Origin of the sequence: Limnohabitans planktonicus II-D5 (assembly GCF_001270065.2) — a bacterium.
Classification (GTDB): Bacteria; Pseudomonadota; Gammaproteobacteria; order Burkholderiales; family Burkholderiaceae_C; genus Limnohabitans_A; species Limnohabitans_A planktonicus.
Genome location: NZ_LFYT02000015.1, coordinates 1 through 55,936, shown reverse-complemented (window position 1 = coordinate 55,936; position 55,936 = coordinate 1). Strand labels below are relative to the sequence as shown.

The window sequence follows — 55,936 nt, the reverse complement described above, 5'->3', positions numbered from 1 at the left end:
GTCACACCTTGCGCATACGGGGCCGCAGCATGCGCTGCACCCAGCGACCACAGGCGCAAGGCCAGCTGGGGTACCTGAAACAAGTCGCGAATGTTGTCCACCGCCGACTCGGCCAGCTGCTCGGGCGGCGTGACCAGCAGTTCACACGACCAGCGGTGAAGCTTGTCGGTGAGGATCATGTTTTCGTTGCCGTGCCGGATCATGTCCATGATGCGGTGTTCCAGGGCCTTGATTTTGTCGCGCAGCATTTGAGCCTGGCGCTCTTGCAGGCTCACGGAGCGGTGGTTTTGGGGGTGGGTCAATTGCACCGAGGCGAGCAAGGAGGCATGGCGCTCAAAAAAATCCGGCGTATTCACCAAATAGTTGGCAATGTCGTCTTCGGTGATGGGGTTCATGGGCTCGGTCGGTGTCATGTCTTTTTTCCAAAAAAGTCAAAGGGTGTCGGGCACGTCAATGCTGCCCTCAAACACAGGTGTGGCCGGGCCGGTCATCAGCACCGGGCTGTCGGCCTGTCCGGCCCACTCGATGGTGAGCACACCGCCGTGGGTCTGCACATCCACGCGCGAGTCCAGCCAGCCCTGGCGAATGCCGGCCACCACCGCCGCACAAGCGCCGGTGCCGCAAGCCAGGGTCTCGCCTGAGCCGCGCTCGAACACCCGCAGCTTGATCTGGCTGCGCGAGACGATCTGCATGAAGCCCGCATTCACCCGTTTGGGGAAAGCCGGGTGGTTTTCAATCAAGGGGCCCTGGGCCAGCACCGGGAAAGTATCCACATCGTCCACGCGCTGCACCGCGTGCGGGTTGCCCATGGACACCACGCCCACGCGAGCAATGCCCAACTCGCCCAGTGCCAAATCGAACACTGGCCAGCCATTGACCTGGTCGCTGATGAGTCCCATCGGCTTGAAGGGCACACGCTCCCAGTCAAAGATGGGGGCACCCATGTTCACTGTGACGCGGCCATCGGGGTTCATGGTGAGTTCGATCTCGCCTTGCTGCACCTTCACGCGCACGGTGCTTTTGTCGGTCAGGCCTTTGTCGCGCACATAACGCACAAAGCAGCGGGCCCCATTGCCGCAGTGCTCCACCTCGCCGCCATCGGCGTTGTGGATCACGTATTCAAAGTCCAGCCCAGGTGCGGGCGAAGGGCGCACGGTGAGGATCTGATCGGCCCCCACGCCAAAGTGGCGATCGGCCAAAAAACGGTATTGGGCCGTGGAGAGGCCCAAGCGGGCTTGCGTCTCGTCGAGCACGACAAAATCGTTGCCGGCCCCTTGCATCTTGGTAAAGCGGATGTGCATGATCGGGATTATCGCCCTTGGATGAAGCTCAAGCCGCCTGATAATGGGGCATGGCACGCACATCCCAACTCCTGTACCCCCAACGCGAACCCGCCCCCCTGCGCCCCGCAGCCACCGTGCTGCTTTTGCGCGACGGCCCTGGCGGGCTCGAAGTCCTCATGACCCGCCGCTCCATGACGGCCAGCTTTGCGCCCGGTGCCTATGTGTTCCCCGGCGGGGGCATTGACGCGGCCGACGCTCAGGCACACGGCATGGCGCAGCGCCGAACCAAGCAAAGCGACTTGCACCTGACGCAAGCGATTGCCGCCATCCGCGAGAGCTTTGAAGAGCTGGGCATCTTGTTCGCCCGCCATGCCGATGGCCGCTGGGCTGACCACGACGACATCGCCGCCATCGACCGCCAAGCGGCTTTTGCCGCCCAATGCCAGGCCCGTGGCCTGACGCTGGCGGCAGACCAGGTGTTTGTGCTGGCCCACTGGATCACCGACCGCGACCTGCCGCGCCGCTTTGACGTGCCTTTTTTGGTCGCTCGCATGCCCGAAGGCCAAACCCCGGTGGCCGACGAATCCGAGCAGTTCGAGCCCGTTTGGGTGCGCCCCGTCGATGCCTTGACGCGCCACGAAGCGGGTCAGTTTTTCATCATCTTCCCGACCATCCGCACGCTAGAGCGTCTGAAAGCCTTTGCCACAGTCGACGCAGTGTTGCTAGCCTGCGCCGTGAACGACGAGCCGCTGTGGACCAGCTGCCCCCGCGCGGGTTGGCTGGCGGGCAACGAAGCGCGTTACATGGAGCACGAGGCCCCGTTTGGCGAGCTGGCCCTGGTCACGCCCGATGGGCAAATCCACCACCAGCTGGACTGGCGGACCGACCAAGCCGTGCCGCTGCTCCAAAACGTGCAGCGCCTCACCGCCCCCAACCCCGGCGTGATGACCGGCCCCGGCACCAACAGTTATTTGGTGGGCGACCCGAACACCGGCTACATCGCCATCGACCCCGGCCCGGCCGACGACGAGCACCTGCAGCGCCTGTGGCGTGCCGCAGGCGGGCAAATCAAAGCGATTGTGTGCACCCACTCGCACCCAGACCATTCACCCGGCGCCGCGCCCCTGCAGGCGCTGTGCACCCACAAGCCGCCCATTCTGGGCCTGGCCTCCAAACCAACCTCCCGCGCCAACAGCCGCTTCACCCCCGAGCGCGAACTGGCCGATGGCGAAAAACTGGTGCTGCAAGCCATTGGCGTGGACGGCGAAATCACCCACACCTTGCGCGTGGTGCACACCCCTGGCCATGCCGCCAACCACCTGTGCCTGGTGCTGGAAGAAGACGGCTTGCTGTTTTCGGGCGACCATGTGCTCAACGGCAGTACCACCGTGATCGACCCGCCCGACGGCCACATGGGCGACTATTTGGATTCGCTGGACAAACTGGCTGCGGCCTGCGAGGCTGGGGGCATCGAATTCATCTTGCCCGCGCACGGCCATGTGCTGGGCTTTGCCCACCAGGCCATCACGCACCTGAAGGCCCACCGCTTGAAGCGCGAGGCCAAAATAGCCGCCGCCATGCAGGCGCTGCCCCAAGGCAGCTTGCAGGAATGGGTGGAAAAAGCCTACGAAGACGTGCCGCCCCGCCTGTGGCCCGTGGCGGCCCGTTCGCTGCAAGCGCATGTGGACCACATCCGCGAACAAGCCCTGTCTTGATTCGCTTTGAGTATTTTTGAAAGCATCGATGATTTCCTCTGAAGAAGGCATCCGCCTGGCCAAACGCGTGGCCGCCGAGCAAAACTGTTCGCGCCGCGAAGCGGAAGCCCTGATCGTGGCCGGTGGCGTGCAGGTGGCGGGCAAAGTGGTCACCGACCCGGCCCGGCGCGTGCGGCCCGAGCAAGCCGTTCAGGTGAACCGTTTGGTTTCCATGGCCGCGCTGGCCCCCATGACCTTGGTGCTGTTCAAACCCGCGCACCGGGTGGCCAACCTGGCCTGGCTGCAAGACACCGTGGGCCTCAAAGCCCCGCAGCCTGGCATTTGGGGGCCTGAGCGCCTGGCCAAAATGCAAATGCCCCTGCCTCTGGCCAAACCCGCCAGCGGTCTGTGCATCTTCACGGACGATGTGGGCGTGCTGCGCCACCTGGAAGACCGCCGCAGCCCCATGGAACAAGAGTGGATGGCCACTCTGAGCGGCGAAGTGCCCGAAAGCCTGATCAAGGCCCTGAACGGCCCGGGCATCCGCGCCAGCATCAACCGCCAAACCGAGCAACTCACGGTACTGCGCATCGCGGGCAAAGACATTGACGGGCTGGATTTGGGTCGCTGGCTGGACGAACAATGCCCCCTGCAAGACCTGCGCCGCCAGCGGGTGGGCCGACTGAGTCTGGCCCCGCTGGAGCCAGGCCAGTGGCGGCAGCTGGAAGGTTACGAGCGGTTTTAGTTGATTTCCGACAAAAATACACAGGATTTACCCTTGAAATGAAACGGGCAATCCCCAATTTAAAGAGCAGTCTGAGAAAATAACCACTTGGTTATGACTGCGAAACCCGCCGTCAAAGACACCACAAAACCCAAAAGGGTTTTGTCCAACGCAGAAAGGAGCACACCATGCGTTTGAGCACCAAGAGCCGATTTGCCGTCACCGCGATGATCGACGTTGCACTGCGCGAAGACCGCGGCCCCGTGTCGCTGGCCGCCATCAGCGTGCGCCACCAAATTTCGCTGTCCTACCTGGAGCAGTTGTTCAGCAAGCTTCGCCAACAAGGCTTGGTCGAGAGCACCCGTGGCCCCGGCGGCGGGTATTCGCTTTCGCGCAATGCCGAAAAAATCACCATGGCCGACATCGTGGGCGCTGTGGATGCACCCTCTGAAGAGGAAGCAGCAGCCGAAGGCGGCTGGATGAGCAGTGAACTGTGGGCCAGCCTGAATGAAAAAATGTTGACCCATCTGCAGTCCATCAGCTTGCGCCAATTGGTGGCAGAGCAGCGCACCAAAGGCGTGACGGTTGAGCCAGCGCCAGCCCCATCCGTCAAACGCGGTGTGTTTGCCAAGCCCAAAAGCACCCTGAAAATCACTGCGCCCAACTCGGTCTTTGCACTGGCCGGCAGCTTGATGCCGTCTCGCGGCTGATTGGCGTTTGACCCTCCGCAAAAAACCCGCCTTGGCGGGTTTTTTGTTGTCTGCGCAAATACGCGATCGCCTTGGACGCGTTTGAATAAGTGTGAAGCCCGCCGATAAGCCGGATTCTGTGCACAGCGGTTGCCCGCTGCGTGACCGCCATTACTCTGGGCCGGGGGTCGCCCACCCGGCTCGTTGCTACCTACCCGCCAACTCACCCCGCGGAACCACAGGGAGAAGGAGTGCGGCGAACCGCGCCCCTTCAGGAAGGCCTACTTGGTATTGCTGCGCGTAGAGATTGCCCGTTTCACCCGAACTCAATCGGCTCGTCTCTGTTGCTCTGATCCTCACCTCACGGTGGAGAGGCGTTGCCTCCTACGCTGTCCTGTGCAGTCCGGACGTTCCTCCAGTGCTTCCTTTCGGAAATTGCACCAGCGACGGTCTGGCGAGCTTCACCCTTTGATTATCGCCTGAGCGCAGAGCACGCGAGCCGAACAGTGCTGCGCGAACGTTGTGTGCCACACAAGACATACAGGCAGCTCTCGCCATCCGCATAATTCGGCCAACCTCAAACCCTTGGAAACCGCATGAAAGCCCGCTCCATTCTCGACACCATTGGCCACACGCCGCATGTGCGCATCAACCGAATATTTGGCGCACAGGCCAATGTCTGGATCAAATCAGAACGCGGTAACCCGGGTGGCTCTATCAAGGACCGCATCGCGCTGGCCATGGTCGAAGACGCCGAAAAAACCGGCGCCTTGAAGCCTGGCGGCACCATCATCGAGCCCACCTCGGGCAACACCGGCATCGGCCTGGCCATGGTGGCCGCCGTGAAAGACTACAAGTTGGTGCTGGTCATGCCCGACAGCATGAGCATCGAGCGCCGCCGCCTGATGCTGGCCTATGGTGCATCGTTTGACCTCACGCCCCGCGAAAAAGGCATGAAGGGCGCGATTGCCCGCGCTGAAGAACTGGTGGCCAGCACGCCCGGAGCCTGGATGCCCCAGCAGTTTGAAAACCCCGCCAACATCGACGTGCATGTGCGCACCACGGCGCAAGAAATTTTGGCCGACTTTCCCGATGGCATCGACGCCCTCATCACAGGTGTGGGCACGGGCGGCCACCTGACGGGCACGGCCCGCGTGCTCAAGAGCCATTTCCCCCAACTCAAGGTGTTTGCAGTCGAGCCAGCGGCATCGCCCGTGATCTCGGGCGGGGCGCCCGCACCCCACCCCATCCAGGGCATTGGCGCAGGCTTTATCCCGAAAAACCTCGACACCCGCGTGCTAGACGGCGTGATCCAGGTCGACGCCGAAGCTGCCCGTGAATATGCACGCCGCTCAGCCTGCGAAGAGGGCATGTTGGTCGGTATTTCGTCGGGTGCGACTCTGGCGGCCATCGCACAAAAACTGCCCGAGCTGCCAGCAGGTGCCACCGTACTGGGCTTCAACTACGACACGGGCGAGCGCTACTTGTCTATTGAAGGCTTCTTGCCTGCGTGAGATCACCCAAACAATTGGGATCTGACCCCAATTCACACTTGAGATCACCCAAACAATTGGGATCTGACCCCAATTCATTCATCACCTCTTCGGATCTGAAGCTGCCGACCCGCAAGACCGCCTCCCAGTGCGTCGATCGCTTTGGCCCCGACAAGAGCTTTCTGCCATGCTTGCCGGTGCGGAGATAATCACGGCTTCTTGCTTGATAACCACAAGCCACAGAGGTGCCCATGATCCGAATTTCCGAACTCAAACTCCCCCTTTCGGCCCTGCCGGTTGAGGTGCGTCGCGCGGCCGATGCGCCGTCCGAGACCGATGAAGACCGTCTGCTCACGCCGCACCCCGAAGAAGCCCTGCGCCAATTGGCGGCGCAAGCGCTGGGCTTGGTCACAGCAGACATTGCCACGCTGCAGGTCTTCAAGCGCAGCTTTGACGCCCGCAAGGCTGACCTGCTGGCGGTGTACATCGTGGACCTGGCGCTGACCGATGCGCAGACCGAAAACAACTTGCTGCAGCAGTTCGCCAACCATCCCCACATCCAAGCCACCCCCGACATGCGCTGGCATGCCCCCTGCCACGCCCCCGCAGGTTTTGGTGCGCAAGACGGCGAGCGCCCAGTAGTGGTGGGCTTTGGCCCTTGCGGCATGTTTGCGGCATTGGCCCTGGCGCAAATGGGCTTTCGGCCCATCGTGCTGGAGCGCGGCAAGCCGGTGCGTGAACGCACCAAAGACACTTGGGGCCTGTGGCGCAAGCAAGTGCTCAACCCCGAGAGCAATGTGCAGTTTGGTGAAGGCGGTGCAGGCACCTTCAGCGACGGCAAGCTCTACAGCCAGATCAAGGATCCCCGCCACCTGGGACGCAAGGTCATGGATGAGTTCGTGAAAGCTGGAGCGCCTGCCGACATTTTGTATGCCGCACACCCGCACATCGGCACGTTCAAGCTGGTCAAGGTGGTCGAGAACATTCGCGAACAAATCATCGCGCTGGGTGGCGACATCCGCTTTGAGCAACGCGTGAGCGATGTGCTGCTCGCGCCCGCAGAGGGCGGTCATCAACTCACCGGTTTGCAGGTGCTGGACCAGCAAACCGGCCAAAGCCACACCCTGCCCACGCGCCACGCGGTATTGGCCCTGGGGCACAGCTCACGCGACACCTTTGTCATGCTGCACCGCAGTGGCGTGGCCATGCAAGCCAAAGCGTTTTCGATTGGCGTGCGCATCGAGCACCCGCAAAGCGTGATCGACCAAGCCCGCTGGGGCCGTCATGCGGGCCACCCGCTGCTGGGCGCGGCCGACTACAAGCTGGTGCACCATGCGCAAAACGGCCGCGCGGTCTACAGCTTTTGCATGTGCCCCGGCGGCACGGTGGTGGCCGCCACCAGCGAGCCCGGCCGCGTGGTGACCAATGGCATGAGCCAATACTCGCGCAACGAGCGCAATGCCAACGCGGGCATGGTGGTGGGCATTGATCCGCCTGACTACCCGCTGGACACTGCTGCCTGGCAAGCCGCCTTTGGCGAGCAAGACGGCGTGCTGCTGGCGCAAGAAGCCCAAGCATGGGCCGAGTTGCAGCCTTCCCAAGCGCACCCACTGGCAGGCATCGTGCTGCAGCGTCAGCTGGAAACCCGGGCCTTTGAAGTGGGCGGTGCCAACTACGAAGCGCCCGGCCAACTGGTGGGCGACTTTTTGGCGCAGCGCCCCTCCACCACCTGGGGCAGCGTGCAGCCGTCTTACAAACCCGGTGTGAAATTGACCGATCTGGCCGATGTCTTGCCCGACTACGCGGTGGCCGCCATGCGCGAAGCACTGCCGGTGTTTGGCCGCAAGATCAAGGGCTATGACATGCATGATGCGGTCATGACCGGGGTGGAAACGCGCACCTCGTCACCGCTCAAAATCCCGCGTGGTGAAGATTTTCAGAGTCTCAACACCCGTGGCCTGTATCCGGCGGGAGAAGGTGCCAGCTATGCGGGCGGCATCCTGTCTGCAGGGGTGGACGGCATCAAGGTGGCGCAAGCGGTGGCCAGTGCCATTCGGTCTGATTGAGGACCGCGACATGGACACAAGCGCTACACCTCGCCATGGCGGGATGATGACCAATGGGTCACCTGATTCACAAATATTTGGATGCGCCTTAGCACAATTTGCTTTCAGTTGCTGAAATATTAAGCAACTACAATCGTCCCTCCTTTTTAAACATTCCCCTTTCCAGCACACCTTCCAGTCATGCAGATTGGCCCTTTCCTATTGCCGAACAACTTGTTTGTCGCCCCCATGGCGGGGGTGACGGACCGGCCATTTCGCCAGCTGTGCAGGCAGTTCGGGGCGGGCTACGCGGTGAGCGAAATGGTGACCTCGCGGCCTGATTTATGGGCTTCGCTTAAAACCTCACGCCGGGCCAACCACGACGGCGAGCCCGGTCCGATTGCGGTGCAAATTGCGGGCACCGAAGCGCAGATGATGGCCGACGCCACGCGCTACAACATCGACCGGGGCGCGCAAATCATTGACATCAACATGGGCTGCCCGGCCAAAAAAAGTCTGCAACAAATGGGCTGGATCGGCCCTGATGCAAGACGAGCCGCTGGCGCTGGAGATCATCAGCGCCGTGGTCGAAGCGGCCTTGCCCCACGGCGTGCCCGTCACACTCAAGATGCGGACAGGCTGGTGCGATGCCGAAAAAAACGCCCTGAGCCTGGCCCGCGCCGCTGAGAGCGCCGGGGTGCAAATGGTCACCGTGCATGGCCGCACCCGCGAGCAAGGCTACAAAGGCTGGGCCGAATACGAGACCGTGGCCGCCGTCAAGGCCGCTTTGCGCATCCCGGTGGTGGCCAATGGCGATGTGGATTCACCCGAAAAAGCCCGCGATGTGCTGAAGGTCACCGGAGCCGATGCAGTCATGATCGGCCGCGCTGCGCAAGGCAGCCCCTGGATCTTTCGTGAGATTGGCCACTTTTTGGCCACGGGCGAACACCTGGCCGCGCCGCTGGTGGCCGAAGTGCGCCGCGCCTTGCTGGAACACCTGCAAGACCACTACGGTCTGTACGGCGAATACACCGGCGTGCGCTCGGCACGCAAACACATCGGCTGGTATGTGCGCACGCTGCCCGGTGGCGACGCCTTTCGCGAACACATGAACACCTTGGAGACCGCAGCCGGGCAACTGGCCGCAGTGGCCGCTTATCTGGACGGCCTGGCCGAGCAGATGGAGCGTTTGCCCCAGCGCCAGGCCCAGCGCCCCGAGGCCTGCACCGATTTAGAGACCACGCCATGAGCGAACCCCAATCCATTGAAAACTGCATCCGGGACAACCTGGACATTTACTTTCGCGACCTGGACGGCACCGACCCCACAGGCCTTTATGACATGCTGGTCAAGCTGGTCGAAAAGCCGCTGCTCGACGTGGTGATGACCCAGTCCGGGCAAAACCAGTCACGCGCGGCCGAATGGCTGGGCTTGAACCGCAACACCTTGCGCAAAAAACTGCTCGAACACGATTTGTTGAAATGAAGCTGGCGCGGCCTGCTCCCGCCCAACGCCCTTGAATCCTTGCCGGAACCCTTTAGCCCGGCCCCGCCTTGAATACCTCTGAATTTTGAAGAAAGTCCCCATGAGAGCCCTCATCTCTGTCTCTGACAAAACCGGCATCGTCGACCTGGCCAAAGCACTGCACGCCTTGGGCGTGGGCCTGATTTCCACCGGCGGCACCGCCAAACTGCTGGCCGAGCAAGGCTTGCCCGTGACCGAAGTGGCCGAGGTCACCGGTTTTCCGGAAATGCTGGACGGCCGCGTCAAAACACTGCACCCCAAAGTGCACGGCGGCTTGCTGGCCCGTCGCGACACGCCCGAGCACATGGCTGCTTTGCAGGCGCAAGGCATAGCCACCATCGACCTGCTCATCGTCAACCTCTACCCGTTTGAAGCCACCGTGGCCAAGCCCGGCTGCACGCTGGCCGACGCGATCGAGAACATCGACATCGGCGGCCCCGCCATGGTGCGCTCTGCCGCCAAAAACTGGAAAGACGTGGGCATCGTGACCGACGCCAGCCAATACGCGGACGTGTTCGCCGAGCTGAAAGCCAGCGGCAAGTTGAGCGACAAACTGCGCTTTGCTTTGTCGGTGGCTGCGTTCAACCGCATCAGCCAATACGACGGCGCGATCAGCAACTATTTGTCGAGCGTGAACTTTGAAGCCGAAAAACTCAGCGAAGACTACGTGCCCGAGCGTGCCCAGTTCTCAGGTCAATTCAACGAGCAATACGTCAAGGTGCAAGACCTGCGCTACGGCGAAAACAGCCACCAGCAAGCCGCTTGGTACCGTGATTTGGCCCCCGCTGCGGGCTCATTGGCCACAGGCGTGCAGCTGCAAGGCAAAGAGCTGAGCTACAACAACATCGCCGACGCCGATGCGGCTTGGGAATGCGTGAAGAGCTTCGATAGCTCAGCTTGTGTCATCGTCAAACACGCCAACCCCTGCGGCGTGGCGGTGGGTGCCACGGCACTCGAGGCCTACAGCAAAGCCTTCCAAACCGACCCCACCAGCGCCTTCGGCGGCATCATCGCCTTCAACCGCCCTGTGGACAAAGCCGCTGCCGAGGCTGTGAGCAAGCAATTCGTCGAAGTGCTGATGGCCCCCGACTTCAGCGCCGAAGCACTGGAAGTGTTCAAGAGCAAAGTCAACGTTCGTTTGATGAAAATCGCCTTGCCCGCCAATTACGGCGACGTGCGCAACGCGCTCGAAACCAAACGCGTGGGCTCAGGCCTGTTGCTGCAAAGCGCCGACAACCACGAGTTGGCGTTGGCCGACATGAAAATCGTCACCGTCAAACAACCCACCCCTGAAGAGCTGCACGACCTGTTGTTCGCCTGGAAAGTGGCCAAGTTCGTCAAATCCAACGCCATCGTGTTCTGCAAAAACGGCATGACCATGGGCGTGGGCGCTGGCCAAATGAGTCGCCTTGACTCGGCCCGCATCGCCAGCATCAAGGCCGAAGCGGCCAAGCTCAGCTTGCAGGGCACCGTGGTCGCCAGCGACGCTTTCTTCCCCTTCCGCGACGGACTCGATGTGGTGGTGGACGCGGGTGCCACCTGCGTGGCCCAGCCCGGTGGCTCCATGCGCGACCAAGAGGTGATTGACGCCGCCAACGAGCGTGGCGTGGCCATGGTGTTCACCGGGGTGCGTCACTTCCGTCATTGAGTCCAATCAAGGGCAGCGGACCCGTCACCGAAACAACACAATTCTCTGTGCGGTGTCCGTTTGGTCTTGCATTCAAAACACAGGTGCCGCGAGCAGGCGATCCAGTATTTTTTGAGCAATGACAGGATCTCTGTGAATGAAATGCCCACACTCTGGCACGAAGTGTGGTTCGCATGAAGGAATGATTTTTGCGAGTTCCTTCCCGGCTGCAGGTGATGCCAAATTGTCACGTCCGCCGTGCCACCAATACACGGGTACTCGGATGGATTCCGGCAAGAAATTCCAGTTTTTTGTGATGAGCTGGAGGTCGGTTTTCAGTCCGATGCCACCTTGACGAAATGCTTCTCCCTGATGTGTAGAAGCCCCCCCGCGATCTTTCAGGAGTGCTGCCATTGCATTGCTCAGCAGGGGCAATAAGACAGTCGCATACCGTGAAATAAAAAACACCATTCGATTCACGACGGATAAGCCAGTCCAAAAACCTGTCGTTGTCATGGGGGCAGGACTTGCGACGACGGTTGCAGTGATGACGCGTTGAGGCAGTAGGGCTGCGCAGGCGAGTGCAAATGGCCCGCCCCCTGAAACGCCGAGTACGTGAAAGCGATCCAAGTTCAGTTGATCAGCCAACATTTGAATGTCGTTCACCCAATCAGCCATGGCAACGGCATCGGGATTTGGAGAAGACTTTCCGTATCCAGGACGTTCCGGGGACAGTATTCGCAGTCCGGCTGCGGACACTTCCTCGCTGTCCAAACCGAAAATTCGGGAGCCTGGTGTGCCGTGAAATAGAAAGATGGGTATGCCATCTGGGTGCCCGTAATCACAATACGACATGCATCGTCCATCCGGCAGTATTTCAATCGCCTCAGTGGTGTGGAGTGCCTTGTTCATGATGGACTTTATCGCCGTGAAGTCTTAGAAATCCGGTTGGCGCTTACTGGCCGATAGCCTCGGGCCATTGGTCATTCTTCGCGAGGTCATTCACACTCACCTGGTTGCATGTCGGCCAAAAACTCATGGCCTTTCAGGGTGTCGTTCGCAATCATTGCTGTTCTGTTTTTCAAATTTGTGGGTCTGGCGCTGGGTGAGCAGGCGGCTGTGTTTGCCATTGACAAAACGTGTTTTTTAAAGGGCTTGCTTCGTTGTTTAAGTTTTAAATAGTATTCAATTTTTCGTCATCTCGGTCATGGCGCTGGCATTTCTTCACTTGGGGTCGCCTTCTGTGCATTGAGCTTGACGCTTCTCGATCATGTAGAAGGTGCCAAAGAGGGTCAGAGCACAGGGTTGCATCATTCGCTGATATCATCGGTAACATCATCAAAATCATGTTGCTCGACACCAATGTGCTGGTTGCTGCCTTGAGCAGTGCTCGAGGCGCGTCGTATGCGCTGCTGCAAGCGGTCGCTTCGGCGCGTGTGCGCATGGTGGCGTCACCCGCAGTGTGGCTTGAATACGAGTCGGTCCTCAAGCGTGATGAGATACGGGCCTTGCACGGTTTTTCCGCCGATCAGGTGGATGCGTTTTTGTCCGCCTTGGCCGTGTGGGTGGAGCCGGTGAGCTTGCATTACATCTGGCGGCCACAGCTGCGAGACCCGGGTGATGAAATGGTGTTGGAGGCCGCGGTCAACGCGCGGGTTCACGCCTTGGTCACCCGCAATGTGAAAGATTTTTCGATGGCCGCGCCACGCTTTGGCCTGGCTGTCAAAACACCAGCCCAGGCTTTGGCTTTTTAGGAGGATGCCGTATGAGTACCTTTGCCCTTCGTTTGCCCGATTCCTTGTATGCCCATGCTCGCAAGCTGGCGGAACAAGATCAGGCTTCGCTCAACCAGTTCATCACCGTGGCTGTGGCCGAAAAGGTGTCGGCTCTCAATGCGGCCGCTTTTTTTGCCGAACGGGCCGGTGCGGCCAATCCCATCGATCTGGCGACTTTTTTGTCGAAGGTGCCTGACCGTTCCCCGCTGGAGGGTGATGAGCGATGAGTCGTGTCACCTTGATCCTTTCCCCGTCGCCATTTTTTGAGGATCAAGCATGAGCTTGAGTTTTGGCACATTGGGCCTGTCCCCCGCGCTGCAACGCGCCGTGTCCGACATGGGCTTGTACGCCCCCACCCCCATTCAGGCCGAGGCGATTCCGGCCGCGCTGAAATTGACCGATGTGTGGGCCACCGCGCCCACCGGTTCGGGCAAAACGCTGGCTTTTGCGCTGCCGCTGTTGCAGCACTTGCTGGCCGCACCCAGGCAGACCAATTTTCGTCGCCCCGTGCGTACCCTGGTGCTGGTGCCCACGCGCGAATTGGCGGTGCAAGTCGGTGATGTGCTGGCCAATCTGGCGTACAAACTGCCGCAATCATTGAAGGTGAACACGGTGTTTGGTGGCGTGTCGGTCAACCCGCAAATGATGGCGCTGCGCGGTGGTGCTGACATCGTGGTGGCCACACCCGGCCGTTTGCTCGATTTGATCGACCAGAACGCCGTGCGCCTGGCCGATGTGCAGCATCTGGTGCTGGACGAAGCCGACCGACTGCTGGATTTGGGCTTTGCCGATGAACTGCAACGTGTGCTGGCGCTGCTGCCTGCCCAGCGCCAAACCTTGTTGTTTTCGGCCACCTTCGCGCCCGAGGTGGAAGCGTTGGCCACTAAGCTGCTGCGCGATCCGGTGCGCATCACGGTGGAAGCCTTTGAAGGCCACAAGCCCGACATCACCCAGCGTGCCATCGCCGTGGACGAAAAAAGCCGCACAGCCTTGCTTCGTCACCTGATCACCGAAAACGGCTGGAAGCAGGTGCTGGTGTTTGTGGCCACGCGCTACGCCTGCGAGCATGTGGCGAACAAGCTCTACAAAGCGGGGATGTTTGCCACGCCTTTTCACGGTGAGATGAGCCAAGGTGCAAGGCAAGAGGTGTTGAGCGAATTCAAGGCCGGACGCTGGGACGTGGTGGTCACCACCGACCTGGCCTCGCGCGGCATCGACATCGCCATGCTGCCCGTGGTGGTCAACTACGACTTGCCGCGCTCGGCCACCGACTACACCCACCGCATTGGCCGCACGGGCAGGGCGGGGGCGCATGGCGACGCGGTGAGCTTTGTCACGGCTGCAGCGCTGGCGCATTGGCAGCTGATCCAGAAACGCGAAAGCCTGGAACTGCCGTTGGAGCAGGTGCCAGGTTTTGAACAAACCGAAACCCCACCGCCGCCGTCACCCGGCAATGGCGGCATCAAGGGTTCACGGCCCAGCAAAAAAGACAAGCTGCGGGCGGCGGCTTTGGGCAATCCGCTGAACTGACAGTGGGGTGACCCTGCAACTGATTTTCTGACTTTGCTCACCCTGGGCCTGAGCCCTGATCCAGACGACTGAATATGATAGGGTTCCCGATTTATGGATTCGGCCCTATCAAGTTTTCAATGCTTAAAGATGTTGCAGGTCGGCGGTCGAAGGCCCCGACAAGGGCCTGTGCCAAAACCAGTCATGTCGGACTCTGCGAGTGCCGGCCTACGAGATGACATGTTTCACACATTACAAACCTCTGCGTGCCGTATCCACAAGGGCTGCAGCAGGGGTCGAGCATGAAAACCAGACGGATTACTTCAGATCACCCGCCAAACTGGCCAGCGTGTCGGGCGCGATGTCGATGTGTGAGGGGTAATGCGTGTGGTCGCAGCCCATCTTGACGCCAGCGCCAGCCTTCACGGCCGCGCACATGTCGGGCTTGAGTTCAAAACGCACAAAGTGCACCGCTGAGGTTTTTTCGTCGGTCTCGCGGTCCAGGTCTTCGTCGGCAATCGCGTACACGCGGCCATGGCCTTCGACCTCAACAAACATGCGGTCTTCCACGCCGATCAGCTTGGCCAGCTCCCGCTTGCGCTCGTTGATGTCGGTGTACTCGATCATCATGGTGGCCTTCCAGTTGCTGCCGTCCGGCACCAGCGGGGCATAGGCCTCGATCTCTTGCAGGATGCCCTCTTCTTCGAACACTTTTTCGATGCGCAGCATCTCCTGGATCTGGTAGCGGATGGTGGTTTCGCTCTCAAACTGCACGTTGATGTGCTCACCCAGTTGCACGCTGCGCAGCTTGCGGTGGGCGATCACCTCGGGTTTGTGGACCTTGCGCCACTTGGTGTAAGCCTCCAAAGACATCAGGGTCTCGGGTGTGATTTTTCCGGTCAGTTGCATGGCAGTGTTCCTTATTTGAGACCGTAGGCTTTGCGCACCAGGGTCAAGGGGTGGTTCAGTTCGGGGGCACCGAGGCCATTGACCTCAAAGCCTTGGGCAATGTGGTGGCCGCCCAGCGGGCAGTCAGAGCTGATGAAGTCGGGCTCGGAGCCGTCTTTCATGGTGGCCATGGCCTTGAACACGGGTTTGCCGATCTTCATCGCCATCTCGTGTGAGCCTTTTTTCACGCCATACGTGCCGGCGTGGCCCGAGCAGCGCTCGATGGTGTTGATCTGGGTGTCCGGAATCATCTTGAGCATTTCCTCGGTCTTTTTGCCGATGTTTTGCACCCGGCCGTGGCAAGGAATCTGGTAGCTCACATTGCCCAGTTTTTGCGGGAACTCGGTCTTGAGCAGACCATCGCGCTTGCGGGCCATGAAGTACTCAAACGGGTCCCACATCGCGTCTTTAACCAACTGGGTGTCGGTGCAGTCCGGGAACATGAGCGGAATCTCTTGCTTGAACATCAGTGCGCAGCTGGGAACCGCCGCCATGATGGCAAAACCATCTTTGGCGTATTTGGCCAGCACCGGGATGTTGGCTTCCTTTGAGTCCTTGACCGAGTCCAAATCGCCCAGCTCCAGCTTGGGCATGCCGCAGCATTTTTCTTTCTCGACCAGCACATAGGGAATGGCGTTGTGGTCCAGAATTTTGAGCAAGTCGTGGCCGATGCCGGGCTCGTTGTAGTTGATGTAACAAGTGGAATAGATCGCCACTTTACCGGGTGTTTTCTCGCCATCGACCACTTTAACCGACTGGGCATCCGGGGCGCTGGAGCGGAATTTTTTCGTGGCCAACGAGGGCAGCCAGGCATTTTTGTCCACGCCCGCCACGCTCTCCATGACGCTGCGCGCCGCTTCGGTTTTGTTGATGGCGTTGATGGCTTGCACCACGATCGGGATGCCCGCAAAAGAGCCGTGTGTGTCGGTGGAGGCCAAAAACTTTTCGGCAGCGCCCACTTCGCCTTTTTTGAACTTGATGGCCTTGGCCCGCAGCATGGTGTGCGGGAAGTCCAGGTTCCACTCGTGGGGGGGTGTGTAGGGGCACTTGGTCATGTAGCACAGGTCGCACATGAAACACTGGTCCACCACTTTCCAGTAATCCTTCTTGTCCACACCATCGACTTCCATGGTGCTGCTCTCGTCCACCAGGTCGAACAAGGTGGGGAAAGAGCCGCACAAACTCACGCAGCGTCGGCAACCGTGGCAGATGTCAAAAATGCGCTCGAGTTCGTCAAAGCACTTTTCTTCGTTGTAGAAGTCCGGGGTCTCCCAAGCCAGCGCGTGCCGGGTGGGGGCTTCGAGGTTGCCTTCTTTGGCCATGTTGTGCTCCATTGGGATTTTTGTGGGTTTTTCTCAGGACTCTGGCTGCCAGAGCCCTGAGAAAAACCCGCTGCACCTTTCAGCGCAGCGGGCTGAAACAAAAGGGGGAATCAATCCACCAATTCGTTCAATGCTTTCTGGTAACGGTTGGCGTGTGAACGCTCAGCCTTGGCAAGGGTCTCGAACCAGTCGGCGACTTCGTCAAAACCTTCTTCGCGAGCGGTCTTGGCCATGCCAGGGTACATGTCGGTGTACTCGTGGGTTTCGCCAGCGACAGCCGAAGCCAGGTTTTGGCGGGTGGAGCCAATCGGCAGACCGGTGGCTGGGTCGCCGGATTGCTCCAGGAACTCCAGGTGACCGTGGGCGTGACCTGTTTCACCTTCGGCGGTGGAACGGAACAGGGCTGCCACGTCGTTCTGACCTTCAACGTCAGCTTTGTTCGCGAAGTACAAATAGCGACGGTTGGCCTGGGATTCGCCAGCAAAGGCGTCCTTCAGGCATTGTTCCGTGCGCGAGCCTTTGAGTGCTGCCATGGATATCTCCTTGTGGGTTTAGAGTAGATTGCCCTGGCAGGATCGCCAGAGACGGCGTAGGTTAACCCTGTACTGTCCAGTCTGCCTAATAGATTGATGCAATGGCATTGATTGCCCGATGCTATTGAACAACCCGCTTGATAAACATCAAGCAATTAGCCGCCCCCTTCTCTTTTGCAGCGCTGCAAGCTGGCGACAAACCCGAGCAGCGGGCCCTTCAGGCCAAAGAACAGGTCTGAAGGGCTGGGTAAAATCATTGTTTTGGGGCCTGACAGGGTCCCGCACGGCATCTGCTGAGCTGCCGTTTTCTTTTTTTGAAAAGACCCTCCCCATGAGCAACGCCCCCGCCAATGTGGCCCATCAGCCCGGCCTTGAGAGCCTGTCCAAATCGTTTGAACCTGCCGCTCTGGAAGCCCATTGGGGCCCCGAGTGGGAAAAACGCGGCTACGGTGTGGCCGGTTTCCGAGGCACCCAAGCGCCCAAGGAAGGCGCTCCAGCGTTTGCCATCCAGTTGCCACCGCCCAACGTGACCGGCACCCTGCACATGGGCCACGCCTTCAACCAGACCATCATGGACTCGTTGACGCGCTACCACCGCATGCTGGGCCACAACACCGCCTGGATTCCGGGCACCGACCACGCGGGCATCGCCACGCAGATCGTGGTGGAACGCCAGCTGCAGGCCAAAGGCATCAGCCGCCACGACATGGGCCCCACACCCGCCGAAGCCCGCAAGAACTTTGTGAGCAAGGTGTGGGAGTGGAAAGAAGAGTCCGGCAGCACCATCACCAGCCAAATGCGCCGCATGGGCGACAGCGTGGACTGGAGCCGCGAATACTTCACGATGGACCCCAAGCTGTCCAAGACCGTGACCGAAACCTTTGTGCAGCTCTATGAGCAAGGCCTGATTTACCGTGGCAAGCGCTTGGTGAACTGGGACCCGGTGCTGATGAGCGCCGTGTCTGACTTGGAAGTCGAGAGCGAGGAAGAAGAAGGCTCGATGTGGCACATCCGCTACGACTTGGCCGATGGCAGCGGCAGCGTGACCGTGGCCACCACCCGCCCGGAAACCCTGCTGGGCGACGTGGCGGTGATGGTGCACCCTGAAGACGAGCGCTACAAGCACCTCATCGGCCAGCAGGTCAAGCTGCCCCTGTGCGGCCGCACCATCCCGGTGATCGCCGACGACTATGTGGACAAAGCCTTCGGCACGGGCGTGGTGAAAGTCACGCCTGCACATGACCAAAACGACTATGCCGTAGCTACAAGGAAGGGACTTGCTTATTTTGCGGTTTTGCGCCTAGACGCGACAGTCGGGACACACGACTCAAGTACTGGTGAAACGTTGGACAAGGTTGCCAGCACTGGTGCAAACATCATTTGGGGACGAACCGACGATTCAAAATTTGCGGAATACTCACAACTACATAGTGAAGGTCGGCTAATTCCCCAGAAATATTGCGGCTTGGACCGCTTCGTGGCCCGCAAGGCCGTGGTGGCTGACCTTGAAGCCGCAGGCCATTTGGTCGAGGTGAAAAAACACAAGCTGATGGTGCCCCGCTGCGCCCGCACCGGCCAGGTGATCGAACCCATGCTGACCGACCAATGGTTCGTGGCCATGAACCAGGTGGGCCAAGGCGACGCCACCGGCAAGAGCATCGCGCAAAAAGCCATCGATGCGGTGCAGTCCGGCCAGGTGAGCTTTGTGCCCGAAAACTGGGTGAACACCTACAACCAGTGGATGAACAACATCCAGGACTGGTGCATCTCGCGCCAACTGTGGTGGGGTCACCAGATTCCGGCTTGGTACGACGAAGACGGCAAAGTGTACGTGGCGCGCAACGAAGCTGAAGCGCAAGCACAAGCTGACAAGGTCTCGCCCGGCAAAACACTCAAGCGTGACGAAGACGTGCTCGACACCTGGTATTCCAGTGCCTTGGTGCCTTTCAGCACCATGGGATGGCCCCACAACGCAGCTGGTGGCAGTGGTGCCGCCGGATCGGGCGATTTGGCGAGCGAAGCGAGTATGAGCACGACCGGCAGTTCCACTGCCGCCAGCGGAACAGACTACGACCTCTACCTGCCTTCTTCCGTCTTGGTGACCGGCTACGACATCATCTTCTTCTGGGTCGCCCGGATGATCATGATGACCACGCACTTCACCGGCAAAGTCCCCTTCAAACACGTCTACATCCACGGCCTGGTGCTCGACGCACAAGGCAAGAAGATGAGCAAGTCCGAAGGCAACGTGCTCGACCCCGTGGACCTGATCGACGGCATCACCTTGGAGCCGCTGCTCGACAAACGTACCCAGGGCCTGCGCAAGCCCGAGACCGCCCCCAAGGTGCGCAAACAAACCGAAAAAGAATTCCCAGAAGGCATCCCCGCCTACGGTGCCGATGCCCTGCGCTTCACCTTTGCAGCGCTGGCCAGCTTGGGCCGCAGCATCAACTTTGACAGCAAGCGCTGCGAGGGTTACCGCAACTTCTGCAACAAATTGTGGAACGCCACCCGCTTCGTGCTGATGAACTGCGAGGCCCAAGACTGCGGCTTGAAAAAGCACACCAAAGCCGAATGCCAACCCGGCGGCCCAGCGCACGGCTACCTGGACTTCAGCCAAGCCGACCGCTGGATCAGCTCGCAACTGCAACGCGTCGAAGCCGACGTGGCCAAAGGCTTTGCCGAGTACCGGTTGGACAACGTGGCCAACACGATTTACGACTTTGTCTGGAACGAGTTCTGCGACTGGTACCTCGAAATTGCCAAGGTGCAGATCAACACCGGCAACGAAGCGCAGCAACGCGCCACCCGCCGCACCCTGATCCGCACGCTCGAGACCATCATGCGTTTGGCGCACCCGATCATCCCGTTCATCACCGAAGAGCTTTGGCAAAAAGTGTCGGTGGTCGCAGGCCTTCCGGGTGAGTCGGTCAGCATCGCGGCCTACCCCGTGAGCCAGCCCGAACGCATCGACGCAGCCGCCGAAGCCCATGTGGCCAAGCTCAAGACGCTGGTGGACGCCTGCCGCAACCTGCGTGGCGAAATGAACGTCTCGCCCGCCACCCGCATGCCCCTGTATGTGCTGGGCGACACCGACTTCATGAACAGCGTGGCGCCGGTATTGCAATCGCTGGCCAAACTGAGCGAGGTCAAAGTGTTTGACTCCGAAGCCGAATGGGCCGCTGCCGCGCAAGCTGCGCCCGTGGCTGTGGTGGGCGAAGCACGTTTGTGCCTGTTCATCGAAGTGGATGTGGCCGCCGAAAAAGCCCGCCTGACCAAGGAAGCCGCCCGCCTGGAAGGTGAAATCGCCAAGGCCAACGGAAAGCTTGGCAATGAAGCCTTTGTGGCCAAAGCCCCGCCTGCCGTGATCGAGCAAGAGAAAAAACGTGTCACCGACTTCACTGCCACGGTGGAAAAAATCCGTCAACAATTGCAACGTTTGGGCTGAACATTTTCCCCTTCATCAAGGACCCGCCATGAGCAACCAAGTGATACGCAAAGCTGTTTTCCCCGTGGCCGGTCTCGGCACACGCTTTTTGCCCGCCACCAAAGCAGCACCCAAAGAGATGCTGCCTGTGGTGGACAAGCCGCTGATCCAGTACGCGGTGGAGGAAGCCTATGCAGCCGGTGTGCGCCACATGATCTTTGTCACGGGCCGCAGCAAGCGTGCCATCGAAGACCATTTCGACACCGCCTACGAACTCGAAAGCGAACTCGAGGCAGCGCACAAGGACGAATTGCTGGCCTTGGTGCGCTCGGTGCAGCCCGATGACATGGTGTGCGCCTATGTGCGCCAAAACCGCATGTTGGGCCTGGGCCACGCGGTGCTCTGCGCCGAACCACTGGTGGGCAACGAGCCTTTTGCCGTGCTGCTGGCCGATGACCTGATGATCAACCAGGGCCCCTCCATCCTGACCCAGATGGTCGAGGCCTACACCAAGCAAGGCCGCTCGGTCTTGGCGGTGCAGGAAGTGCCACTCGACCAGGTCAAGCGCTACGGCATCGTGGCGGGCGAATCAGCAGGTCGTCAGCTGATCCGCGTCGATCAGATCGTTGAGAAACCCAGCCCCGACAAGGCACCCTCGCGCATGGGCGTGGCCGGTCGCTACATCCTCACGCCGGGCATCTTCAACGAAATTCGCAACCAGCCCACGGGCGTGGGCGGCGAGATCCAGCTGACCGACGCGATTGCCCGCCTGATGCTGCGTGAAGCGGTCTATGCTTTCCAATACGAAGGCAAACGATACGACTGCGGCAGCAAGGAAGGTTTTCTGGAAGCCACGGTGGAACTGGCCCTGCAGCACCCACAAGTAGGGGCGGCGTTTCGCGATTACCTCAAGGGTTTGAGCCTCTGATCTGTCCTGCTGTGGCGACTGAGCTGTAATGCCCGCAAGACTCTTCGTGTACCGACCTACGGGATTGGGGGGGTTGTCAAGCAGTGATCGAAGGCCCCGACAAATTCGGACAATTCAACGGCGTTTGAGACCGAAGACAAAGGCGGAATCGGTCTTTTCCTGCAACACCAACTCATTGCCCGTCTGCTTGGCAAAGGCCTCAAAGTCACGCCAAGCCCCCGGGTCGGTAGCGATCACTTTGAGCACCTGACCACTGCTCATCTCGTTGAGGGCCTTCTTGGCCTTCAAAATGGGCAATGGACAGTTCAGGCCGCTGGTGTCAATTTCTTTGTCGATCTGCATCATGTGTCCTGATTCGCTTCCTGGCTCTGCGCGGCACGCTCTTCCCATGACATGAACTTCGGCTCGATACCGATGGTGCGCAGCCAGTCGCCCAAGGCGTAACCGGTGCCTGCGGGCCAGCAGATCAAATCCTTGAAATCAAACATCTTGTACTCGGCCAACTCGGGCGACAAACGCACCTCGCCTTCGGCCAACGCATGGTAGGCAATGATCACCTGGTTCATGCGCTGAAAGTCATACACGCCGATCAACTTGAGGGCTGACACCTTCAGGTTGGTTTCTTCGGCAATCTCGCGGGTGATGCCTTCTTCAGGCGTTTCGCCCGCCTCCATGAAACCGGTGATCAGTGCAAAACGCCGACCCGGCCAGGCCGCATTGCGGGCCAACAAAATTTGGTCGCCCACTTGCACAATGCCCGCCAGCACAGGCGTCGGGTTGTTCCAGTGGGTGAAGTCGCAGGCGGTGCAACGCAGGCGCAGGGTCTCGCCCCCGTCTTCCATTTGCGTGAGCCAGGCCAAAGGATTGGCACACATCGGACAAAAACGGTATTCAGCCATTCAAGCAACTCCGGTCAGGCGGGAAAAACGCCCGTGGACAAATAGCGGTCACCGCGATCGCAGACGATGAACACGATGGTGGCGTTTTGCGCCGTTTTGGCCACTTGCTGGGCCACCCAGCAAGCGCCCGCAGCCGAGATACCGGCAAAGATGCCTTCGGTCCGCGCCATTTGGCGACAAGTTTCCTCGGCGTCGCTTTGGCTCACATAGACCAACTCGTCCACATGGCTCGGGTCATAAATTTTGGGCAAGTACTCTTGCGGCCACTTGCGGATGCCCGGGATGCGCGAGCCTTCGCTGGGCTGGGCACCGATGATGCGAATCGCCGGGTTCTTTTCTTTCAAAAACCGCGAGACGCCCGTGATGGTGCCGGTCGTGCCCATGGCGCTGACAAAGTGGGTGACCTTGCCGCCGGTTTGCTCCCAGATTTCGGGGCCGGTGGTTTCGTAATGGATGCGCGGGTTGTCGGCGTTGGCAAACTGGTCCAGGATGCGGCCCTTTCCTTGCGCGGCCATGTTGTCGGCCAAATCGCGGGCGTATTCCATACCCCCGCTCTTGGGCGTGAGGATCAACTCGGCACCAAAAGCCTTCATGGTCTGGGCGCGCTCGATGGACAAGTCCTCGGGCATGATCAAAATCATGCGATAACCCTTGATGGCCGCAGCCATGGCCAACGCAATGCCGGTGTTGCCCGATGTGGCCTCGATCAGGGTGTCACCCGGTTTGATCTCGCCGCGCTCTTCGGCCCGGCGAATCATCGACAAAGCCGGCCTGTCTTTCACGGAGCCAGCAGGGTTGTTGCCCTCCAGCTTGCCCAAGATCACATTGCTACGCGCCGCCATGTCAGCAGCCCCCAAGCGTTGCAAAGCCACCAGAGGTGTTTTGCCGATCGCATCTTCAATGGTTGGATAAATCATGCGCGTACTTTGCCATAACTTGACCGCAACATCGGATGCAGTGACTTGGGTCAATACACTTGAGTGACGGTGGAGCTGCAACTTTTCAGCTCCACCGTGAAAAATCGGCCAATGCTGTGCCATAATCCAAGTCTTCACAAATACCTGCCCGGGTGGTGAAATTGGTAGACTCAGGGGACTCAAAATCCCCCGCCGCAAGGCGTGCCGGTTCGAGTCCGGCCCCGGGCACCAGACTAAAAGCCGCAAGCTCCATCGAGCATGCGGCTTTTTTTTTACTCAGTCAGACTGGCATGCCACTGTCTGGAGTTTCAGTGGCTGATATTTGCAACTTTCACTTTTTGACCAGAGGCGTGCCCGGTGGGGCCGTTCGATCATCGGTCAATGTTTTCAGGAAAGCCACCAAATCGGTCACATCCGTCGCACTCAACACTGGTGTGTCGCCCTGGCGTCGGCCAAAGGGTCTGGACATCAAGACGTTGTTACGCAACGGCGCTGGTAAATCGTTGAAGCGCTGCACCACCCCATTGATCGTGGGGTACCAGCGCTCAGGTTCAAGGTCACGGGTCGCGTAAAAAGCCACGGCGTCGGTCAATGTGGCCACACTGGCATTGTGAAAATAGGGCGCTGTCAACTCGATATTGCGCAATGTCGGCACTTTGAACTGTCCACAAAGATCACTGCGTGCACTCAAGTCTGTCCGTTTGGGACCACACAAGCCCATGTCAAAAAAACGGGGGTCGTCATTGGCCTGTATTTGAGGATTGCGTGGTAAACCCAACGCCGCGTAGCTGAAGTTGGTGAACAACGGACGTTCACCCAGTCTGCCAGTCTTGCTGGTGTGGCAACTGGCGCAATTGCCCTTGTTCGCATCATTGAACACGGCCAATCCCCGGGCTTCTTGCACGGTGAGTGTCGCGCTGCCATCCAAATAACGATCAAACTTGCTGTTGAACAGCAGATAGTCCGGGTCTTTCTGTTGATAGGTCTGCAAGGCGGTTTGCAAATGTTCAAAAATTTGCGCATCGCTGGGCGCTGCAGGTAGACCGAAGACACTGGCGAAATCACCGAAGTAAGGCAACTGTCGCACCTTGGCAGCGACAGCCGCCACGTCGGCGTTGGCCATTTCGCCAGAATCCAGCAAAGGACCCGCCGCTTGTTCGGCACGGCTGCTGGCACGGCCGTCCCAGGTAAACCCGCCAAAGGGTTGATCCGCCTCAAAACGAAACGCCTTGTTGGACTCAAGGTAATGCAAGGTCGCACTGCTGCGAAAGCCCTGCACCGTCATGGACTGGCCACCGAGGGGCAAAAGCGTGCCGGTCGCATCGGCATGGGCGTTGTCATCGGTGTGGCAGCTGGCACAGGCCATCTGCCCGTTGGCCGATAAGGCTTTTTCAGCAAACAGCGCCTGCGACACACTCAACTGCGTAGGCAACACAGTCGGCGGGGTCTGCGGGCTGGCATTTTGGCCCCCACAAGCAACCAGCAGAAACACAGCACAGAGCAACCCTGCCCAGCTGATCATTCGAACTTCCATTTTGATTTCCATCAGTTAACGACACCCGCAAGGTACGCCGCAAAAATGGAGGAATTAAGGATGCCCGGCAGATCACCGCGTTCGCCTCAATGGCTGGGCGCGTCAAAGCGGTAACCGACACCATAAACCGAGGCGATGCACTCGGTTTCGGGTTCAATGGACTGGATTTTTTTGCGCAAATTCTTGATGTGGCTGTCAATTGTCCGGTCACTGATGTCGCGCTGGTCAGCATGCATGCCATCAATCAGCTGGGATCGTGAAAAAACCCGGCCCGGCTGCGCGAGCAAACGGCTGAATATTCGAAATTCCACCGGGGTGAGGTCCAGCCAAGTTCGACGCCAAGCCACACGCAGTCCGGCCTCATCAACTTGCCACAGACTCTGGGAAAGCTCCCACTGACCCTTGTAGCGCCGCAGCAAGTTGCGCACCCGTGCCATCAACTCCCGAGGACTGAAGGGTTTGGTGACATAGTCGTCGGCCCCGCTGTCCAGCCCCAGCAGGCGATCGACCTCGTCAACGCGGGCGGTCAGCATGATGATGGGCACTTCACTCAAACGCCGCACTTCCTGGCAAATGGCCAAGCCATCCATGCCGGGCAGCATCACATCGAGGATCAACAGATCAGGCATGCGCTCACGGATCAAGGCCATGGCAGCCAGACCGTCGTGCGAGGCCTGCGCACTGTGGCCTTCGCTGCACAAATAGTCCAACACCACTTGAGCAATTTTCGGGTCGTCTTCGACAACCAACACATGGGTTACAGGGTTCACCGAATTCATGACCCGGACACCCTGGGCAGGGTCAGCACGACCTTCAAGCCGCCATGTGCGGAGTGCGTCACAAGCACATGCCCTCCATGAGCCTGAACCAACACCTGCACAATCGACAAGCCAAGGCCGCTGCCAGATACCCCTGCACCCACTGGACGGGCCCGGTGAAGCTGTGCGCGGTACAAAGGGTCGAGCAACTTCAACAGATCTTCGTCACGCACGCCGGGCGCGGAGTCCTCCACGGTGATCTGCACTTCGCTGCCCACGGCCTCCATGCTGATGTGCGTGCTGCCGGGCTGGTGGGTGTAATTCAGACTGTTGTCGATCAGATTGCCCAACACCTGCGCCATCCGCTGAAAGTCCCAGACCACCATCAGCGGGTCGGCGTCAGACCTTTCGCAATGCAAGCGAATGCCCGCCAACTTGGCACGCAAGTCAAAACGCTGCACCACTTTGAGCACACAGGCCCATGCATCGCCCTCCTCAAAATCACAAGGCAATGCATGCAGATCGGCCAAAGACAGCAGATGCAAGTCCTGCACCAATGCACCGATGCGCAGCAATTCCTCGCGCAAGGATTGCATGGCGGCCACGTCCATGACCCTGATGCCGTCGATCAGGGCTTCAACCTCCCCCTGCAAAACGGCCAGGGGCGTGCGTAACTCATGAGAAATATCGGCTATCCAGCGTTTTTGCCGGTGCTGCTGGGTTTCCAAGGACTGCGCCATTTGGTTGATGTGGTGCATCAAGGCATCGAGCTCTGCCACACCCGTACCGCCTGAAACGGTGACCACACGGGTGGCCAAATCGCCTGACGCGATGCGCGACGCAGTGTCCGTGACCGCCTGCAAAGGGCGCGCCACCCCACGGGCCAGCCACACGGCCAAGAGTCCCGCCAACATCAGCAAAACTGCAGCCAGAGCCACGATGGTGACGAATTGCTCACGCAAGAAACGTTGCCCCAACGCATCGGGCAATGCCCTGACCACCCGCAATTGCAAATAAGCCACCACGCCATCACGCCCACGCACAGCCTCACGGACGCTGGGAATACCGGGTTCCGGGCGCGGCCCCGCCAGAATGCGCCCCTGGGCGTCGAGCAAGGTGATGCGGCGATCCAAGCCGGCTGGCGGCGGATGTCGACCACCTTGAGCCTCGTTGCGAGGCGGGGGTGGATTGGCCAAATCGTCATATGAAGGACCGTCGCCAACCTGCGCAAGGGGCGGACCCTCACGGGGTGGGCCACCTGGAGGCCTTTGCTGCACGCTCAAGCCATCGCCCTCCATGCGCAGCTGACGGTTCAGATTGCGAAGTGTCTGTGGCCATGGTCGCTGTAGCCATGCAGGCTCTTCTGGACCGGTGCTTTCCTGCTCCAGCAAGCGGGCCATGCGCGTCAGCCGCTGCGCATCGTGGTTTTGCAAATACTGGTCAAAACCCCGTTGCAACTGCCACACCATCACGCCACCCATGAGCGCCACAGGCAGCGCTACACAGGCCATCAGGGTGAGCGCCACCACATGCACCATGCGTCGATGCCTGAAAAATGGAAAGTTCAAGAATCGATCCCCGCACTCCATCGGTCGTTCCAGTTACGCTCGATTTGCCTGCGGTCGCGTTTGGTGGGCCGACCTTGTTCAATGCTGAGCGCCGGTTCGCGGGCCAGGCGGTGTTGCTCGGCGGCTTTTTGGCGGGCTTCGATGCTTTCAGGGGTTTCTTCGTAAAGCCCTTGCGCCACGGGTGCCGGGCCACGCACACCGCTCACGCCCAAGACCTTTACCGTGCGCTCGATCGCGCCCTGGCGCAGGCGCACCGTGTCGCCCGTCTTGACCTCACGCGAGGCTTTGGCATCCTGGCCGTTGATCTGCACGCGACTCTTGCCGATTTCTTCGCTGGCGATGCTGCGGGTCTTGAAAAAACGGGCGGCCCACAGCCATTTGTCGATGCGCAAGGCGTTCATCATGGTTCTCCAGAAGAGGTCAGATCAACTGGCCCTGCGGGCTCAAGCCATCGCGCACATGCGGATAAAGCAGCTTCAGCCGCAGCTCCTGCTTCATGCGCGTGTTGTCCAGACGCCTGGACTCGCTCATGAAGCTCAGCAGCATCAGGGGCAGCGCAGTGTTGGCGTCACCGCGCGAAATACGGGGCGGTTTGGGCAAGCCGAACAGGCTGGCGGCCAAATCAAAGTAGTCGCCCATCTTCAAGTCGGTGTCATCGCTCACGTTGACCACGCGCTGTGGCTTGCCGCGCCACAAAGCGGCAGCACAAGCGCGCGCCAGGTCGTTGGCGTGGATGTGGTTGGTGTACACGTCTTCTTTGGACACCAGCACCGGCGTGCCTTTGAGCAAACGCTCGCGGGGTGTGCCGCCCTCGCGGTCTGGTGCGTAGATGCCGGGAATGCGCAACAGGCTCACCCGCACACCACTGCGCCCCAAAAACCGCATCAAGTGTTCGGCATCCACCCGGCGCTGGGCGCGAGGGGTGTGCGGGTTCACGGTGCGAGTTTCATGAACGAACAACCCGCCGCAATCACCATAAACACCCGTGGTGGAGCCATAAACGAGCGCCTGTGGTGGCGTGCGCAAGCGCAAAGCGCGCACTAAGGCCAGGCTGCGCGGGTCTCGTTGTGATTCACCCCGGCGGTCGGTTGGGGGCGGGGCCAGGTGAATCACCCGGTGGGCAATGCCCGCCAGGCGCTGCAGACTGGCCGCATCGTCCAGATTGCCCTGCAAAGGGGTGATGCCGCAAGCGCGCAGCAAACGCAGGCGCTCGGGCGAAGAAGTCAGCGCCATCAAGCGCACGCGCTGGCTTTTGGGCGCGCCCAGCTGTCCAGCGGTGCGCAAGCCCACATCGCCACAGCCCACGATCAGGACACGCTGGCGACGAAAGCGGGCGGGCAAAGCGCCAAGAGGAGTCTGGTTTGAAGGCAAAATCAGGGGTTCCGGGTCAAAGTCAAGCCCTCAAGGATACCCAAAAGATGAGCTTTCAAATTTCCGTGCAGCCCAGCGGCCGCAGCTTCACCGCCGACAACAATGAAACCTTGCTGGCCGCTGGCATCCGCCAAGGCATTGGCTTGCCTTATGGCTGCAAAGACGGCGCTTGCGGTTCGTGCAAATGCAAAAAAATCTCGGGCACCGTGGTGCATGGTCCGCACCAGGCCAAAGCCCTGAGCGACGAAGAAGAAGCCCTAGGCTTGGTGCTGACCTGCTGCGCTACGGCCCAAAGCGATGTGGTGCTCGAATCCAAGCAAGTGACGGCAGAAGGCGGCCTGCCCGTCAAGAAAATGCCGGTGCGCGTGGTCAGTCTGGAGAAAAAATCGCACGATGTGATCGTGATGAAACTGCAACTGCCCGCCAACGACGTGATGAAGTTCCACGCCGGTCAGTACATCGAGTTTTTGCTGCGCGATGGCTCACGCCGCAGCTACAGCATGGCCAAAGCCCCACACACCCTGGAAGTGACCCCGCCAACAGTGGAGCTGCACATCCGCCACATGCCGGGCGGCAAGTTCACCGACCCAGTCTTCACGACCATGAAGGAAAAAGACATCCTGCGTGCCGAAGGCCCTTATGGCAGCTTTTACCTGCGTGAAGACAGTGACAAGCCCATCGTGTTGCTGGCTTCGGGTACGGGCTTTGCGCCCATCAAAGCCTTGATCGAGCACATGCAGCACCGCGGCATCACCCGCCCGGCCACGCTGTACTGGGGCGGCCGCCGACCGGCCGACCTGTACATGGCCGATTGGATGGAAGCCCGCCTGGCCGAGATGCCCAACCTGCGCTACGTGCCCGTGATCTCGAACGCCGAGGTCGAAGACCAATGGAATGGCCGCACCGGCTTTGTGCATCAAACGGTGTTGCAGGACTTTCCTGATTTATCGGGATATCAGGTCTATGCGTGCGGTGCCCCCATCGTGGTGGATTCGGCCAAGCGCGACTACGTGGCGCAAGGTGGATTGCCCGAAGAAGAGTTCTATGCCGATTCGTTCACATCTGAAGCGGACAAAGCCAAGGTCTGAACGACAAGCTGCCCAGCAGGTCGGAGCTTGAGCGCCGACACTTTGGATTTCGGCCAGAGCCCATGTCGGGGCTGAAGCTACCGACCTACATGACGACATGAAAAAAAGGACACATCATGCAACGCCGCGATTTCTGCCTGAGCGCTTTGGCCGCCAGCATGGCCGTACCCGCCTGGGCCCAAAGCAAACCGATCCGCATCATCGTGCCCTATGCGCCGGGTGGCCCCATCGACGTGACCGCCCGGGCCTTGGCCGAGCGTGTCAAAGACAGCCTGGGCACCGTGATCATTGAAAACCGTCCTGGCGCGGGCGGCAATCTGGGCGCGGACCTGGTGGCCAAGGCCGCGCCCGACGGCCTGACGATCGGCATTGCAGCCACGGCCACACATGCCATCAACCCCTGGCTGTTTGCCAAGATGCCTTACGACGCCAGCCGGGACTTTGCACCCATCACCCAAATGCTGCGCGTGCCCAATGTGCTGGTGATGAACGCCGAGACGGCGCAGCGCCTCAAAATCAACACCTTGGCCGATCTGGTGGCCTACGCCAAAGCCAATCCGGCCAAGTTGAACTTTGGCTCGGGCGGCAACGGCAGTGCCGGACACTTGGCAGGTGAAATGTTCAAAAGGGCCGCTGGCATTTTTGCGGTGCACATCCCCTACAACGGCGGCAACCCGGCCCAGCTGGCCTTGCTGTCGGGCCAGGTGGACTTCAATTTCGACAACCTGGCCACCGCTGCCCCCAACATCAAGGCGGGCAAACTCAAGGCCCTGGCCGTGACCACCGGTCAACGCAGCAGCACCCTGCCCGACATCCCCGCCATGAGCGAAACACTCAAGGGTTTTGAAATTGACACCTGGTGGGGCCTGGTGGCCCCGGCGGCCACGCCACGCGATGTAGTAGATCGGCTGAACAAGGCTTTTGTGGCGGCGCTGCAAGCGCCCGAAACCAAAACACGTTTCGGCCAACTGCTGGCCGAACCCGTTGGCAACACCCCTGAACAATTCGGCGTCTTCATGAAAAAAGAGCTGGCCCGCTACGAAAACGTGGTCAAGGCCAGCGGGGCCCGGGTCGATTGAGCGAACAACTCACGCCCCGTAGCTGGGCACTCGCAGAGTCCGACATTAGCCTATTGGACCTTGCAGCCCGTTCATGCAGGGTCTGCACAACGCCCACACGTCGGGGTCTTCGACCGCCGACCTACAAGGTAACGCTGCCCCCCTTAGGTCGGCACTCGCAGAGTCCGACATTCGCCTGCTGGATCTTGCTGCCCGTTCGTGCGGGGTCTGCGCAACGCCCACACCTCGGGGTCTTCGACCAACGACCTACAAGTTAGCGCTGTCCCCCGTAGGTCGGCACTCGCAGAGTCCGACATTCGCCTGCTGGACCTTGCAGCCCGTTCGTGCAGGGTCTGCACAACGCCCACACGTCGGGGTCTTCGACCACCGACCTACAAGGTAACGCTGCCCACTGTAGATCGGCACTCGCAGAGTCCGACATTGGCCTGCTGGACCTTGCAGCCCGTTCGTGCAGGGTCTGCACAACGCCCACACGTCGGGGTCTTCGACCGCCGACCTACAAGGTAACGCTGCCCACTGTAGATCGGCACTCGCAGAGTCCGACATCGTCGTCCATCAATACGTGCCTGGATACGCCCCGCCATCGGCCAGCACATTCTGGCCAGTCATATAAGCCGCGTGCTGGCTGCACAGGAAGGCACAGATGGCACCGAACTCCTGCGGGTTGCCGTAGCGACCCGCAGGGATTTGGGCTTGTTGAATGGCACGCATTTCTTCCACCGTTTTGCCCTGCTTTTGCGCCATCGCGGGCAGCGTGGCACGGATACGGTCGGTGTCGAACTTGCCGGGCAGCAAGTTGTTGATGGTCACGCCCTGCCCCGCGATCTTGCTGCGCGATGCCCCCGCCACAAAACCCGTGAGGCCGCTGCGGGCACCGTTGGACAGGCCCAGCACGTCGATGGGTGCCTTCACCGCGCTGGAGGTGATGTTGACGATGCGACCAAAGCCGCGTGCGGCCATGCCGTCCACCGTGGCCTTGATCAGCTCGATCGGGGTGAGCATATTGCCGTCGATCGCCTTGATCCAGGCCTCGCGGTCCCAGTCGCGAAAGTCGCCGGGCGGAGGGCCACCGGCGTTGGTCACCACGATGTCGTAGTTTTTGCCAGGGCCACCGGCCACGTTCCAGATGGCTTCGCGGCCGGCCTCGGTGGTGATGTCCACGGCTACGGTGATGATCTGTGGGGTTTTCCATCCAGCAGCAGCTTCAACCATGGCCTCGAACCGCAACTCCTTTGCAGCAGCTTCGAGCACCTCAGCACCGCGCGCCACCATGACCACGTTCACGCCTTCCAGGGCCAATGCCCGTGCGCAACCCCAGCCCAAGCCTTTGCTTGCGCCGCCCACCAAAGCCCATTTGCCTGCAATGCCCAAATCCATCTTGATCTCCTGAAAATCACGTGGTGCGGCCAGCTGGCCGCGTCACCCAAAACACACCGCTGACCACCAGACAGGTGCCCGCGATGACCCACACATTGAAGGGCTCATCCAGAATCAGGACACCCATCACAATCGTCGACATGGGGCCAATCATGCCCGTCTGCGCCGTCAGGCCCGGGCCAATGCGTTCAATCGCCATCATGACCAGCAGCACCGGCAAGGCGGTGCAGGCCGTGGCGTTGAGCAGCGATAACCACAGCACCGGCTCAGCCACCTGCGCGGCCGCCCAAGGCCGCAGCAGCGCAAACTGCAGCAAACAAAAAAAGCAGGCCGCCGACGAAGCCAGCCCCGCCAGCCGCAAAGAGCCCAGGCGCTGCACCATCTGGCCGCTGTAAGTCAGGTACAAGGCATACGTGAATGCGCTGAAAAACACCAAAAAGGCCCCCAGCGCGGCATGCGTGCCAGCCAGGCTGACTTCGTGCCCGAACACCAGCAAAACGCCCGAATAACTGATGGCCATGGCCACACCCTGGCGGCGGCTGATGCGCTTTTTGAACAAGAACCAGCCCAGCACCAGCACCAGCGTCGGGTTGAGATAGAGAATCAGGCGCTCCAGAGAAGCGCTGATGAACTCCAGTCCCCAGAAGTCCAGAAAACTCGACAAGTAATAGCCGCAAAAGCCCAAGCCGACCACGCCCAGCCAGTCACGCCCAGTCAACACGGCCTTGCCCCGCCCTGCCCACCAGGCCATGAGCAAAAACATGGGCAGCGCAAACAGCATGCGATACATCAGCAGCGTCACCGCATCCACCCCGTGGCGATAAGCCAATTTGACAATGATGGCTTTGCCACTGAAGGCGATAGCGCCGGTCGCGGCCAAAAGCAAACCCGTCGTGACTTTGTTCGAATCCGAAGTGACCATCAAAAGCCCACGGCCTGACCGTCACGGCGGGGATCGCTGGCAGCTTGGTAGCCCTCCACTGCCGGATCACCCATGAGCCAGATGAACTGCCCTGCGCCAAAGTCCTGGTAAGAGTCGCTGATGATGTCGAGTTGGTGGCCGCGAGCGATCAGCTCTTGCACCGTGCCGCCATTCATCGCGGCTTCGACGTTGATGTTCAGGCCCGTGTTGTAGCGCCAGCGCGGTGCGTCACACGCCGCTTGCGGGTTCTGGCCGTAGTCGAGCATGCGCACCAGGGTTTGCATGTGGCCCTGGGGCTGCATGTTGCCGCCCATCACGCCGTAGCTCATGACCGGCTGGCCGTCTTTGGTGACAAAGGCCGGGATGATGGTCTGGAAGGGGCGCTTGCCAGGCAACACCAGGTTGGCGGGGTTTTGGCCCTGCAAGTCGGTGCTGAAACCATGGCCCCGGTTTTGCAAGCTGATGCCGTAAGTCGGCTCCACCACACCCGAACCAAAGCCCATGTAGTTGCTCTGGATGAAACTGATCATCATGCCATTTTCATCGGCAGCCGTGAGGTAAATCGTGCCGCCCTTGACCGGGTTGCCCGCTTTGAAGTCCTGCGCCTTTTTCATGTCGATCAGCTTGGCGCGGCTAGCGAGATAAGCCGGGTCCAGCATTTGCTCGGGCGGCAGCTCCATGAAGCGCGGATCGGCCACATAGCGGTAAGTGTCGGCAAAGGCGAGCTTCATGGCCTCGATCTGCAGGTGCTGCGAGTCGGCGCTGTCGACCTTGTGGCTGGCCAAGTCGAAGTTGGACAGGATGCCCAGCGCGATCAGGGCGGCGATGCCTTGGCCGTTGGGCGGGATCTCGTGCAGGGTGTAGCCCCGGTAGTCTTGCGCCATGGGCTTGACCCACTCGGGCTTGAAGTCGGCCAGGTCTTTGGCGGTGATGCTGCCGCCGTTGTCCTTGGCAAATTTTTCAATGGCTTGGGCAATCTCGCCGCCATACAGCGCTTGGCCTTTGGTGGCGGCAATGGCCTTGAGGCCTCGCGCCGCGTTCTTGAACTGGAACAACTCACCCACTTGCGGCGCACGACCCCAGGGCAAAAAGCTTTGCGCAAAGCCGGGCTGCGATTGCAACTCGGGCGTGGCGGCAGCCCATTTTTGCTGCACCACCACGGGAATCAAATAACCGCGCTCGGCCACTTCAATCGCAGGCTCCATCAGGTCTGCAAAGGGCAGCTTGCCAAAGCGGTCGCTGAGCGCCACCCATCCGGCCACGGCACCGGGCACGGTGACCGAGTCAAAACCGCGCTTGGGAGGTGTTTTGGTCTCAGTGCCGTATTTGCGGTGAAAGTATTCGGGCGTCCAGGTGGCAGGGGCAGGACCAGACGAGTTGAGGCCGTGCAGCTCTTTGCCGTCCCAGAGGATGGCGAAAGCGTCCGAGCCCAAACCGCAGCTCACCGGCTCGGTCAGGGTGATGACTGCAGCAGCGGCGATGGCAGCGTCGACCGCGTTACCGCCCTTGAGCATCATGCGCAGTCCCGCCTGCGCGGCCAGCGGGTGCGAGGTGGACACCACATTGCGCGCAAACAGCGGCAAACGGGTGCTGGTGTAGGGGAACTGGTTTTGAAAGTGCATGGCTTACAAGCTTGAATAGGCAGACATCCCGGGTGGCAACTGTCAAAGCAACACATTGCCCTCAGAAGCCACTGCTCAATCATTCTGGCAGAGAACACCTGCATGCCGAGCCCTTCAGGCGACATCACCTTCAAACGGAACCCTTGCTGAGTAAACGGGCAGCCGTGCAGGCTCCTGGATACCCCACAAATCGATACACCTACACAGCGCAAACCGGCTGCCACGCCAAAGGATAAAAATTACCACAAAAGACAAATACATGCAAATGATTAAAATTTACATAAACACCATTGAAATTGATACAATTCACATAAAAATAGATTTTTCAGCAAATACGGAGTTGACCATGACCTATAAGCAGCAAGCATTGAGTAATTTCTCCACGAGAAGTTGGCTGATTGGCGCATCCTTGGCCATGCTGTCATTGATGACGGGCTGTCAAACCCCAGGCGGTGGCGTCATTCCCTCCAAAGAATTTGAGAGTTTCAGTCCACTCTCCACTGAAAAGCGGATCATGAACCTGATCAAGATCAAGTGGGAAGTTCGCGAAGACGTCGCAAAGTTCTGCGCAAAAGCTGCTCATATGACCCCTAACCAAGCTTACTGGTCACCACCTGTCGCTTGCGCAGTATGGAACGTGCCCACCAAGGAATGCACCATCGTGACCGGTACAAAAACCAATCATGCGGCCATAGGACACGAACTGCGCCATTGCTTTGAAGGCCATTTTCACTGAGTCAACCCGTATCTGTTGATCCGGCCCCATGAAGTTTTCAATGCTCAAAGATGTTGTAGGTCGGTGGTCGAAGACCCCGACATGGGCCTGAGCCGAAACCTCTCATGTCGGACTCTGCGAGTGCCGACCATGAGTGACATGTTTCACACATTTCAAACTTCAGCGTTCCGGATCAATAACCCACAAAGCCTGTCCAAAACTGCTGATGACCCTTGCCCCGGGAGATCCCGCCGAAACTGGACAGCGAACATGTGCTTATGAGATGCCCGCTTGTAGAACGGATTGGCACAGGCTGCTCACTCCAGCATGATCTTGCGTTCACTGATGATTTTTTTCCATTTGGCCGATTCCTTGGCCAACATGGTGGTGAATTGCACAGGCGTGCTGCCCACAGGCTCAATACCCAAGCTTTGCAGCTTGTCAATGACTTCAGGGTCTTGCAACACCTGGTTGGCGGCGGTGTTCAACCGGCTGACCACCCCAGGCTGCAACCCCCTAGGACCAAACAGGCCAAACCAAGTGGTGGACTCATAACCCGGCAGCACATCGGCAATCGGGGGCACACCGGGTGCCAACGGCGTTGCTTTGAGTGAGGTCACCCCCAGCGCACGCAAACGACCATCGCGCACATGCGGCAAGCCGGTGGGCAAGCTGTCAAACAGCACATCCACCTTGCCACTGACCAAATCGGGAATGGCCAGAGCCGTACCTTTGTAGGGGATGTGGACTACAAACACATCGGCCTGAGCCTTGAAAAGCTCGGCCGATAACTGCACGATGGTGCCATTGCCGCTCGATGCGTAGTTCAGGCGGCCGGGGTTTTTCTTGGCGTATTCGACCCATTCCTTGACGGTTTTAGCGGGCGAATTGTTGGGCACCAGCATGATGCTGGGCGCGTTGCCCAAATGGGCGATTGGTGTGAAGTCGCGCACCGCGTCGTAAGGCATGCGCGGGTTCAGGTTGGGGCCAATCGAGTGCGTGCTGGAGGTCGACAGCAGTAAGGTATAGCCATCGGGTGTGGCTTTGGCTGCAAGGTCCGAGCCCAGGGTGCCGCCTGCGCCCGGGCGGTTTTCCACCACCAGCGGCTGGCCCAGTTTTTCGCTGATTTTTTGCGACAAGGTGCGGGCAAACAAATCAGTGGCCCCACCCGCCGGAAACGGCACGATCAGTCGCACCGGTTTGCTTGGATATGACTGCGCTTGTACCAAAGACAAAGCGGGCCACACCAACGCCATGGCCAAGGCTGCGCGAATCAAGTGTCGTTTTTGCATCAATTTCACCTTCACCAAGAGGGAACAAGCCCGAAAGCTCAAAAGGAATGAACATTTTGACAGAGGGCCCGCAAGTTCAGCGTGAACACAAAACATGACCCCATAGTTCAATTCGGCCATTCAAAGTCCTTGAACGCCATCACCTGTCGCCGATGGTGCGCGTATTGCGACAGACCGAGACGAAAAAATGAGCTTGAACAAACCCCCAAAAACTCGATGGAAGTGCGGGCATTTCTTTTGCACCCCGCCTTGATGCCTGCCCTGTGCCCATAAGGCACAAATAAACAAACCCACTTGGGAAAAAAAGTGGGCTAAGTGCTTGAATTAAATGGCAAGGTGTGACTGATTTTTTGAAGCCGGCGGCAAAAAAAGTGAAAAATCGGAATTTGGTGCCGCAATCGGGCCTGCCTTATGCCCAATTGAGCCTGTTGTCGTGGAAAATTTTAAGCGGTTTCTAATGAAATCAAGCACTTAGCGCGTTTCGTGTCGAACTCGGGAGCACAGTTTAAAAAAACGTTATGAACAACAAGCAACATATTGTTATTCTCACAACCAACCACACATCACGGCTGGACAGGGGACAGAAAGACAAGAACGTTTTGCTTGAGATGAACGCTGCCAGAGACGGACCCCTACTGCCATTTCAAGCAAGGTTGCAACTGATATGAATGTCGTATTAATCGATAAAGAACTGACAGTTGAGATTGCGACTCTTAACAGCTCTTTGCGTGAAGTGATGAAACGTTCCAAACGACTGCTTGGCTCCGGCAAAATCGGCCTTCAAGCAAAGTTTGAACTCATATCGCACTTACAGACAAAAACCTACCGATATGCGGACTTTCGAACAAAATAATTAATAAAATATATTAGATTTTCGAACAAATGGATGAATTCACCAAAATTTCATATATCACACCACCCATTGAATTTTGGTATCTATTCAGAAAATCAATATCAACATCCAAAAACTTTTTTTTCATATCATCATCGCACTCTTGCTTCTTGATAGCTGGCTCAATTTTCTCTAAAAATTCTCGATTTACTCCTTGCGAAGCCAGTTCATAAACACTCAAAATTTTATTATTTTCGTATTTTATTGAAATTAATGTTGTTTCTTTATCAATTTTATGGGGTAATTTTTTGTTTATCTCAGGCAATTCAACCAAAAACCCCTCAAGAATATAATCTCTAAGACCAATATAGACTTCTTTACTTGACTCTTCTTTTTTGCCAAAAAAATAAAATATAAATACTACACAAAAAATTAAAGCAACTGGATAAAGTTTTAAATATTTATTTTTGATCATACTTAATAATTGCCTGAGCAAAAATGCTCAGGCACTTCAATTCATAAAAATTACTGAGAGCCTTCTTTAATATTTGAATCTTGACCCATAATGAGCTTCAAAACCGAAGGATATTCATAAGCACTTCCATTATTATGATCAATAATTGCACCTATCCCGCCACCAAAAATAATATTACCAAACATATTGCCTTTAGTTTTTGATACGACATTAGCGCGAGCGTCTGACAAACCAGACTTCGTACATTTAACCATCAAATCTTTGTTTGAGCGACGAACCATCACGGTAGCAGGTGTCACGGCAGTCCAAGTACCCTCGTCATTTTTCAGCTCACACTGTGCGCCCGTCAGGTCTTTATTGTCAGTCGTATAGGTCATAATTGAAAGATTTTGACCTGTCCCTTCACCCGTAAGCGTTGAACAACCTGAAGCAAAGGCGCAAAGTGCAGCCATAGCAACCATCAGTGATTTATTCATTTTGAGTCTTTCGTAGTTAAAAATGGAAGAATACGAATTTTAAAGCTATAAAAAATTTTTAGCAATAAATCTACCCTTACAACTCAGACGAAATTCACCCCAACATCAAACCAACTTGTCAACCTGCCTCATTGCAGTCAACTTGCTGAAGAGCCGCTCAATCATTGCCGGACAGGTATCCATCTGCATGCTGAGTGGGTGTGTATGCGAGTGCTGTTGCGCAGCAGTTCAAAGGTTGCGTTTGAATGCAGCAGTCTTTAGAGCTTTCTGTTCTGCCCGCCTGAAGTGCCACCCCCGAATTTGGGACAGGTGTTTCAGTGGGACACAATAAAAAAGTCACCTTGTCGCGTTGTACAAAGTGACTCAAAGGATTTGAATGGTAGGGCGTCACGGACTTGAACCGTGGACCAAAGGATTATGAGTCCTCTGCTCTAACCAACTGAGCTAACGCCCCCACCTAAGCCTGTGATTGTAGTGGCTGGCAAGCGCTTATTTCGACTGGCTCAAGGCATTGCTGACCAAGCGGGAGGTGATGTTGACGATCTGGATCATGCGGTCATAGGGCATGCGGGTGGGGCCTATCACGCCCAAGGTGCCCACAACCTGACCATCCACTTCGTAGGGCGAGCTGACGACGGACAACTCTTGCATGGGCACGATCTGGCTTTCGCCACCGATGTAGATGCGCACCCCTTCGGCCTGGCTGGACACATCGAGCAGGCGCATGAGCTGTGTTTTTTGTTCAAACAGCTCAAAGGCACGACGCAAATGCCCCATGTCACTGGAAAAGTCACTGACGGACAGCAAATTGCGTTCGCCGGAAATGACCACCTCGTTGTGATCTTCGGTCAAGGCCTCCGAGCTGACTTGAACCGCTGCCTGCATCAAGGCGGCGATTTCGCCTTGCAGGCTGACCAACTCTTGCTGCACCCGACTGCGCACTTGCTCAATGGCCATGCCCGCGTAATGGGTGTTGAGGTAATTGGAGGTCTCGATCAACTGGCTTTGGGAGTAGTCGATTTCAGTGAACAGGATGCGGTTTTGCACATCGCCTTCGGGCGAAACGATGATGACCAGAAAGCGCCGCTCGGACAAACGCAGAAATTCAATGTGCCGGAACACCGACGCCCGTTTGGGTGCCATGACGACGCCCACGAACTGGGACAAACTGGACAAGAGGTTGGCCGCGCTGGCGATGACTTTTTGAGGCTGGTCCGGCGTCAAGGCCGGGGCTTGCAAGCCTTCTCGCTGCACCGTGAGCATGGTGTCCACAAACAGGCGGTAGCCGCGGGTGGTGGGAATGCGCCCTGCCGAGGTGTGGGGGCTGGCGATCAGGCCCAATTCTTCCAGATCGGCCATGACGTTTCGGATGGTCGCGGGTGACAGGTCCAGACCGGATGCTTTGGACAGCGTGCGTGAGCCCACGGGTTGGCCGTCCGCAATGTAGCGTTCCACCAGGGCTTTGAGCAATAACTTGGCGCGATCATCGAGCATCGACTCATTTTAATGATGTAATTTGCAGCATGAGATCCAAATTCCGTCACGTTGCGCTTTTTGGCAAATACCATGCCACCGTCACAGGGGGTGCCCTGGAAAGTTCGCGCCAGGTTTTGGACGATGTCGCCCAGTTTTTGATCCGCCAGGGCTGCGAGGTGGTACTCGACAAAGACACGGCGCTGCACACCGGCCTGAACCTTTACCCCACCTTGGACATGCCGGAGATCGGCAGCCAGTGTGACTTGGGCTTGGTCATTGGAGGGGACGGCACCATGCTGGGCATTGGCCGACAAATGGCGCGCTACAGACTGCCGCTGATTGGCATCAATCAGGGGCGCCTGGGCTTCATCACCGACATTCCGATTCAGTCTTACCAGGACGTGTTGCAACCCATGCTGCAAGGCCGCTACCAGACGGAAGACCGCAGCTTGCTGCATGCACAAGTCATGCGCGACCAGCACTGCGTGTTCAGTGCGCTGGCCATGAACGATGTGGTGGTCAACCGGGGCGGCACCTCGGGCATGCTCGAACTGAGGATCAGCGTGGACGGGCGATTTGTGTCCAACCAGCGCGCAGACGGCTTGATCATTGCCACGCCCACGGGCTCGACGGCTTACTCACTGTCTGCCGGTGGCCCTTTGATGCACCCGTCCATCGGAGGCTGGGTCATGGCCCCCATTGCCCCGCACACTTTGTCCAACCGGCCCATCGTGCTGCCAGAATCCTCTGAAATCACCATCGAGATCGTGTCTGGCCGCTATGCCAGTGCTAATTTCGACATGCAATCTCTGGCCGACTTGCTGATCGGCGACCAGATCAAGGTGCGACGCTCTGAACATACGGTGCGGTTTTTGCACCCCGAAGGCTGGAACTATTTCGACACCTTGCGTAAAAAAATGCACTGGAATGAGGGAGCCTGAAGCCGTGGCACTGACGCACATGACCTTGCGCGACTTTGTGATCGTGCACGAATTGGAACTGGATCTGAGCAGCGGCTTCAGCGTACTCACCGGTGAAACCGGTGCAGGCAAGTCGATCCTGATTGACGCGCTGCAACTGGCGCTGGGCGCTCGTGCTGAAGCCAGCGTGGTGCGTGAGGGAGCGAGCCGTTGCGAGGTTTGCGCCGAATTTGACAGCTCCCCCACCCTGCACAACTGGCTGCAAGAGGCGGGTTTCGAGTCTGACTTGAGTTTGCTGCTGCGCCGCACCGTGGACGCTTCAGGTAAAAGCCGCGCCTGGATAAATGGCAGCCCGGCTACCGCCACGCAGCTGCGTGAACTGGGTGAGCACCTGCTGGACATCCACGGCCAGCATGCCTGGCAGAGCCTGACACGCCCAGATGCGGTGCGGGGCTTGCTGGACGCCTATGCGGGCATCGACACGCGCCCCTTGAAAAGCGCCTGGCAAAAATGGCGGCAGGCTCAGCAAACCCTGGCAGAGGCACAAGCGGCACAAAGCACACTGGCCCATGAACGTGAACGGCTGGCTTGGCAAATCGGCGAGCTGGAGAAGCTCAATCCGGCCGTCGACGAATGGGATGATCTGAGCACCCAACACAGCCGCCTGGCCAATGCACAAACCCTGATGGATAGCGCACAGCAGGCCACCCTCTGGCTCGAAGGCGAGGACGAAGGCGGTGCCTTGCCTGAATTGTCGCGCGCCATTCAGGGCTTGCAATCCCTGGGCCATATCGAGCCGCAGTTCAATGCCCTGGCCGAAGTCCTGATTTCGGCACAAGCACAGGCCGAAGATGTTGCCCACAGCCTGCACAGTTATTTGCGCAAAGCCGATCTGGACCCGCAAGGCCTGGCCCAACTCGACGAACGCATGGGCCTGTGGTTGTCGCTTGCGCGCCGCTACAAAAAAACACCCGAAGAGTTGCCCATGACGCTGGCAGCCTGGCGCGATGAATTGACCAGGCTGGACGCGGCCGTGGACCTGGACAGCTTGCAAAAGGCTGAACAGGCTGCGCACAAAATCTGCCTTCAAATGGCCCAGCAAGTCTCCAAGCAACGCAAAAAAGCGGCGGCCCCGCTGGCCCAAGCGGTCAGTGCTGCCATGCAGCAACTGGGCATGCAGGGCGGGCGTTTTGAAGTCAGCCTGCAAACCCAGGCCGCACTGGCGCAGCACGGCCTGGAAGAAGTCAGTTTTTTGGTGGCTGGTCACGAGGGCAGCACGCCACGGCCTGTGGGCAAAGTTGCCTCGGGCGGCGAGTTGTCGCGCATTGCGCTGGCCATTGCCGTGACCACCAGCGAATTGGGCGAAGCCGGGACACTGATTTTTGACGAGGTGGACGCCGGAGTCGGCGGTGCCGTGGCCGAGACTGTGGGACGTCTGATGCAGCAACTTGGCCAACACCGCCAGGTGCTGGCCGTGACCCACCTGCCGCAGGTGGCAGCCTGTGCAGACCACCATCTGCTGGTGAGCAAAACGGCCATCAAGGGCCAGGTCAGCAGCCAGGTGCGCAGCGTGATCAACGATGAACGCATGAACGAAATCGCCCGCATGCTGGGTGGGGAAAAACTCTCGGCCACCACCTTGGCCCATGCCCGGGAAATGCTGGGCCACCCCGCTAGCGCCGCCATCACCTCAGCCACCAGCAATAAAGCCCCATCAAAATGACCATGGACATCATCCTGATCACTGGCATGTCCGGCTCTGGCAAATCTGTCGCCTTGCATGCGCTCGAAGATGCGGGCTATTACTGTGTCGACAATTTGCCCCCCGAGCTGCTGATTCCCTTCGTCAAGCTCGAAGAGGAACAAAATGAGCAGCGCTTGGCCATCGCCATTGACGTGCGCAGCGCCAATTCGCTGCACATGATGCCCGAGCAGATGGGCCTGTTGCGCAACATGGGCATGACCGTGAAGTCGGTGTTTTTGGACGCCACCTCAGACACTCTGCAACGGCGCTATTCAGAAACACGGCGCAAACACCCTTTGTCAGGCGGCGACAAGCCTCAAAACGACAAGGCCTTGTTTGAAACCATCGAGTTTGAACGTCAATTGTTGGCCGATTTGCGTGACCGTGCGCATGTCATCGACACCAGCTTGCTGCGTTCGGCGCAGTTGCAAACCTACATCAAGACGCTGGTCAGCGCCCCACTGGCCCAGCTGACGCTGGTGTTCGAATCGTTTGCCTTCAAGCGCGGGATTCCCACAGACGCCGACTACGTGTTTGATGTGCGCATGTTGCCCAACCCGCATTACGAAAGCACCCTGAGACCGCTTACAGGACGCGACGCGCCAGTGCAGGACTACCTGCGCCAATCTGAAGAGTTTGTGCAAATGCAAATGCAACTCGAGGGATTTTTAAAGCACTGGATTCCAGCGATTGAGCGGGATCACCGCAGCTACGTGACGGTTGCCATTGGCTGCACGGGTGGGCAGCATCGATCGGTGTTCATGGTGGAGCAGTTGGCCAAAAATTTTGGCACGCGCTGGCTCACCCTCAAGCGGCACAGGGAGCTGGACGCGCTCTGAGCATGTGCGTGCTCAGAGGCTTGACAACAAACTGCGCATGGGCGCGGGCAAGCCCAGGTCTGGCCAAGCGGCGGCATCCACCCACTGGCCATCGCCAGCGGGTTGGGCATGCACTGAGCCACTCAGCCGTACCGGATGCAGGTGCAAATCCCGATGGGTCAGCACATGTTTCCAGGGCTCCAGGTATCGGACGTTTTGCCCCTGTGGCCAAGCGGCCAGCAACTGATCTTCAGTGTCAAACACCGGCAAACAGAACAAACCCGCCCAAATGCCTTTTTGAGGCCGTTTGTGCAACCACACCTGCCCCTGCGCGTTTTCGGCCCACAGCAGCCACAAGGTGGCGCTGCTGCGCTTGAGCTTGCGGGTCTTGACCGGATACGCCAAGGGTGTCCCATTTTCAAAGGCTTTGCACATGGGCTGAACAGGGCATGCTGGGCATTGCGTTTTACGCGGCAAACACAGCGTGGCGCCCAGATCCATCAAGGACTGGGTGTAGGAAGGCATGTCTGCGGCTTGTTCGGGCAACATTTTTTCGGCCAACTGCCAAAGTTGCTTTTCGTTTTTGGACACAGCCAGGTCATCGGCAAAGCCCAGCACACGGCTCAACACCCTTTTGACGTTGCCGTCCAGAATGGCCACGCGCTCTTGAAAGCAAAAAGCCGCAATCGCAGCCGCCGTGGATCGGCCAATGCCAGGCAAAGTTTGCAGGTCTTGCGCATGGCGGGGAAACACGCCCCCAAACCGGGCCATGACATCTTGCGCGCAGCGGTGCATGTTGCGCGCCCGGCTGTAGTAGCCCAGCCCACTCCAAAGCGCCAGCACTTCGTCTTGTTCGGCGGCAGCCAGCGCCGCCACATCCGGAAATTTATGGAGAAACCGGGCGAAATAGTCCAGCACAGTGCTGACTTGCGTTTGCTGCAGCATGATTTCGGACAACCACACCCGGTAAGGATCTTGGGTGTTTTGCCAAGGCAGGCTTTGCCTGCCGTACTGGCGCTGCCAGTTGACCATTTGTGTGGCAAACCCTGCGGGCATCTGGATCACGGTTTCTGGCATGTGGGGCAATAAAAAGTGGTGCGCTGACCTTGCAGCAAAGAACGGATCGGCGTTGCACACACGCGACAAGGCGCACCTGCACGGCCATAAACCGCCGCCTCCAGTTGAAAATAGCCTGTGCGGCCTTCGGCATTCACAAAATCCTTGAGCGAGCTGCCGCCTTGCTGCACGGCACGCGACAGGACCTGGACAATGGCTGCATGCAGTTTGGCCACCCTGGGCCCACTCAAACGGGAAGCCCGGGTGGTCGGACGTATGCCCGCCATGAACAAGGATTCGGACGCATAAATGTTGCCAACGCCCACCACATCATGCCCGGCCAACAGCACCTGTTTGATGGCCGCTTGACGTTTTTTCAGCGCCTTGGCAAAAACGGCCAGATCAAACTGCCCGTCAAGCGGCTCCACGCCCAGGTGCCCCAGTAACTTTTGGGCCTGGGGGGATGCCTCTGAAGGGGCCCAGACCACAGCGCCAAAGCGTCGCGGATCATGCAAGCGCAACACCCCGTGATTGGTCACCAGATCCATGTGATCGTGCGGCCCTGGAGGAACTTGGCTCGGCGCAAAATTCAGACTGCCCGACATGCCCAGATGGAGCAGCAGCAAGCCTTCATCCAGGTCAAGCAACAAATATTTGCCCCGCCGCCTGACCGCCACCACTTGCCGCCCGACCAGGCTATGGGCAGACGCGCCCAGGGGCCAGCGCAAAGGCTTGCCCATGCGTACCTCCATGATCGTGGCCGAGACAATTTTGTCGGCAAAACTGCGACGCGTGACTTCAACTTCGGGGAGCTCGGGCATGTTTTCCAGACCAGGAGGGGGTCATCGCCCTCTGATGCGCTTGTCAAAAGATGGGCTCGATTATGATGACCTGCATGAAATTCTGGTTTCGACTCGCCGTCTTGTCCTCTTGCTTCGCCGGTGCATGGGCCCAATCTGCAACCTCCTCAGCAGATACACCCAAAAAACCGTCTGCGCTGGATGCCGTGCTTTTTTATCAGATCTTGCTGGGCGAATTGAACGTGCGGGAAGGCTCTGCTGGCAGCGGTTTTTCCATCATGCTCGATGCGGCACGCAAAACGCGCGATCCAGCCTTGTTCCAGCGCGCCGTTGACATTGCCCTGCAGGCGCGCTCCGGCGAGGCCGCACTGCAAGCGGCCCAAACCTGGAAAAAAGAACTGCCCCAAGCCCTTGAGCCCAATCGCTACATTCTGCAGATTCTTCTGGCGCTCAATCGCATCGAAGAAGCAGGCCATGCCTTGACGTCCTCCCTCAACGAGCTGCCACTGTCTGAGCAAACTGCTGCCATCATCTCCGTTCCAGGCGTTTTTGGTCGTGTTCAGGACAAGATCCTGGCGGCAACGGTGGTCGAAAAAGCGCTGCAAAAAGCCCTGACACAACCGCAAACCACGGCCAGCGCCTGGACCACGATTGGCCGCATGCGGCGTGATGCCGGGCAAATCCCCCAGGCGGTGGAAGCCGCCGTCAAGGGCCACGGCGCAGACCCACAAGCCCAAGGTCCTCTGGTTTTATCACTCAGCCTGATCAGCAACGCCAGCAGCACACTCAAACCGATGTTGGATGCAGCCATGAAAAAGGAAGCCTCTGCGCCATTGCGTCTGGGCTATGTGCGGTCCTTGATTGGCTTGCAACTTATTCCTGATGCTCTGGCGCAATTGTCATTGCTCAACAACAAATTCCCAGACTTTGCAGATGGTTGGCTGGTTCACGGATTACTGTTGTTTGAAAACAACCGCTCCTTGGATGCCACAAAAAGTCTGGAAACTTATATTCAGTTGACCGCCCAAAGCAAAGATACCGAGCAACTGGTGGGGCGCGTTGAGGCACTGGTTGCGCTGTCAAAAATGGCGCAGCGCCAAGGACAAATCGAAAAAGCCAAGTTTTGGCTCACTCAAATGCCGGCAAATGCGGACCCCCTGAAACTTGCCAGCCGTCAAGCCGACTTATTGACCCAACAAGGGCAACTTGAGCAAGCCCGCATGACTTTGGCACAAGTCAAAACCAATACAGCAGAACAAGCCCTCAAAAAGAATTTGGCTCAATCCCTCTGGTTGCGCGAAAACGGCCTGGCCCCTGAGGCTTATTTGCTGGTGAAAAATGCGTTGACCACCTCACCCAACAACGCAGAACTGCAAATTGAATTGGCACTGATTTGCGAAAAACTCAAAAAGTACGAGGAGATGGAAACACTCCTGCGTCAACTGATGCTAAGCAATCCCAAAGAGCCGCATGCTTTCAATGCATTGGGATATTCCTTGGCAGACCGTAATCTTCGTCTCGATGAAGCACGCCAACTCATCAACAAAGCGGTCGAGCTTTCGCCCCAAGATCCCTTCATCCAAGACAGCTTGGGCTGGGTTGCATTCCGCCAGGGCGAACACCTGCAGGCCCTTCAAATTTTGCGCGCTGCCTACAAAATCCGCCCCGATGCCGAAATTGCCGCTCACTTGGGTGAAGTTCTTTGGACCATCGGGCAAACTCAGGAAGCAACAGCCATCTGGCGTGAAGGCCTGCAACTCAAGGCAGACAATGAAACACTGCAAGAAACCCTCAAACGCTTGAAAATCAAGCCATGAAGCGGTCTGTTACTCGCAGTCTGTTCAAGATGGGCCTGAGCTTTTGCCTGGGCATGATGTTGATTTCATGCGCCACCCGCATCATGGTGCCAGCCAGCGCCAGTGCATATTGGTCAGGCCGACTTGCCTTGCAAATCAACTCCGAACCCATCCAGCAAATGAGCGTCAGCTTTGAGCTCCAAGGCAGTCCCGAGCAAGGTGAATTGATCTTGTTCAGCCCCATCGGAACCACCATGGCCAAGTTGAACTGGACTCCTCAGATGGCGTGGATCGAGCAAAACGGACACCGAAATCATGGCGCCAACCTGCAGGCGATGACCGAACAATTGACAGGTACATCACTGCCGATTTCAGCCTTGTTTGAATGGTTGGCAGGGCGTGAGCAAGCTGCCCCAGGATGGCAAGTCGACTTGTCAACACACCCTGAAGGTCGACTGACCGCTCAGCGAAAAAAACCCCAACCAGAAACGGTTTTACGCATCATCCTTGATCGCTGAAAAACGTGTCCCACGCGCATGCGCGCGCCGCTGGTGATAATCAGCACATGAAATCGCTCTACGATGTTCCCGCACCTGCCAAACTGAATCTTTTTTTGCACATCACGGGTCGGCGCAGTGATGGTTACCACCTGCTCCAATCGGTCTTCATGCTTGTTGACTGGTGTGATACCTTGCATTTCGAGATGCGCCCCAACAGTCGCATCAGCCGTGAAGACCTGACCGTCAAACTACCAGACGATGACTTGAGCACCCGGGCTGCTCGGCTTTTACAGAAACACACCGGATGCACGCAAGGTGTACACATCACGGTTAACAAGCAAATTCCGGCCCAAGCTGGCATGGGCGGCGGATCCTCCGATGCAGCCACCTGCCTGCTGGCACTGAACCAGTTGTGGAATCTGAAACTTGACTTACCCACACTTGAAAAACTGGGACTGCAACTGGGTGCCGACGTACCATTTTTTTTACGCGGTCGTAACGCCTGGGTTGAGGGTGTTGGCGAAGAAATCACCCCCATCGACTTGCCTCCAGCAGACTTTTGGATCATCAAACCAGCTGCAGGCATTGAAACATCCCAAATTTTTGGACATCCGGACCTGAAACGCGATACAAATGCTGCTACAATAGCGGTCTTCGCTGCACAGACATATGACTTCGGTCACAATGATCTACAGCCTGTTGCACAAGGCATTTGCCCTGACATCAAACTAGCGCTTAATGCGCTCGAAGATTCAGGGTTAAACGCAAGAATGACAGGCTCTGGTAGTGCAGTGTTTGCACACTGCAAACCAGGCACAAAACCAATCTTGGTCCCAGACCATTGGCAAGTGCGCAAATGCAGCAATTTGGATGTTCATCCTCTTGTAGGTTGGGCAGCCAGCGACAATTATCGGTAGGCCGCTGTTTCAGCAGTCAACCCGTGTAGGGGAGTCGCCAAGTTGGTTAAGGCACCGGATTTTGATTCCGGCATGCAAAGGTTCGAATCCTTTCTCCCCTGCCAAATACGTTCATTCGTACAGGCCCCAATTTTCTGATCGCTGGAATGCCCATGCAGCCTGCTTCATACACACCCGACTTCATGCTTTTCACCGGTAATGCCAACCCTGTTTTGGCTGCCGAAATCGCACACCATCTGGGCACTCAGTTGGGCGCAGCAGATGTGGGCCGTTTTTCTGATGGCGAAGTCACCGTCGAAATCAAACAAAACGTCCGTGCTCGTGAAGTCTTTGTGGTCCAGTCCACCTGTGCACCGACCAACGAAAATCTGATGGAATTGTTGATCATGGTCGACGCGCTCAAACGCGCTTCGGCCGGTCGCATCAGTGCAGTCATTCCCTATTTTGGCTACGCACGTCAGGACCGTCGCCCACGCTCCAGCCGAGTGCCCATCACAGCCAAAGTTGTGGCCAATATGCTGCAAGCCGTCGGCGTTGACCGCGTCCTGACCATGGACTTGCACGCTGATCAGATTCAAGGTTTCTTTGACATCCCTGTTGACAACATCTACGCCTCCCCTGTTTTGCTGGGCGATCTGCGCCAGAAAAACTATGAAGACCTGATTGTCGTCTCGCCCGATGTTGGCGGTGTGGTGCGTGCACGTGCCCTGGCCAAGCAACTTGGTTGCGATTTGGCCATCATTGATAAACGCCGCCCCAAAGCCAACGTGAGCGAAGTGATGCACGTGATCGGTGAGATCGAAGGCCGTAACTGCGTGATCATGGACGACATGATTGACACCGCTGGCACTTTGGTCAAAGCCGCAGAAGTGCTCAAGGAGCGTGGTGCCAAGAAGGTCTACGCTTACTGCACACACCCCATCTTTTCAGGTCCGGCCATTGAGCGCATCTCCAAGGGTGATGCGCTGGATGAAGTGGTGGTGACCAACACCATTCCGCTGACAACACAAGCTGCTGCCTGCACCAAAATTCGCCAACTGTCTGTAGCACCTCTCATCGCTGAAACGATGCACAGGATCGCCAATGGGGAGTCGGTGATGAGCCTGTTCTCGGATCAAATCTGATCCACTTCGGGCAATCAGCGGCCTGCCACCCAATTGGACTGGCAGGCTTTTTTAAGTCAGGGCATCACTGGTCGCGGTGAGCCCTTTGATGGAGTAAGTTATGAAATTCGTCGCTTTTGAGCGTTCCAAGCAGGGCACGGGTGCGAGCCGCCGTCTCCGCAATTCCGGCCGTACACCTGGCATCGTTTACGGTTCCACATCGGCCCCTCAACTGATCGAGCTGGACCACAATGCGCTGTGGCATGCCTTGAAAAAGGAAGCCTTCCACGCTTCGATCCTGGACATGGAATTCAACGGTCAGTCCAGCAAAGTCTTGCTGCGTGACTATCAAATGCACCCCTACAAGCAGTTGGTGCAACACATTGATTTTCAGCGCGTTGACGCCAACACCACTTTGCACATGAAGGTGCCTTTGCACTTCAGCGGCGAAGAAGAGTCGGAAGCCGTCAAGACCGACAAGTGCCTGATCAACCACGTCGTGACCGAAATCGAAGTGGCTTGCTTGCCCGCCAACTTGCCTGAATTCATTGCAGTCGATCTGAAGGGCCTCACCAAGGGAGTTTCCCTGCACTTGAACGACATCACTTTGCCCGCGGGTTGCAAAGCCATCACCCATGGCAAAAAGAACCCGGTTCTGGTGTCTGTGGTGGCCCCTGTTGAAGAGGTCGTGGTGGCACCTGTTGCTGCACCTGCTGCTGATGCCAAAGGCAAGGGTAAAGGCAAGAAGTAATTTCTTTCAGCCTGACGTCTTGGCCAATTTGGCCTGATAGCAAAAAGCCCGCTTTGCGGGCTTTTTGCATATGCAAGCAAGATTTGTTGCGTCGGCCTTAGTGCTACTGGGCATTTTTTTCCGCTGACAGGTTCTATGAACTGCGAAAATTCGCAGTCAATGTTCATCAATTGAAATTCAATCATGTCTGGAACTCGAATGAATAACTCTTTATCACGCAGAGTCATCCTTGGTCTTTTGGCCCTCAGCGCCTCCTCCTGGAGTCAAAGCCAAACTGCTAAGGCATCATGGCCTGAACATGCTGTCAAATTGATCGTCGGTTTTCCAGCGGGATCCAGTCCTGATTTGACTGCGCGGGCATTGGCCGAACCGCTGGCCAAAGCTTTGGGCCAGAACGTCATTGTGGAAAATAAGGTGGGCGCGGGCGGCAACATCGCCGCCGACTTCGTCGCGAAATCCACCGATGGCCACACCTTGGGTCTGATGATCAACGGCAACATGACGATTGCCCGCATCCTGAACCCCAATGTGCCTTATGACCCCCTCAAGGACCTCGCCCCCATCAGCCTGATCGGCAAAGCGCCTTTGGTGCTGACCGTGCCTGCCAGCGCCCCCGGTGAAACTGCAGCAGAGTGGTTGAGCCAGGCCAAAAAGGCGGGCGACAAACTCAGCTATGCATCGCCCGGTGTCGGCACCGTGGCACACCTGGGCATGGAATTGCTCAAAACCAAAGCCGGCATTGCGCCTGTGCATGTGCCCTACCCCGGCAACCCGCAAATCATCACAGCCATGTTGGGTGGTCAAGTGCAACTGGCTTTGCTGCCTCCGGCCATGGCGGCCGCCCAGGTGCGCGGTGGCAAGCTGCGGGCCATTGGGGCTTCGAGCACCGGGCGCAGCCCTGTCGCGGCCGAAGTGCCGAGCCTGAGTGAGATCGGGGTAAAGGATTACCAGCTGGAAATTTGGAATGCGGTGGCCGCACCCGCCTCGATGCCAGCGGCTGTGGCCAGCAAGTTGTCGGCCATGGTCAGCGACATCGTGCGTGCGCCCGAGATGCGTGCGCGTTTGTTCCAGCAAGGCTGGCAAGTGGTGGGCTCATCGCCCGAGGGCTTGCGCAACCGGATTGAGTCCGACACGAAAGCGCTGGGCGACATCATCCGCAGCCAGAAGATCGAGTTGAACTGAAAACCCTGAAACAGCGTATCGAGAGCCTGGCCAAGAGGCCAGGCGTCACTTGCCGCTGAGCAAGATCTTCACATCGGCGGCCAGCGACTCGGCCCCACTGGCGTGGCGGTTGTACAGGCGAATGCGGCCTTGCGGGTCAAAAGTGAAACTGCCCGCCGAGTGGTCCATGGTGTAGCTGGTGGCAGTTTTGCCTTCGACCTTTTTGTAATAGATCTTGAAGTCCTTGGTCACCTTGGGCAGTTGCTCGGCGGTGGGGCGCAAGGCCACAAAATCCGGCCCGAAATTGGCCATATAGGCCTTAAGCAATTCGGGCGTGTCTCGCTCGGGGTCTACGGTGATGAAGATGCCTTGGAGCTTGGCCCCATCGGCACCCAGCAACTGTTTGGCCTGGGCCATTTCTTGCAAAGCGGTGGGGCAGACGTCGGGACATTGGGTGAAACCGAAAAACACCACCACGGCCTTGCCCGCATAGTCCTTCAGCGTGCGCACTTGGCCGTCTTGGTCACTCAACTCCCAGCCCTGGGCATAGTCGGCTCCGGTGATGTCAACGCCACGAAATGAAGGCTTGTCCTCGCCGCAGCCGCTCAAGCCCCACACTGCGCCTGCCAAGCACATGGCCAAGGCTGCTTTCGAAAATACTCTGCGTTGCACCATGCCTGTGGTCTCAAAAAATGTAGTGGTCAAGCAGCAAAGCGGCAAACAAGGCGCTCAGGTGGACCAAAGAAAAGCGAAAGGTCTTGCGGGCCAGCTCGTCCGAATATTCGCGGTACAAGGCCACCGCATAGCCGATGAATCCGATGCTCAGTACCACAGCGGCGACCAAGTAAAGCCAAGAGCTCATGCCGTAGACAAAAGGCATCAAACAAGACGCCATCAACACGATGGTGTAAAGCAAGATTTGCAGACGCGTGAAGTCGTTGCCGTGCGTCACGGGCAGCATAGGCAGCCCAGACTTGCGGTAGTCCTCGACCCGGTAAAGTGCCAGCGCCCAAAAATGCGGCGGTGTCCACAGGAAAATGATCAAAAACAAGATCAAGGCTTCCGGCCCGACCTGACCGGTCATGGCCGCCCAGCCCAGCACGGGTGGCATGGCCCCACTGGCCCCGCCGATCACGATATTCTGTGGCGTGAGTGGTTTCAAGATCACGGTATAGATGATGGCGTAGCCCACAAAGGTGGCAAAGGTGAGCCACATGGTGAGAGGGTTGACCAACACGTACAACACCGCCGAGCCCAAGGCGCAGAGCACGGCCGAAAACAGCAAGGCCTGCTGGTCACTCAACTCGCCCTTGGCGGTGGGCCGCCAGGCGGTGCGCTTCATTTTGGCGTCGATGGTTTTTTCCACCAGGCAGTTGAAGGCCGCAGCAGCCCCAGCCACCAGCCAAATGCCAACGCAAGCCCACAGACCCAGCTTCAACTCGGCCAGGCTGGGCACACCGGGTACGGCCAGCACCATGCCGATCAAGGCACAAAAAACGATCAATTGAACCACGCGCGGTTTAGTCAGTGCGTAGTACTGTTGCCAGGCAGTCAAAGGCAAACGGGCGGTGGCGACGGTCATTCGGCAAGCTTTTTGGAAAAGAGAACAGGCCCTGAATTATCAGCCCGGCTGACACTCAAGGCCCAAGTCAGGGTCAAGGCCATGGCAGCGGCCCCGCCGGTGTGCATCACGGCAGCCAGCAAGGGCCAGCCCAGCACCACGTTGCTCAAGCCGGTGGCGAACTGCAAAGCGCACAGGCCCAGCAACCAACGCCCGGCCACAGCCAAGCCCGGCTGGAGCCGCAAACGCCAGCCCACCCACAGCAGCACCGCCAACACCAGCCAGGCGGCCGAGCGGTGCACAAAATGGATGGACGCCAGCGATGCAAAAGGCAACAGTTCACCTGTTGGGGTGTAACCCAGTTCACGCCAGACGCTGAAGCCCTGCCAGTTCATCTCAGGCACCCACTGGCCGTGGCAGGTAGGGAAATCAGGACAGGCCAGCACCGCGTAATTGGTGCTGACCCAGCCCCCCAAGGCAATTTGCAACCACAGCAAAACAAAGCCTGCCCACAAACCCGTGCGCAATAGCGACGGCAAGGCCCGCGAGCCTGGGCCGTCATAACGCACGGCTTGCGCCATCAACAAAACCAACAATCCAATGCCGCCCATCAGGTGCAAGGTGACGATGGCCGGAAACAGTTTCATGGTCACCGTGAGTGCGCCGAACGCTCCTTGAATGCAGACCCACACCAAAGTCAAGGTGGGCAACCAGGGGCTGACCTCTCGGCTTTGACGTCGCAGCCACCATGTCATGGCGGCCAAAGTGAGGATCAGGACGCCGACCCCCGTGGCCAAATAACGGTGAACCATTTCGATCCAGGCCTTGCTCTTGGTGACTGGACCCGTGGGCATGGCGATCTCAGCGGCCTTGATTTCAGCTTTGGCACCGATGGGCGTGGCGCTGCCGTAGCACCCAGGCCAGTCGGGGCAACCCAAGCCAGAATCGGTCAGACGGGTAAAGGCGCCAAAGAGCAACAGATCGAAGGTCAGAAACAAGGTGATCAGGGTTAGGGCCTTGAGCCGCCCCGATGGAGAGGCACTGCGTTGTCGCCACAGCCACCAGCCCAAAGGCAATGCTGCAACCGCCAAGCCTACGGCCATGAGCTCCAAAATGGGCTCCAGGTTGTACAGGTCAACTTCGGTCATGTTTCAGCGTCCGGCTTGGTCCCAAGACGATGAGGCTTTGAGCAAACGATCCAGATCGCGCTTGGCTTTGGAGGCACCGGGCACGTCCATGTTGGCCGGAAAACGCATCATGAAGTTGCCCATCGGATCAATGACGTACAAATGGTCCTGCAACTGCTGGCCCTGAGCCGGGCTGATCCAGTTTTGCACCGTGGCCGTGTCCAACCGCAGCACATGCGCCAGGTTCAAAGCGGGCAAGAGTCCGGGGGCTACATGGGCGTCATCGGTGACCAACCAGACACGGTCGAGGCGGTCTTTTTCGCGACCCAGAATTTCACGCAACTGTCTCTGGAAATAGAGGTTTTGCTGGCAACGCTCGGCGCAATCGCCCGACGCCACCGTCACCAGCAACCATTGGCCTTTCAGGCTGGCCAGCGTGACCGATTCGCCCTGCAGGTTTTTGGCACTGACCTGGGGCATGTCTTTTTGCGGCTGAATCAGCTCGCCATAGACACGACGGCCTTCGGGGCGGATGACGTAGTAAGTGAAGTACGAAGCGATGACTGGGGAGGCGCAGACCAGCATCATGGCGATCATTTTCCAGCGACCCATGCGGGTGCGCTGGGCATCGGCTTGCACCACGGCACCCGGGCTGGGCATGTCGTGCACCGTCATGACCAGGGGGCTGTCAGACAGGTCGTTTTTGGCGGCGGGGTTGGACAATTTGGAACCAGACATAAAGTAATGCGATCAGACCACTCAGGCCAAACCATTGGAAAGCGTAACCGTGGTGTTTTTCAACGCCACTGGCCACAACGGGCCATTCGCGCAGCAGGCCCTCGGAGGACTCGCCCGACTGCAGCAGGGTGACTTCGAGCACCTTCAAACCCGTTTCTTGTCGGTATGCAGTCAGGTCGAGATTTTGCCGTATCGGGCCCGTCTCGGCACCACCAAAGTCATAGAGCCTTGATGGCCATGGGGCCAAATGCCCTTGCACCTGAACCAAGCCTTCTGCCGTTTGCACTGGGGGCAATGCAGTGCGATCCGTGAAAGAGCGCTGAGCCCAGCCGCGCTGCACCACGAGGACCTCGCCAGAGCCGTCGATCTGCAAAGGCGTGAGCACAAAAAAGCCGGGCTTGGCATTCATCTGTCGGTTGTCCAGGTAGACCGTGTAGTTGGGCAGCCATCGACCGGTCACAACCATGCGGCGGTAAAGCAACTCGCTGCGCTGCAACACGTCTTCAGAACTCCCCTTCAATGTTCGGCCATCTAACATTTCTTTGCGCGACTGCGCAGTTCGAGCATCCTGGAGAGCGGTTTTTTCACTGGCGCGGCCGAGCTGCCACAAACCCAGTGAAAACGTAATAGCCACACCCACAGCGGTCAACGCCAGCACTATCCATCTTTTCCAGTGAAGGGGTTTGTCAGTCATTGGATAATGTGTCCATGAAAATTCTTGTCGCCACCGCGTTTCTCGCCATTTTGGTCAGTCTGGGTTCGGCCCTGATGTACATGATGCGGGGCAGCACCCCGCCCGCCGAGGGCCAAGCGCCCAAAAAAGGCAATATGGCCACCGCGCTGGCTTTTCGTGTCGGCTTTTCCATTGTCCTCTTCATCTGCGTGTTGGTGTCCTGGAAAATGGGCTGGATCCAGCCGACAGGTATCCCGCCAGGGGCCTGATCAATTCTTCGATTTTTGAGGTGACCGATACTCGATTTGATTGGGTATTTTCGTTTCATCCTTGCCCAACAAAAAAGCGC

General features: G+C 58.4%; 53 protein-coding genes, 3 tRNA genes, 1 other RNA gene and 1 pseudogene (1 of these 58 cut by a window edge). 28 read left to right on the top strand and 30 right to left on the bottom strand.

The window, feature by feature from the left end:
- Together H663_RS32790 and dapF are read right to left on the bottom strand one after the other, a co-directional pair.
- Positions 1 to 413, bottom strand: the 5' portion of a protein-coding gene (locus tag H663_RS32790) for a DUF484 family protein (RefSeq protein WP_053171943.1). It extends 268 nt beyond the left edge of the window; the window shows 413 of its 681 coding nt (coding positions 1-413); its start codon is at positions 411 to 413; its stop codon lies off the left edge, out of view.
- A gap of 18 nt (positions 414 to 431) precedes the next feature.
- Positions 432 to 1,301, bottom strand: coding sequence for a diaminopimelate epimerase (gene dapF / locus H663_RS32785; RefSeq protein WP_053171945.1), 870 nt, complete (start codon positions 1,299 to 1,301; stop codon positions 432 to 434).
- A gap of 50 nt (positions 1,302 to 1,351) precedes the next feature.
- Between dapF and H663_RS32780 the strand changes: the two genes are divergently transcribed.
- From H663_RS32780 to H663_RS32770, 3 genes are all read left to right on the top strand, one after another.
- Positions 1,352 to 2,998, top strand: coding sequence for an MBL fold metallo-hydrolase (locus H663_RS32780; protein ID WP_053171947.1), 1,647 nt, complete (start codon positions 1,352 to 1,354; stop codon positions 2,996 to 2,998).
- Positions 2,999 to 3,026: 28 nt separating this feature from the next.
- Positions 3,027 to 3,722 carry a S4 domain-containing protein gene (locus H663_RS32775; protein ID WP_053171949.1) on the top strand — a complete coding sequence of 232 codons (696 nt, stop codon included), beginning with the start codon at positions 3,027 to 3,029 and terminating at the stop codon, positions 3,720 to 3,722.
- A gap of 167 nt (positions 3,723 to 3,889) precedes the next feature.
- Entirely contained in the window at positions 3,890 to 4,411 is a 522-nt protein-coding gene (locus H663_RS32770; protein WP_053171951.1) for an Rrf2 family transcriptional regulator, read from the top strand.
- An 89-nt stretch (positions 4,412 to 4,500) separates the two neighbouring features.
- Here the strand turns inward: H663_RS32770 and rnpB are convergent.
- Positions 4,501 to 4,853, bottom strand: an RNA gene (gene rnpB / locus H663_RS32765) — RNase P RNA component class A.
- A gap of 133 nt (positions 4,854 to 4,986) precedes the next feature.
- Here rnpB and cysK point away from each other — a divergent pair.
- The 5 genes and pseudogenes from cysK (at position 4,987) to purH (ending at position 11,100) form a co-directional block, all read left to right on the top strand.
- Complete coding sequence (gene cysK, locus H663_RS32760) at positions 4,987 to 5,904, top strand: cysteine synthase A (RefSeq protein ID WP_053171953.1); 918 nt, start codon at positions 4,987 to 4,989, stop codon at positions 5,902 to 5,904.
- 230 nt (positions 5,905 to 6,134) lie between these two features.
- On the top strand, positions 6,135 to 7,949 hold the full coding sequence (locus tag H663_RS32755) for an NAD(P)/FAD-dependent oxidoreductase (RefSeq protein WP_053171955.1): 1,815 nt from the start codon (positions 6,135 to 6,137) through the stop codon (positions 7,947 to 7,949).
- 180 nt (positions 7,950 to 8,129) lie between these two features.
- Positions 8,130 to 9,177, top strand: a pseudogene (gene dusB / locus H663_RS32750) (tRNA dihydrouridine synthase DusB).
- The gene (locus H663_RS32745; protein WP_053171959.1) at positions 9,174 to 9,413 is read left to right on the top strand and encodes a Fis family transcriptional regulator; all 240 of its coding nucleotides are present in this window, start codon (positions 9,174 to 9,176) and stop codon (positions 9,411 to 9,413) included. Before dusB ends, H663_RS32745 begins: the two are co-directional and overlap by 4 nt.
- 100 nt (positions 9,414 to 9,513) lie before the next feature.
- Positions 9,514 to 11,100, top strand: coding sequence for a bifunctional phosphoribosylaminoimidazolecarboxamide formyltransferase/IMP cyclohydrolase (gene purH, locus H663_RS32740; protein WP_053171961.1), 1,587 nt, complete (start codon positions 9,514 to 9,516; stop codon positions 11,098 to 11,100).
- A 72-nt stretch (positions 11,101 to 11,172) separates the two neighbouring features.
- On the opposite strand, the gene H663_RS32735 is transcribed toward purH, so the two are convergent.
- Positions 11,173 to 11,991 (bottom strand): alpha/beta fold hydrolase, encoded by an 819-nt coding sequence (locus H663_RS32735; RefSeq protein ID WP_053171963.1) that lies wholly within the window; start codon positions 11,989 to 11,991, stop codon positions 11,173 to 11,175.
- A gap of 434 nt (positions 11,992 to 12,425) precedes the next feature.
- Here H663_RS32735 and H663_RS32730 point away from each other — a divergent pair, with 434 nt between their 5' ends.
- Genes H663_RS32730 through H663_RS32720 form a run of 3 tightly spaced genes read left to right on the top strand, consistent with a single transcriptional unit; the run spans position 12,426 to position 14,384 of the window.
- Positions 12,426 to 12,833 (top strand): putative toxin-antitoxin system toxin component, PIN family, encoded by a 408-nt coding sequence (locus tag H663_RS32730; RefSeq protein WP_053171965.1) that lies wholly within the window; start codon positions 12,426 to 12,428, stop codon positions 12,831 to 12,833.
- 11 nt (positions 12,834 to 12,844) lie between these two features.
- Positions 12,845 to 13,081, top strand: a complete 237-nt coding sequence (locus H663_RS32725; RefSeq protein ID WP_053171967.1) for a toxin-antitoxin system HicB family antitoxin — start codon at positions 12,845 to 12,847, stop codon at positions 13,079 to 13,081.
- A 55-nt stretch (positions 13,082 to 13,136) separates the two neighbouring features.
- Positions 13,137 to 14,384 (top strand): DEAD/DEAH box helicase, encoded by a 1,248-nt coding sequence (locus tag H663_RS32720; protein WP_053172173.1) that lies wholly within the window; start codon positions 13,137 to 13,139, stop codon positions 14,382 to 14,384.
- Between the two features lie 297 nt (positions 14,385 to 14,681).
- Here the strand turns inward: H663_RS32720 and H663_RS32715 are convergent, their stop codons facing one another.
- The 3 genes from H663_RS32715 to H663_RS32705 form a co-directional block, all read right to left on the bottom strand.
- Entirely contained in the window at positions 14,682 to 15,272 is a 591-nt protein-coding gene (locus tag H663_RS32715; RefSeq protein ID WP_053170805.1) for a DUF3501 family protein, read from the bottom strand.
- Positions 15,273 to 15,283: 11 nt separating this feature from the next.
- Positions 15,284 to 16,633, bottom strand: coding sequence for a (Fe-S)-binding protein (locus H663_RS32710; protein ID WP_053171626.1), 1,350 nt, complete (start codon positions 16,631 to 16,633; stop codon positions 15,284 to 15,286).
- A 110-nt stretch (positions 16,634 to 16,743) separates the two neighbouring features.
- Positions 16,744 to 17,166, bottom strand: coding sequence for a rubrerythrin family protein (locus H663_RS32705; RefSeq protein ID WP_053170808.1), 423 nt, complete (start codon positions 17,164 to 17,166; stop codon positions 16,744 to 16,746).
- A gap of 331 nt (positions 17,167 to 17,497) precedes the next feature.
- On the opposite strand from H663_RS32705, the gene H663_RS32700 reads away from it, so the two are divergent.
- On the top strand, positions 17,498 to 20,614 hold the full coding sequence (locus H663_RS32700) for a valine--tRNA ligase (protein WP_053171628.1): 3,117 nt from the start codon (positions 17,498 to 17,500) through the stop codon (positions 20,612 to 20,614).
- A gap of 28 nt (positions 20,615 to 20,642) precedes the next feature.
- Entirely contained in the window at positions 20,643 to 21,521 is an 879-nt protein-coding gene (gene galU / locus H663_RS32695; RefSeq protein ID WP_053170811.1) for a UTP--glucose-1-phosphate uridylyltransferase GalU, read from the top strand.
- 114 nt (positions 21,522 to 21,635) lie between these two features.
- On the opposite strand, the gene H663_RS32690 is transcribed toward galU, so the two are convergent.
- The 3 genes from H663_RS32690 to cysM are packed head-to-tail and all read right to left on the bottom strand — an operon-like array spanning position 21,636 to position 23,337.
- The gene (locus H663_RS32690; RefSeq protein ID WP_205872724.1) at positions 21,636 to 21,863 is read right to left on the bottom strand and encodes a sulfurtransferase TusA family protein; all 228 of its coding nucleotides are present in this window, start codon (positions 21,861 to 21,863) and stop codon (positions 21,636 to 21,638) included.
- On the bottom strand, positions 21,863 to 22,420 hold the full coding sequence (locus H663_RS32685) for an NUDIX domain-containing protein (protein WP_053170816.1): 558 nt from the start codon (positions 22,418 to 22,420) through the stop codon (positions 21,863 to 21,865). Before H663_RS32685 ends, H663_RS32690 begins: the two co-directional genes overlap by 1 nt.
- A gap of 14 nt (positions 22,421 to 22,434) precedes the next feature.
- Positions 22,435 to 23,337: a cysteine synthase CysM gene (cysM, locus tag H663_RS32680; protein ID WP_053171630.1), complete on the bottom strand. Its 903-nt coding sequence runs from the start codon at positions 23,335 to 23,337 to the stop codon at positions 22,435 to 22,437.
- A 146-nt stretch (positions 23,338 to 23,483) separates the two neighbouring features.
- Between cysM and H663_RS32675 the strand changes: the two genes are divergently transcribed.
- Positions 23,484 to 23,568, top strand: a tRNA-Leu gene (locus H663_RS32675).
- Positions 23,569 to 23,668: 100 nt separating this feature from the next.
- Here H663_RS32675 and H663_RS32670 read toward each other — a convergent pair.
- From H663_RS32670 to H663_RS32650, 5 genes are all read right to left on the bottom strand, one after another.
- Complete coding sequence (locus H663_RS32670; RefSeq protein WP_165803913.1) at positions 23,669 to 24,871, bottom strand: cytochrome-c peroxidase; 1,203 nt, start codon at positions 24,869 to 24,871, stop codon at positions 23,669 to 23,671.
- 86 nt (positions 24,872 to 24,957) lie between these two features.
- Positions 24,958 to 25,650: a response regulator gene (locus tag H663_RS32665; protein WP_053170822.1), complete on the bottom strand. Its 693-nt coding sequence runs from the start codon at positions 25,648 to 25,650 to the stop codon at positions 24,958 to 24,960.
- Complete coding sequence (locus tag H663_RS32660) at positions 25,647 to 27,197, bottom strand: ATP-binding protein (protein ID WP_165803912.1); 1,551 nt, start codon at positions 27,195 to 27,197, stop codon at positions 25,647 to 25,649. Before H663_RS32660 ends, H663_RS32665 begins: the two co-directional genes overlap by 4 nt.
- Positions 27,194 to 27,598 (bottom strand): RNA-binding S4 domain-containing protein, encoded by a 405-nt coding sequence (locus H663_RS32655; RefSeq protein ID WP_053171632.1) that lies wholly within the window; start codon positions 27,596 to 27,598, stop codon positions 27,194 to 27,196. Before H663_RS32655 ends, H663_RS32660 begins: the two co-directional genes overlap by 4 nt.
- 19 nt (positions 27,599 to 27,617) lie before the next feature.
- Positions 27,618 to 28,568 (bottom strand): SDR family oxidoreductase, encoded by a 951-nt coding sequence (locus H663_RS32650; RefSeq protein ID WP_053170828.1) that lies wholly within the window; start codon positions 28,566 to 28,568, stop codon positions 27,618 to 27,620.
- Between the two features lie 47 nt (positions 28,569 to 28,615).
- On the opposite strand from H663_RS32650, the gene H663_RS32645 reads away from it, so the two are divergent.
- Together H663_RS32645 and H663_RS32640 are read left to right on the top strand one after the other, a co-directional pair.
- Positions 28,616 to 29,656 (top strand): CDP-6-deoxy-delta-3,4-glucoseen reductase, encoded by a 1,041-nt coding sequence (locus tag H663_RS32645; protein ID WP_053170831.1) that lies wholly within the window; start codon positions 28,616 to 28,618, stop codon positions 29,654 to 29,656.
- Between the two features lie 116 nt (positions 29,657 to 29,772).
- Complete coding sequence (locus tag H663_RS32640; protein WP_053170834.1) at positions 29,773 to 30,735, top strand: Bug family tripartite tricarboxylate transporter substrate binding protein; 963 nt, start codon at positions 29,773 to 29,775, stop codon at positions 30,733 to 30,735.
- Positions 30,736 to 31,290: 555 nt separating this feature from the next.
- Here H663_RS32640 and H663_RS32635 read toward each other — a convergent pair.
- Genes H663_RS32635 through H663_RS32625 form a run of 3 tightly spaced genes read right to left on the bottom strand, consistent with a single transcriptional unit; the run spans position 31,291 to position 34,656 of the window.
- A complete protein-coding gene (locus H663_RS32635; RefSeq protein ID WP_053170838.1) occupies positions 31,291 to 32,112 on the bottom strand; it encodes an SDR family oxidoreductase in 822 nt (273 codons plus the stop codon).
- Between the two features lie 16 nt (positions 32,113 to 32,128).
- Positions 32,129 to 33,034 carry a DMT family transporter gene (locus H663_RS32630; protein WP_053170843.1) on the bottom strand — a complete coding sequence of 302 codons (906 nt, stop codon included), beginning with the start codon at positions 33,032 to 33,034 and terminating at the stop codon, positions 32,129 to 32,131.
- A complete protein-coding gene (locus H663_RS32625; protein ID WP_053170844.1) occupies positions 33,034 to 34,656 on the bottom strand; it encodes a gamma-glutamyltransferase family protein in 1,623 nt (540 codons plus the stop codon). The genes H663_RS32630 and H663_RS32625 overlap by 1 nt, the downstream gene beginning before the upstream one ends.
- Before the next feature lie 259 nt (positions 34,657 to 34,915).
- On the opposite strand from H663_RS32625, the gene H663_RS32620 reads away from it, so the two are divergent.
- A complete protein-coding gene (locus tag H663_RS32620) occupies positions 34,916 to 35,392 on the top strand; it encodes a hypothetical protein (RefSeq protein ID WP_240620522.1) in 477 nt (158 codons plus the stop codon).
- 296 nt (positions 35,393 to 35,688) lie between these two features.
- Here H663_RS32620 and H663_RS32615 read toward each other — a convergent pair whose 3' ends face one another.
- From H663_RS32615 to hrcA, 5 genes are all read right to left on the bottom strand, one after another.
- Entirely contained in the window at positions 35,689 to 36,663 is a 975-nt protein-coding gene (locus H663_RS32615) for a Bug family tripartite tricarboxylate transporter substrate binding protein (protein ID WP_053171636.1), read from the bottom strand.
- 866 nt (positions 36,664 to 37,529) lie between these two features.
- Positions 37,530 to 37,970, bottom strand: a complete 441-nt coding sequence (locus H663_RS32605; RefSeq protein WP_053170852.1) for a hypothetical protein — start codon at positions 37,968 to 37,970, stop codon at positions 37,530 to 37,532.
- Between the two features lie 50 nt (positions 37,971 to 38,020).
- Complete coding sequence (locus H663_RS32600) at positions 38,021 to 38,446, bottom strand: hypothetical protein (RefSeq protein ID WP_053170855.1); 426 nt, start codon at positions 38,444 to 38,446, stop codon at positions 38,021 to 38,023.
- A gap of 377 nt (positions 38,447 to 38,823) precedes the next feature.
- Positions 38,824 to 38,900 (bottom strand) — tRNA-Ile (locus H663_RS32595).
- 35 nt (positions 38,901 to 38,935) lie between these two features.
- On the bottom strand, positions 38,936 to 39,940 hold the full coding sequence (gene hrcA, locus H663_RS32590; protein WP_053170858.1) for a heat-inducible transcriptional repressor HrcA: 1,005 nt from the start codon (positions 39,938 to 39,940) through the stop codon (positions 38,936 to 38,938).
- A gap of 29 nt (positions 39,941 to 39,969) precedes the next feature.
- On the opposite strand from hrcA, the gene H663_RS32585 reads away from it, so the two are divergent.
- The 3 genes from H663_RS32585 to rapZ are packed head-to-tail and all read left to right on the top strand — an operon-like array spanning position 39,970 to position 43,425.
- On the top strand, positions 39,970 to 40,863 hold the full coding sequence (locus tag H663_RS32585; RefSeq protein WP_053170862.1) for an NAD kinase: 894 nt from the start codon (positions 39,970 to 39,972) through the stop codon (positions 40,861 to 40,863).
- A 4-nt stretch (positions 40,864 to 40,867) separates the two neighbouring features.
- Positions 40,868 to 42,565 (top strand): DNA repair protein RecN, encoded by a 1,698-nt coding sequence (gene recN / locus H663_RS32580; protein ID WP_053171638.1) that lies wholly within the window; start codon positions 40,868 to 40,870, stop codon positions 42,563 to 42,565.
- Positions 42,562 to 43,425: an RNase adapter RapZ gene (rapZ, locus tag H663_RS32575; RefSeq protein ID WP_053170865.1), complete on the top strand. Its 864-nt coding sequence runs from the start codon at positions 42,562 to 42,564 to the stop codon at positions 43,423 to 43,425. Before recN ends, rapZ begins: the two co-directional genes overlap by 4 nt.
- Before the next feature lie 12 nt (positions 43,426 to 43,437).
- Here the strand turns inward: rapZ and mutY are convergent, their stop codons facing one another.
- Together mutY and mutM are read right to left on the bottom strand one after the other, a co-directional pair.
- Positions 43,438 to 44,481 (bottom strand): A/G-specific adenine glycosylase, encoded by a 1,044-nt coding sequence (mutY, locus tag H663_RS32570; protein ID WP_053170868.1) that lies wholly within the window; start codon positions 44,479 to 44,481, stop codon positions 43,438 to 43,440.
- On the bottom strand, positions 44,466 to 45,281 hold the full coding sequence (mutM, locus tag H663_RS32565; RefSeq protein WP_053170871.1) for a bifunctional DNA-formamidopyrimidine glycosylase/DNA-(apurinic or apyrimidinic site) lyase: 816 nt from the start codon (positions 45,279 to 45,281) through the stop codon (positions 44,466 to 44,468). Before mutM ends, mutY begins: the two co-directional genes overlap by 16 nt.
- A gap of 185 nt (positions 45,282 to 45,466) precedes the next feature.
- Between mutM and H663_RS32560 the strand changes: the two genes are divergently transcribed.
- From H663_RS32560 to H663_RS32530, 7 genes are all read left to right on the top strand, one after another.
- Positions 45,467 to 47,077 carry a tetratricopeptide repeat protein gene (locus H663_RS32560; RefSeq protein WP_240620521.1) on the top strand — a complete coding sequence of 537 codons (1,611 nt, stop codon included), beginning with the start codon at positions 45,467 to 45,469 and terminating at the stop codon, positions 47,075 to 47,077.
- Positions 47,074 to 47,574 carry a lipoprotein insertase outer membrane protein LolB gene (locus H663_RS32555; RefSeq protein WP_053170878.1) on the top strand — a complete coding sequence of 167 codons (501 nt, stop codon included), beginning with the start codon at positions 47,074 to 47,076 and terminating at the stop codon, positions 47,572 to 47,574. Before H663_RS32560 ends, H663_RS32555 begins: the two co-directional genes overlap by 4 nt.
- Before the next feature lie 47 nt (positions 47,575 to 47,621).
- The gene (ispE, locus tag H663_RS32550; RefSeq protein WP_053171640.1) at positions 47,622 to 48,473 is read left to right on the top strand and encodes a 4-(cytidine 5'-diphospho)-2-C-methyl-D-erythritol kinase; all 852 of its coding nucleotides are present in this window, start codon (positions 47,622 to 47,624) and stop codon (positions 48,471 to 48,473) included.
- 27 nt (positions 48,474 to 48,500) lie between these two features.
- Positions 48,501 to 48,577, top strand: a tRNA-Gln gene (locus H663_RS32545).
- Positions 48,578 to 48,619: 42 nt separating this feature from the next.
- Positions 48,620 to 49,597 carry a ribose-phosphate pyrophosphokinase gene (locus tag H663_RS32540; RefSeq protein ID WP_194945193.1) on the top strand — a complete coding sequence of 326 codons (978 nt, stop codon included), beginning with the start codon at positions 48,620 to 48,622 and terminating at the stop codon, positions 49,595 to 49,597.
- 100 nt (positions 49,598 to 49,697) lie between these two features.
- Entirely contained in the window at positions 49,698 to 50,327 is a 630-nt protein-coding gene (locus H663_RS32535; protein ID WP_053170881.1) for a 50S ribosomal protein L25/general stress protein Ctc, read from the top strand.
- Positions 50,328 to 50,525: 198 nt separating this feature from the next.
- Entirely contained in the window at positions 50,526 to 51,509 is a 984-nt protein-coding gene (locus H663_RS32530) for a Bug family tripartite tricarboxylate transporter substrate binding protein (RefSeq protein WP_053170884.1), read from the top strand.
- Between the two features lie 45 nt (positions 51,510 to 51,554).
- Here the strand turns inward: H663_RS32530 and H663_RS32525 are convergent, their stop codons facing one another.
- The 5 genes from H663_RS32525 to H663_RS32505 are packed head-to-tail and all read right to left on the bottom strand — an operon-like array spanning position 51,555 to position 55,608.
- A complete protein-coding gene (locus tag H663_RS32525; RefSeq protein ID WP_053170887.1) occupies positions 51,555 to 52,163 on the bottom strand; it encodes an SCO family protein in 609 nt (202 codons plus the stop codon).
- Between the two features lie 10 nt (positions 52,164 to 52,173).
- Entirely contained in the window at positions 52,174 to 53,070 is an 897-nt protein-coding gene (cyoE, locus tag H663_RS32520; protein ID WP_053170892.1) for a heme o synthase, read from the bottom strand.
- Positions 53,067 to 54,197: a COX15/CtaA family protein gene (locus tag H663_RS32515; protein WP_053170895.1), complete on the bottom strand. Its 1,131-nt coding sequence runs from the start codon at positions 54,195 to 54,197 to the stop codon at positions 53,067 to 53,069. The genes cyoE and H663_RS32515 overlap by 4 nt, the downstream gene beginning before the upstream one ends.
- Positions 54,198 to 54,200: 3 nt before the next feature.
- Positions 54,201 to 54,914 (bottom strand): SCO family protein, encoded by a 714-nt coding sequence (locus tag H663_RS32510; protein WP_053170899.1) that lies wholly within the window; start codon positions 54,912 to 54,914, stop codon positions 54,201 to 54,203.
- Positions 54,865 to 55,608: an SURF1 family protein gene (locus H663_RS32505; protein ID WP_053170901.1), complete on the bottom strand. Its 744-nt coding sequence runs from the start codon at positions 55,606 to 55,608 to the stop codon at positions 54,865 to 54,867. Before H663_RS32505 ends, H663_RS32510 begins: the two co-directional genes overlap by 50 nt.
- A gap of 14 nt (positions 55,609 to 55,622) precedes the next feature.
- Between H663_RS32505 and H663_RS32500 the strand changes: the two genes are divergently transcribed.
- The gene (locus tag H663_RS32500) at positions 55,623 to 55,856 is read left to right on the top strand and encodes a twin transmembrane helix small protein (protein ID WP_205872723.1); all 234 of its coding nucleotides are present in this window, start codon (positions 55,623 to 55,625) and stop codon (positions 55,854 to 55,856) included.
- Positions 55,857 to 55,936: the final 80 nt, after the last annotated feature.

What these genes read in the sequence shown, in the direction of transcription:
- H663_RS32605 (WP_053170852.1), bottom strand. Translation starts at nt 37,970, where the DNA reads ATGATCAAAAATAAATATTTAAAACTTTATCCAGTTGCTTTAATTTTT.
- H663_RS32755 (WP_053171955.1), top strand. Translation starts at nt 6,135, where the DNA reads ATGATCCGAATTTCCGAACTCAAACTCCCCCTTTCGGCCCTGCCGGTT.
- H663_RS32510 (WP_053170899.1), bottom strand. Translation starts at nt 54,914, where the DNA reads ATGTCTGGTTCCAAATTGTCCAACCCCGCCGCCAAAAACGACCTGTCT.
- H663_RS32500 (WP_205872723.1), top strand. Translation starts at nt 55,623, where the DNA reads ATGAAAATTCTTGTCGCCACCGCGTTTCTCGCCATTTTGGTCAGTCTG.
- ispE (WP_053171640.1), top strand. Translation starts at nt 47,622, where the DNA reads ATGAAATCGCTCTACGATGTTCCCGCACCTGCCAAACTGAATCTTTTT.
- H663_RS32600 (WP_053170855.1), bottom strand. Translation starts at nt 38,446, where the DNA reads ATGAATAAATCACTGATGGTTGCTATGGCTGCACTTTGCGCCTTTGCT.
- H663_RS32635 (WP_053170838.1), bottom strand. Translation starts at nt 32,112, where the DNA reads ATGGATTTGGGCATTGCAGGCAAATGGGCTTTGGTGGGCGGCGCAAGC.
- H663_RS32585 (WP_053170862.1), top strand. Translation starts at nt 39,970, where the DNA reads ATGAGATCCAAATTCCGTCACGTTGCGCTTTTTGGCAAATACCATGCC.
- H663_RS32515 (WP_053170895.1), bottom strand. Translation starts at nt 54,197, where the DNA reads ATGACCGAAGTTGACCTGTACAACCTGGAGCCCATTTTGGAGCTCATG.
- H663_RS32725 (WP_053171967.1), top strand. Translation starts at nt 12,845, where the DNA reads ATGAGTACCTTTGCCCTTCGTTTGCCCGATTCCTTGTATGCCCATGCT.
- H663_RS32665 (WP_053170822.1), bottom strand. Translation starts at nt 25,650, where the DNA reads ATGAATTCGGTGAACCCTGTAACCCATGTGTTGGTTGTCGAAGACGAC.
- H663_RS32690 (WP_205872724.1), bottom strand. Translation starts at nt 21,863, where the DNA reads ATGCAGATCGACAAAGAAATTGACACCAGCGGCCTGAACTGTCCATTG.
- H663_RS32620 (WP_240620522.1), top strand. Translation starts at nt 34,916, where the DNA reads ATGCAAATGATTAAAATTTACATAAACACCATTGAAATTGATACAATT.
- H663_RS32530 (WP_053170884.1), top strand. Translation starts at nt 50,526, where the DNA reads ATGAATAACTCTTTATCACGCAGAGTCATCCTTGGTCTTTTGGCCCTC.
- hrcA (WP_053170858.1), bottom strand. Translation starts at nt 39,940, where the DNA reads ATGCTCGATGATCGCGCCAAGTTATTGCTCAAAGCCCTGGTGGAACGC.
- cysM (WP_053171630.1), bottom strand. Translation starts at nt 23,337, where the DNA reads ATGATTTATCCAACCATTGAAGATGCGATCGGCAAAACACCTCTGGTG.
- H663_RS32655 (WP_053171632.1), bottom strand. Translation starts at nt 27,598, where the DNA reads ATGAACGCCTTGCGCATCGACAAATGGCTGTGGGCCGCCCGTTTTTTC.
- H663_RS32555 (WP_053170878.1), top strand. Translation starts at nt 47,074, where the DNA reads ATGAAGCGGTCTGTTACTCGCAGTCTGTTCAAGATGGGCCTGAGCTTT.
- H663_RS32670 (WP_165803913.1), bottom strand. Translation starts at nt 24,871, where the DNA reads ATGGAAGTTCGAATGATCAGCTGGGCAGGGTTGCTCTGTGCTGTGTTT.
- galU (WP_053170811.1), top strand. Translation starts at nt 20,643, where the DNA reads ATGAGCAACCAAGTGATACGCAAAGCTGTTTTCCCCGTGGCCGGTCTC.
- H663_RS32735 (WP_053171963.1), bottom strand. Translation starts at nt 11,991, where the DNA reads ATGAACAAGGCACTCCACACCACTGAGGCGATTGAAATACTGCCGGAT.
- H663_RS32705 (WP_053170808.1), bottom strand. Translation starts at nt 17,166, where the DNA reads ATGGCAGCACTCAAAGGCTCGCGCACGGAACAATGCCTGAAGGACGCC.
- mutM (WP_053170871.1), bottom strand. Translation starts at nt 45,281, where the DNA reads ATGCCCGAGCTCCCCGAAGTTGAAGTCACGCGTCGCAGTTTTGCCGAC.
- H663_RS32730 (WP_053171965.1), top strand. Translation starts at nt 12,426, where the DNA reads ATGTTGCTCGACACCAATGTGCTGGTTGCTGCCTTGAGCAGTGCTCGA.
- H663_RS32640 (WP_053170834.1), top strand. Translation starts at nt 29,773, where the DNA reads ATGCAACGCCGCGATTTCTGCCTGAGCGCTTTGGCCGCCAGCATGGCC.
- H663_RS32505 (WP_053170901.1), bottom strand. Translation starts at nt 55,608, where the DNA reads ATGACTGACAAACCCCTTCACTGGAAAAGATGGATAGTGCTGGCGTTG.
- H663_RS32535 (WP_053170881.1), top strand. Translation starts at nt 49,698, where the DNA reads ATGAAATTCGTCGCTTTTGAGCGTTCCAAGCAGGGCACGGGTGCGAGC.
- H663_RS32540 (WP_194945193.1), top strand. Translation starts at nt 48,620, where the DNA reads ATGCCCATGCAGCCTGCTTCATACACACCCGACTTCATGCTTTTCACC.
- H663_RS32645 (WP_053170831.1), top strand. Translation starts at nt 28,616, where the DNA reads ATGAGCTTTCAAATTTCCGTGCAGCCCAGCGGCCGCAGCTTCACCGCC.
- H663_RS32745 (WP_053171959.1), top strand. Translation starts at nt 9,174, where the DNA reads ATGAGCGAACCCCAATCCATTGAAAACTGCATCCGGGACAACCTGGAC.
- H663_RS32700 (WP_053171628.1), top strand. Translation starts at nt 17,498, where the DNA reads ATGAGCAACGCCCCCGCCAATGTGGCCCATCAGCCCGGCCTTGAGAGC.
- H663_RS32775 (WP_053171949.1), top strand. Translation starts at nt 3,027, where the DNA reads ATGATTTCCTCTGAAGAAGGCATCCGCCTGGCCAAACGCGTGGCCGCC.
- H663_RS32685 (WP_053170816.1), bottom strand. Translation starts at nt 22,420, where the DNA reads ATGGCTGAATACCGTTTTTGTCCGATGTGTGCCAATCCTTTGGCCTGG.
- rapZ (WP_053170865.1), top strand. Translation starts at nt 42,562, where the DNA reads ATGACCATGGACATCATCCTGATCACTGGCATGTCCGGCTCTGGCAAA.
- H663_RS32780 (WP_053171947.1), top strand. Translation starts at nt 1,352, where the DNA reads ATGGCACGCACATCCCAACTCCTGTACCCCCAACGCGAACCCGCCCCC.
- H663_RS32710 (WP_053171626.1), bottom strand. Translation starts at nt 16,633, where the DNA reads ATGGCCAAAGAAGGCAACCTCGAAGCCCCCACCCGGCACGCGCTGGCT.
- mutY (WP_053170868.1), bottom strand. Translation starts at nt 44,481, where the DNA reads ATGCCAGAAACCGTGATCCAGATGCCCGCAGGGTTTGCCACACAAATG.
- cysK (WP_053171953.1), top strand. Translation starts at nt 4,987, where the DNA reads ATGAAAGCCCGCTCCATTCTCGACACCATTGGCCACACGCCGCATGTG.
- H663_RS32615 (WP_053171636.1), bottom strand. Translation starts at nt 36,663, where the DNA reads ATGCAAAAACGACACTTGATTCGCGCAGCCTTGGCCATGGCGTTGGTG.
- H663_RS32625 (WP_053170844.1), bottom strand. Translation starts at nt 34,656, where the DNA reads ATGCACTTTCAAAACCAGTTCCCCTACACCAGCACCCGTTTGCCGCTG.
- H663_RS32715 (WP_053170805.1), bottom strand. Translation starts at nt 15,272, where the DNA reads ATGCAACTGACCGGAAAAATCACACCCGAGACCCTGATGTCTTTGGAG.
- cyoE (WP_053170892.1), bottom strand. Translation starts at nt 53,070, where the DNA reads ATGACCGTCGCCACCGCCCGTTTGCCTTTGACTGCCTGGCAACAGTAC.
- H663_RS32630 (WP_053170843.1), bottom strand. Translation starts at nt 33,034, where the DNA reads ATGGTCACTTCGGATTCGAACAAAGTCACGACGGGTTTGCTTTTGGCC.
- dapF (WP_053171945.1), bottom strand. Translation starts at nt 1,301, where the DNA reads ATGCACATCCGCTTTACCAAGATGCAAGGGGCCGGCAACGATTTTGTC.
- H663_RS32525 (WP_053170887.1), bottom strand. Translation starts at nt 52,163, where the DNA reads ATGGTGCAACGCAGAGTATTTTCGAAAGCAGCCTTGGCCATGTGCTTG.
- H663_RS32770 (WP_053171951.1), top strand. Translation starts at nt 3,890, where the DNA reads ATGCGTTTGAGCACCAAGAGCCGATTTGCCGTCACCGCGATGATCGAC.
- purH (WP_053171961.1), top strand. Translation starts at nt 9,514, where the DNA reads ATGAGAGCCCTCATCTCTGTCTCTGACAAAACCGGCATCGTCGACCTG.